This window comes from Pseudomonas sp. AF03-9 (assembly GCF_020515815.1).
Classification (GTDB): Bacteria; Pseudomonadota; Gammaproteobacteria; order Pseudomonadales; family Pseudomonadaceae; genus Aquipseudomonas.
This window is the reverse complement of record NZ_JAHPJF010000033.1, coordinates 1-45127: the sequence shown is the minus strand read 5'-3', so window position 1 is coordinate 45127 and position 45127 is coordinate 1. Positions and strand designations below refer to the sequence as shown.

At 58.3% G+C, this 45127-nt stretch carries 40 protein-coding genes and 1 tRNA gene; 10 read left to right on the top strand and 31 right to left on the bottom strand.

Going from position 1 to position 45127, the window contains the following annotated elements; all coding sequences use genetic code 11:
- Window positions 1-111: 111 nt before the first annotated feature.
- The 4 genes from guaA to LIY36_RS26700 form a co-directional block, all read right to left on the bottom strand.
- The gene (gene guaA / locus LIY36_RS26715) at window positions 112-1689 is read right to left on the bottom strand and encodes a glutamine-hydrolyzing GMP synthase (RefSeq protein WP_016977685.1); all 1578 of its coding nucleotides are present in this window, start codon (window positions 1687-1689) and stop codon (window positions 112-114) included.
- 95 nt (window positions 1690-1784) lie between these two features.
- On the bottom strand, window positions 1785-3254 hold the full coding sequence (gene guaB / locus LIY36_RS26710; RefSeq protein ID WP_226457746.1) for an IMP dehydrogenase: 1470 nt from the start codon (window positions 3252-3254) through the stop codon (window positions 1785-1787).
- Between the two features lie 104 nt (window positions 3255-3358).
- The gene (locus LIY36_RS26705; RefSeq protein WP_192299552.1) at window positions 3359-3907 is read right to left on the bottom strand and encodes a sugar ABC transporter ATPase; all 549 of its coding nucleotides are present in this window, start codon (window positions 3905-3907) and stop codon (window positions 3359-3361) included.
- A 161-nt stretch (window positions 3908-4068) separates the two neighbouring features.
- Entirely contained in the window at window positions 4069-4836 is a 768-nt protein-coding gene (locus LIY36_RS26700) for a sulfite exporter TauE/SafE family protein (RefSeq protein ID WP_192299553.1), read from the bottom strand.
- A 99-nt stretch (window positions 4837-4935) separates the two neighbouring features.
- Here LIY36_RS26700 and LIY36_RS26695 point away from each other — a divergent pair, with 99 nt between their 5' ends.
- The 4 genes from LIY36_RS26695 (at window position 4936) to leuA (ending at window position 10062) form a co-directional block, all read left to right on the top strand.
- On the top strand, window positions 4936-5826 hold the full coding sequence (locus LIY36_RS26695; RefSeq protein ID WP_192299554.1) for a LysR family transcriptional regulator: 891 nt from the start codon (window positions 4936-4938) through the stop codon (window positions 5824-5826).
- A 30-nt stretch (window positions 5827-5856) separates the two neighbouring features.
- Window positions 5857-7236: an exodeoxyribonuclease VII large subunit gene (gene xseA, locus LIY36_RS26690; RefSeq protein ID WP_192299555.1), complete on the top strand. Its 1380-nt coding sequence runs from the start codon at window positions 5857-5859 to the stop codon at window positions 7234-7236.
- A gap of 3 nt (window positions 7237-7239) precedes the next feature.
- On the top strand, window positions 7240-8061 hold the full coding sequence (locus LIY36_RS26685) for a peptidoglycan DD-metalloendopeptidase family protein (RefSeq protein WP_226457745.1): 822 nt from the start codon (window positions 7240-7242) through the stop codon (window positions 8059-8061).
- Window positions 8062-8382: 321 nt separating this feature from the next.
- Window positions 8383-10062 carry a 2-isopropylmalate synthase gene (gene leuA / locus LIY36_RS26680; protein WP_226457744.1) on the top strand — a complete coding sequence of 560 codons (1680 nt, stop codon included), beginning with the start codon at window positions 8383-8385 and terminating at the stop codon, window positions 10060-10062.
- A gap of 176 nt (window positions 10063-10238) precedes the next feature.
- Here the strand turns inward: leuA and LIY36_RS26675 are convergent, their stop codons facing one another.
- The 21 genes from LIY36_RS26675 to trmJ all read right to left on the bottom strand — a co-directional run bounded on the left by LIY36_RS26675 (window position 10239) and on the right by trmJ (window position 29039).
- Complete coding sequence (locus LIY36_RS26675) at window positions 10239-11030, bottom strand: amidohydrolase (RefSeq protein ID WP_192299558.1); 792 nt, start codon at window positions 11028-11030, stop codon at window positions 10239-10241.
- On the bottom strand, window positions 11018-12166 hold the full coding sequence (locus LIY36_RS26670; protein WP_226457743.1) for a pyridoxal phosphate-dependent aminotransferase: 1149 nt from the start codon (window positions 12164-12166) through the stop codon (window positions 11018-11020). Before LIY36_RS26670 ends, LIY36_RS26675 begins: the two co-directional genes overlap by 13 nt.
- Before the next feature lie 135 nt (window positions 12167-12301).
- Window positions 12302-13771 (bottom strand): ribosome biogenesis GTPase Der, encoded by a 1470-nt coding sequence (gene der / locus LIY36_RS26665; RefSeq protein ID WP_016977675.1) that lies wholly within the window; start codon window positions 13769-13771, stop codon window positions 12302-12304.
- Window positions 13772-13905: 134 nt separating this feature from the next.
- Window positions 13906-15057 (bottom strand): outer membrane protein assembly factor BamB, encoded by a 1152-nt coding sequence (gene bamB, locus LIY36_RS26660; RefSeq protein WP_192299560.1) that lies wholly within the window; start codon window positions 15055-15057, stop codon window positions 13906-13908.
- The gene (locus LIY36_RS26655; RefSeq protein WP_192299561.1) at window positions 15050-15691 is read right to left on the bottom strand and encodes a YfgM family protein; all 642 of its coding nucleotides are present in this window, start codon (window positions 15689-15691) and stop codon (window positions 15050-15052) included. Before LIY36_RS26655 ends, bamB begins: the two co-directional genes overlap by 8 nt.
- A gap of 41 nt (window positions 15692-15732) precedes the next feature.
- Entirely contained in the window at window positions 15733-17022 is a 1290-nt protein-coding gene (gene hisS / locus LIY36_RS26650; RefSeq protein ID WP_192299562.1) for a histidine--tRNA ligase, read from the bottom strand.
- 23 nt (window positions 17023-17045) lie between these two features.
- Entirely contained in the window at window positions 17046-18155 is a 1110-nt protein-coding gene (gene ispG / locus LIY36_RS26645; RefSeq protein ID WP_003175952.1) for a flavodoxin-dependent (E)-4-hydroxy-3-methylbut-2-enyl-diphosphate synthase, read from the bottom strand.
- 2 nt (window positions 18156-18157) lie between these two features.
- Entirely contained in the window at window positions 18158-19165 is a 1008-nt protein-coding gene (locus LIY36_RS26640; protein ID WP_226457742.1) for a RodZ domain-containing protein, read from the bottom strand.
- Window positions 19165-19923 carry a type IV pilus biogenesis/stability protein PilW gene (gene pilW, locus LIY36_RS26635; RefSeq protein ID WP_226457741.1) on the bottom strand — a complete coding sequence of 253 codons (759 nt, stop codon included), beginning with the start codon at window positions 19921-19923 and terminating at the stop codon, window positions 19165-19167. Before pilW ends, LIY36_RS26640 begins: the two co-directional genes overlap by 1 nt.
- A 12-nt stretch (window positions 19924-19935) precedes the next feature.
- Window positions 19936-21084 carry a 23S rRNA (adenine(2503)-C(2))-methyltransferase RlmN gene (gene rlmN, locus LIY36_RS26630; RefSeq protein WP_192299566.1) on the bottom strand — a complete coding sequence of 383 codons (1149 nt, stop codon included), beginning with the start codon at window positions 21082-21084 and terminating at the stop codon, window positions 19936-19938.
- A 28-nt stretch (window positions 21085-21112) separates the two neighbouring features.
- Window positions 21113-21538 (bottom strand): nucleoside-diphosphate kinase, encoded by a 426-nt coding sequence (gene ndk, locus LIY36_RS26625; protein ID WP_017846179.1) that lies wholly within the window; start codon window positions 21536-21538, stop codon window positions 21113-21115.
- A gap of 88 nt (window positions 21539-21626) precedes the next feature.
- On the bottom strand, window positions 21627-21827 hold the full coding sequence (gene iscX, locus LIY36_RS26620) for a Fe-S cluster assembly protein IscX (protein ID WP_192299567.1): 201 nt from the start codon (window positions 21825-21827) through the stop codon (window positions 21627-21629).
- A gap of 14 nt (window positions 21828-21841) precedes the next feature.
- Complete coding sequence (gene fdx / locus LIY36_RS26615) at window positions 21842-22183, bottom strand: ISC system 2Fe-2S type ferredoxin (RefSeq protein ID WP_015372914.1); 342 nt, start codon at window positions 22181-22183, stop codon at window positions 21842-21844.
- A gap of 3 nt (window positions 22184-22186) precedes the next feature.
- Window positions 22187-24049, bottom strand: coding sequence for a Fe-S protein assembly chaperone HscA (hscA, locus tag LIY36_RS26610; protein ID WP_226457740.1), 1863 nt, complete (start codon window positions 24047-24049; stop codon window positions 22187-22189).
- 53 nt (window positions 24050-24102) lie between these two features.
- The gene (gene hscB, locus LIY36_RS26605; protein WP_226457739.1) at window positions 24103-24624 is read right to left on the bottom strand and encodes a co-chaperone HscB; all 522 of its coding nucleotides are present in this window, start codon (window positions 24622-24624) and stop codon (window positions 24103-24105) included.
- Window positions 24625-24632: 8 nt separating this feature from the next.
- Window positions 24633-24956, bottom strand: a complete 324-nt coding sequence (iscA, locus tag LIY36_RS26600; RefSeq protein ID WP_010565230.1) for an iron-sulfur cluster assembly protein IscA — start codon at window positions 24954-24956, stop codon at window positions 24633-24635.
- Window positions 24957-24984: 28 nt separating this feature from the next.
- Window positions 24985-25371 carry a Fe-S cluster assembly scaffold IscU gene (iscU, locus tag LIY36_RS26595; protein ID WP_028617851.1) on the bottom strand — a complete coding sequence of 129 codons (387 nt, stop codon included), beginning with the start codon at window positions 25369-25371 and terminating at the stop codon, window positions 24985-24987.
- A 99-nt stretch (window positions 25372-25470) separates the two neighbouring features.
- Window positions 25471-26685: an IscS subfamily cysteine desulfurase gene (locus LIY36_RS26590; RefSeq protein ID WP_226457738.1), complete on the bottom strand. Its 1215-nt coding sequence runs from the start codon at window positions 26683-26685 to the stop codon at window positions 25471-25473.
- 50 nt (window positions 26686-26735) lie between these two features.
- The gene (iscR, locus tag LIY36_RS26585; protein WP_003194020.1) at window positions 26736-27227 is read right to left on the bottom strand and encodes a Fe-S cluster assembly transcriptional regulator IscR; all 492 of its coding nucleotides are present in this window, start codon (window positions 27225-27227) and stop codon (window positions 26736-26738) included.
- 255 nt (window positions 27228-27482) lie between these two features.
- Window positions 27483-28265, bottom strand: a complete 783-nt coding sequence (gene cysE / locus LIY36_RS26580) for a serine O-acetyltransferase (protein WP_226457737.1) — start codon at window positions 28263-28265, stop codon at window positions 27483-27485.
- Window positions 28266-28268: 3 nt separating this feature from the next.
- A complete protein-coding gene (gene trmJ / locus LIY36_RS26575; protein ID WP_192299572.1) occupies window positions 28269-29039 on the bottom strand; it encodes a tRNA (cytosine(32)/uridine(32)-2'-O)-methyltransferase TrmJ in 771 nt (256 codons plus the stop codon).
- Between the two features lie 145 nt (window positions 29040-29184).
- Between trmJ and suhB the strand changes: the two genes are divergently transcribed.
- Window positions 29185-30000, top strand: a complete 816-nt coding sequence (gene suhB / locus LIY36_RS26570) for a type III secretion system regulator SuhB (RefSeq protein ID WP_003175971.1) — start codon at window positions 29185-29187, stop codon at window positions 29998-30000.
- A 143-nt stretch (window positions 30001-30143) separates the two neighbouring features.
- Here suhB and LIY36_RS26565 read toward each other — a convergent pair whose 3' ends face one another.
- The 6 genes from LIY36_RS26565 to queA all read right to left on the bottom strand — a co-directional run bounded on the left by LIY36_RS26565 (window position 30144) and on the right by queA (window position 36217).
- Window positions 30144-30686 (bottom strand): glycine zipper 2TM domain-containing protein, encoded by a 543-nt coding sequence (locus tag LIY36_RS26565; RefSeq protein WP_192299573.1) that lies wholly within the window; start codon window positions 30684-30686, stop codon window positions 30144-30146.
- Window positions 30687-30809: 123 nt separating this feature from the next.
- Window positions 30810-31724 carry a protein translocase subunit SecF gene (gene secF, locus LIY36_RS26560; RefSeq protein WP_016977660.1) on the bottom strand — a complete coding sequence of 305 codons (915 nt, stop codon included), beginning with the start codon at window positions 31722-31724 and terminating at the stop codon, window positions 30810-30812.
- Window positions 31725-31733: 9 nt separating this feature from the next.
- Complete coding sequence (gene secD, locus LIY36_RS26555) at window positions 31734-33602, bottom strand: protein translocase subunit SecD (protein ID WP_226457736.1); 1869 nt, start codon at window positions 33600-33602, stop codon at window positions 31734-31736.
- 62 nt (window positions 33603-33664) lie between these two features.
- Entirely contained in the window at window positions 33665-34003 is a 339-nt protein-coding gene (yajC, locus tag LIY36_RS26550) for a preprotein translocase subunit YajC (RefSeq protein WP_003175975.1), read from the bottom strand.
- Between the two features lie 43 nt (window positions 34004-34046).
- Window positions 34047-35162: a tRNA guanosine(34) transglycosylase Tgt gene (tgt, locus tag LIY36_RS26545; RefSeq protein WP_003175976.1), complete on the bottom strand. Its 1116-nt coding sequence runs from the start codon at window positions 35160-35162 to the stop codon at window positions 34047-34049.
- Between the two features lie 5 nt (window positions 35163-35167).
- Window positions 35168-36217 carry a tRNA preQ1(34) S-adenosylmethionine ribosyltransferase-isomerase QueA gene (queA, locus tag LIY36_RS26540; RefSeq protein WP_226457735.1) on the bottom strand — a complete coding sequence of 350 codons (1050 nt, stop codon included), beginning with the start codon at window positions 36215-36217 and terminating at the stop codon, window positions 35168-35170.
- A 108-nt stretch (window positions 36218-36325) separates the two neighbouring features.
- On the opposite strand from queA, the gene LIY36_RS26535 reads away from it, so the two are divergent.
- The 5 genes from LIY36_RS26535 (at window position 36326) to LIY36_RS26510 (ending at window position 44388) form a co-directional block, all read left to right on the top strand.
- Window positions 36326-36410: transfer RNA gene (locus tag LIY36_RS26535), tRNA-Leu, on the top strand.
- A gap of 163 nt (window positions 36411-36573) precedes the next feature.
- Window positions 36574-37893, top strand: a complete 1320-nt coding sequence (locus LIY36_RS26530) for a tyrosine-type recombinase/integrase (RefSeq protein ID WP_226457734.1) — start codon at window positions 36574-36576, stop codon at window positions 37891-37893.
- Window positions 37894-38797: 904 nt separating this feature from the next.
- Window positions 38798-39775, top strand: coding sequence for an integrase domain-containing protein (locus tag LIY36_RS26525; protein ID WP_226457733.1), 978 nt, complete (start codon window positions 38798-38800; stop codon window positions 39773-39775).
- Between the two features lie 694 nt (window positions 39776-40469).
- Window positions 40470-42608, top strand: coding sequence for an ATP-dependent nuclease (locus tag LIY36_RS26515; RefSeq protein WP_226457731.1), 2139 nt, complete (start codon window positions 40470-40472; stop codon window positions 42606-42608).
- 1 nt (window position 42609) lies between these two features.
- Window positions 42610-44388, top strand: a complete 1779-nt coding sequence (locus LIY36_RS26510; protein WP_226457730.1) for a UvrD-helicase domain-containing protein — start codon at window positions 42610-42612, stop codon at window positions 44386-44388.
- Window positions 44389-45127 lie beyond the last annotated feature (739 nt).

Here is a 45127-nt window from a genome sequence, read left to right as displayed (position 1 = left end):
AGCCAGCTCCCACAATTAGATCAGTTGTATTTGATTTACCTTATTCCAAAATACAAAACCCCGGCACTAGGCCGGGGTTTTGTCATTCAGCATTCACCTGCTAGCGCAGGATCATTCCCACTCAATCGTCGCCGGCGGCTTGCTCGACACGTCATAAGTAACGCGCGAAATGCCTTCGATCTCATTGATGATACGGCCGCTGACAGTTTCCAGCAGTTCGTATGGCAGGTGTGCCCAACGGGCGGTCATGAAGTCGATGGTTTCTACGGCACGCAGGGCCACGACCCACGCGTAACGACGGCCATCGCCTACAACGCCAACGGATTTCACCGGCTGGAACACCACGAACGCCTGGCTGACCTTGTGGTACCAGTCGGCCTTGCGCAGTTCTTCGATGAAGATGTGGTCGGCGCGACGCAGCAGGTCGGCGTATTCCTTCTTCACTTCACCGAGGATACGCACGCCCAGGCCCGGGCCCGGGAATGGGTGGCGGTAGACCATGTCGTACGGCAGGCCCAGTTCCAGGCCCAGACGGCGCACTTCGTCCTTGAACAGTTCGCGCAGCGGTTCTACCAGCTTGAGGTTCATCTCCTCAGGCAGGCCACCCACGTTGTGGTGGGACTTGATCACGTGGGCCTTGCCGCTCTTGGCGCCGGCCGACTCGATCACGTCAGGGTAGATGGTGCCCTGGGCGAGGTACTTGATGTTGTCCAGTTTGTTGGACTGGGCATCGAACACGTCGATGAAGGTACGACCGATGATCTTGCGCTTCTTCTCCGGGTCGGACTCGCCGGCCAGGTTGTTGAGGAACTGATCTTCAGCGTTGGCGCGGATCACCTTGACGCCCATGTTCTCGGCGAACATGGCCATCACTTGCTCACCCTCGTGCAGGCGCAGCAGGCCGTTGTCGACGAAGACGCAGGTCAGTTGGTCGCCAATGGCTTTGTGCAGCAGGGCTGCTACCACGGAGGAGTCAACGCCGCCGGACAGGCCCAGCAGTACGTTGTCGGTGCCGACCTGGGCGCGAACCTGGGCGATGGCATCTTCAGCGATTTTCGACGGGGTCCACAGGGCTTCACACTCGCAGATGTCGAGGATGAAGCGCGACAGGATGCGGCCGCCTTGCTTGGTGTGGGTCACTTCCGGGTGGAACTGCACGCCGTAGTAACGACGCTCGTCGCTGAACATGCCGGCGATCGGGCAGCTCGGGGTGCTGGCCAGGATGTGGAAGTCTTCCGGCATCTTGGTGACCTTGTCACCGTGGCTCATCCACACGTCGAGGCCGAACAGGCCGTCGGCGTCAACGTGGTCTTCGATGCCGTCCAGCAGGCGGCTCTTGCCGACCACGTCGACACGGGCGTAGCCGAATTCACGCAGTTCGGAACCCTCAACCTTGCCGCCCAGTTGCTCGGCCATGGTCTGCATGCCGTAGCAGATACCGAAGACAGGCACGCCCAGGTCGAATACGGCTTGCGGGCAGCGCGGGCTGTTGGCTTCGTGCACGGACTCGGGGCCACCGGCGAGGATGACGCCTTTCGGTGCGAATTCGCGGATCGCTTCGTCGTCCATGTCGAACGGATGCAGTTCGCAGTACACGCCGATCTCACGCACGCGGCGGGCAATCAGTTGGGTGTACTGGGAACCGAAGTCGAGGATCAGGATGCGGTGGGCGTGAATGTCGAGGGCCATGGGGATCAGTCTCGTCTATGCAATTCAGGTGAAGAGAATCAGAAACAACTCGGGGCTGAAAACAGCCCCGGTTACTTAACGTTTTGCAGAAAGCATCAACCTACGCGGTAGTTTGGCGCTTCCTTGGTGATCTGCACGTCGTGGACATGGGATTCAGCCATGCCGGCGCCGGTAATCCGTACGAACTCTGGCTTGGTGCGCATTTCTTCGATGTTGGCGCTACCGGTGTAGCCCATCGAGGAGCGCAGGCCGCCCATCAGTTGGTGGATGATCGCGCTCAGGGTGCCTTTGTAAGGTACACGGCCTTCGATGCCTTCCGGAACGAGCTTCTCGGCGCCTGCCGAGGAGTCCTGGAAGTAACGGTCGGAAGAGCCTTGTGCCTGGGACATGGCGCCCAGCGAACCCATGCCGCGGTAAGCCTTGTACGAACGACCCTGGAACAGTTCGATCTCGCCTGGCGCTTCTTCGGTACCGGCGAACATCGAGCCCATCATCACGCAGGAAGCACCGGCAACGATGGCCTTGGACAGGTCACCGGAGAAACGGATGCCGCCGTCGGCGATCAACGGAACGCCAGTGCCTTCAAGGGCAGCAGCAACGTTGGCGATGGCGCTGATTTGCGGCACACCCACACCGGCAACGATACGGGTGGTGCAGATCGAGCCAGGGCCGATACCGACCTTGACCGCATCCGCGCCCGCTTCGGCCAGGGCCTTGGCGGCAGCGCCGGTGGCAATGTTGCCGCCGATCACTTGCACTTCAGGGAAGTTCTGCTTGACCCAACGCACGCGGTCGATCACGCCTTTGGAGTGACCGTGGGCAGTGTCGACCACTACCACGTCAACGCCAGCAGCCACCAGCGCGGCGACGCGGTCGCCGGTGTCTTTACCGGTGCCGACGGCAGCGCCAACGCGCAGACGACCTTGGTCATCCTTGCTGGCCAGCGGGTAAGCCTTGGCTTTTTCGATGTCGTTGACGGTCATCATGCCTTTGAGGGCAAATTTTTCGTCGACGATCAGCACGCGCTCGATGCGGTGCTTGTGCAGCAGTTCGCGCACATCGTTCTTGTCGGCGCCTTCCATGACCGTGACCAGGCGCTCTTTAGGCGTCATCACTTCACGGACGGTGACTTCAAGACGGTTTTCGAAACGCACGTCACGGGAAGTGACGATGCCGACCAGGTCGCCATCATGCAGCACCGGAACACCGGAGATGTTGTGCAGGCGGGTCAGGTCGAACAGGTCGCGCACGGTGGCGTCGGCTTCGATGGTGATCGGATCTTTCACCACGCCGGCTTCGTAACGCTTGACCTTGCGCACTTCGGCAGCTTGCTGCTCGATGGTCATGTTCTTGTGGATGATGCCGATGCCGCCTTCCTGAGCCATGGCGATTGCCAAACGGGCTTCAGTGACGGTGTCCATGGCAGCGGAAACCAGTGGAATATTCAGCTCGATGCCACGGGTTAGGCGGGTCTTGAGACTGACTTCGTTAGGAAGCACCTCGGAATAACCGGGCACTAAAAGAATGTCGTCGAATGTCAGAGCTTCTTGGCTGATACGCAGCATCGCGGGGGCTCCCGAGCGGGAAAATGGAAGCGCGCCATTATACTCATGCACCCCACTGGGCTCAATGTAAAACTCTGACAAACTTGGTAATACTGATAGATGGATTAAAGTTCGACTTTGACCCAACTCATCTTCTGGTCCAGCCAATCGGCAAATTCGTCGATAAAGCTCTGCTTGAACCCCGCCTCCGCCCAGTTGTTGAAGATGAATCCCAGGTTGGAAAATCCGCACTCCTGTAGGAAGAGGAAGCCATTGATGTCGTCTTCATGCCCACACAGCGGACAGGTGAAGTTGTCGGTGTGGCCCGGCATCCAGTCTTCCAGGCTTTCGAACAGCGCCTCGCCGACTTCCTTGCGGCATTCCGGGCAGCCCGCTTCTTCGAGGAAGCCCTTGGCCGGCGTATAGATACAGCGCTTGTAGATGATCTCCAGGCCGTTGATCGGCTCGTTGAACGGCAGCGCCTCGGGGTACAGCACCACGGCGCGCGCACCATCGGCCATGGCGTAGGCCATGCGGTTGCCAGTACGCCCGCAGGTGGTGAGTTCTTCCTTGATGATGTTCTTGCGCACCAGCCAACGCACAATCGCCCGGGCGCGGGGTTCGTGGACGGGCAAGGTGGAGATTTTCGGGACAAGGATGCTTTGGGAGTTCATGGGGCCTGAGAGTCCTGCGGTGTGCCGTCTGGCGCCTTCGCGGGCAAGCCCGCTCCCACAGGTGGCCGCATTCCAACAGAAGAAATGCGCTCGAATGTGGGAGCGGGCTTGCCCGCGAAGAGGCCCTGAAGGCTGGCAGCTTAATCCCTGAAGAAATCAGGTCAAGCGCTCAAGTACCGCCCGATCAATGCAATACCGCTGGCCAGCACCAGCCAGGTCACCAATCGCACAAAGGTTTCACGGGACAGGCGCATCGTCAGCCTGCGCCCAAACCAAAGTCCCAGCACCATCGCCGGCAACAGGCACAGCGCCAACATCAACAGCGGCAAATCCGCATACACCCCGGCAATCAGGAACAGGCTCAAGCGCACCACCGTGCTGCAACTGATCAACGCACTCTGGGTGGCGCGCGCCGCGTCCTTGGGCAAGCGGCTGTTCAGATAGATCGCGTATAAAAAACCGCCGCTGCCAAACAACGCCCCAAACAAGCCGCCCACGGTGCCCATCGGGATCGACCAACCCGCCGCCAATTGCGCCGGCCGGGCTTTTACGGCCAGGCTGTAGATCGCATATGCACTGATAAACAGGCCCATCAACAGCAGCAACACATCCGAGTGCAGGTTGAGCAAAAAAACCACGCCAAGGGTGCAACCGATTGCCATGCACGGCAGCAAGCGCAGCAACTCCGGCTTGTTCACGTCGCGCCGTGATTGCAGCAGATTGCCGAACGCCGCGACAAAATCCAGCAGCACCAGCAGCGGGATGATCTTGGACAGCGGCATAAACAGGATCAGGATCGGCCCCGCCACCAGCGCCGTACCAAAACCGGCGATACCAAACACGATGTAGGCCACCGCCACGCCCAGGCCGATCACCAACCAATCCACAGCGCCAAACGACCACTGGCTCATCAGCTCAACCGGGCTCATGGGTTATTCCTTGAAAGAGATAGCCTTCACTTTAGCCATCGACGAGGGTTGCGACTAATATCTTCAAAGCCCTCCACCCATCTCGAAAAGGCATGACGCGTGATCTCCACCCGCCAACTGCGCTACTTCGTCGAAATCGCCGACAGTGGCAGCTTCAGCGCCGCCGCCGAGCGCTTGTTTGTCGCCCAATCCGCATTGAGCCGGCAGATCAAGGAGCTGGAAACCAGACTGCAAACCCCCTTGTTCGAACGCACTGCGCGCCAGCCCCGACTGACGGCGGCGGGTGAAGCCTTCTACCCACGGGCGCGCAACCTGCTGAGTGAGCTGCTCAAGGCCTGCGAGATGACCACGCAAATCGGCAACGGCCAACGCGGCACGCTGCGCTTGAGCCATTCCAGTACCGTGCCGATGAGTGGCGCGTTGCTGCATGGCATCAGTACGTGGCTGGAACGCTGCCCGGGCGTGTCGATGGACATCGTCAAACTGTCCTCGGAGGCGCAATTGGAGGAAATCGCCGACGGCCGCCTGGAGGTGGGCGTGTTGCGTTTGCCGGTATTGCGCCAGCGCGAAGGCGTGCGCGTGACACCTTTATATAGTGAACAACTGTTGCTCGCGGTGCCGCCGAACCATGGGTTGGCACGCAGCAATGCGCCGATTGAACTGGAACAACTCAAGGACGAAGCGTTTATCTCGATCCCCCATCCCCAGCGTGGGGGGCTGAGTTATCTATCCGCCGAGCTGTGCATGCGTGCAGGATTTTTCCCCAAGGCGGCACGGGTCATGTCGCGCAAGACCACCCAGTTGCAGTTGATCCAGGCCGGCTTCGGTATTGCCTTGTTACCAAAATCCATGCAGGACATCGCCCCCGCCAATGTGCGGTTTCTACCGCTGGCCGACCCGGACTGCCTGAGCACCGTGGCCCTGGCCTGCGCGCAGACGCCGAGCGCGCTGGTGGAGCAATTCTGTCAAACCCTGCGTGAATGCCTATAAACTGCCGCCCATGATTAAAGACCTCTGCTCATGATTAAAGACCCGTTTGCCCGCCTGGGCCTGGACCGCGAAGTCCTGACTGTCAGCCAGCTCAACGGCCGTGCGCGGGTGTTGCTGGAAGACGTGTTCACCAATATCTGGGTCGAAGGCGAGATCTCCAACCTCGCGCGCCCGGCTTCCGGCCACGTGTATTTCACCCTCAAGGACAGCGGCGCCCAGGTGCGTTGCGCGTTGTTCCGCAACAATGCGGCGCGGGTGCGCCAGGCGTTGAAGGACGGCCTGGCGGTGAAGGTACGCGGCAAGGTGTCGTTGTTTGAAGGCCGCGGCGATTACCAACTGATCCTCGACACCGTAGAGCCTGCCGGTGATGGCGCGCTGCGCCTGGCCTTCGACGCGCTGAAGGAAAAGCTCAGCGCCGAAGGCCTGTTCAGTGCCGAGCGCAAGGTGCCGCTGCCGGCCCACCCGCAGAAGATCGGCATTATCAGCTCGCCCACCGGCGCGGTGATCCGCGACATCATCAGCGTGTTCCGCCGCCGTGCGCCGCAGGTGCAACTGACATTGATCCCCACCGCCGTGCAAGGCCGCGAAGCGATCCCGCAGATTGTGCGCGCACTGAAAATGGCCGACGCCCGTGGCTTTGACGCGTTGATCCTGGCCCGTGGCGGCGGCTCGCTGGAAGACCTGTGGTGCTTCAACGAAGAAGCGGTCGCCCGTGCAGTAGATGCCTGCGTAACACCTATCGTCAGCGCCATCGGCCATGAAACCGATGTTTCCATCAGCGATTTCGTCGCGGACGTGCGCGCCCCTACCCCATCCGCCGCCGCCGAGTTACTGGCCCCCGATTCCAGCAACCTGGTGCGCCAGGTTGACAGCCTGCATCGCCGCCTGGTGATGCTGATGCGCAACCGCCTGACTCACGACCGCCTGCGCCTGGAGGGCATGGCCCGACGCCTGCGTCACCCCGGGGAGCGCCTGCGCCAGCAAGCCCAGCGCCTGGATGACCTGGACATGCGCCTGCGCCGCGCCTTCGAACGCAACCTCAACACCCGTCGCGAACGCCTGATCCGCCTGGAAACCCGCCTCGCCGGCCAACACCCCGGCCGTCAACTGGCCCTGCTGCGCCAGCGCCTCGACAGCCTCGCCGAGCGCCTGCCCCGCGCCATGCGCGAAGGCCTCAAGGCGCGCCGCCTGCAACTGCAAAGCCAGGTGCAGACGTTGCAGGTGGTCAGCCCGCTGGCGACCCTCGGGCGTGGCTACAGCATCCTGCTGGATGAGCGCGGCCAGGCGATTCGCAACGCCGCACAAACCCACACCGGCCAGCGCCTGACCGCACGCCTCGGTGAAGGCCAACTGCAAGTGCGGGTGGAAGACAATCACCTGACACCCGTCACCCTTTCGTTATTGGATTGATCGATGCCACGTTTATTCAGCCTGTTGATGTTGTTGTGCCTCGCCGTCAACGCCCACGCCGACAGCTACATCACCCGCACGTTGAACAAGCCGGTGCCGGGCGGTGTGGCCGTGGTCGAGTTGGGCCCATCGGCGGCGGCGCCGAAAGCCACTTACCTGGGCAAGCCGGTGTTGGTGGTCAGGGAGCAGGACAACTGGCTGGCAATCGTCGGCATCCCGCTGACGGTCAAGCCGGGCAATGAACGCATCAGTAGCGGTGGACGCAACCTGCCATTTATCGTCGGCTACAAGAAGTACCCGGAACAGCGCATCACCTTGAAGAACAAGAGCCAGGTGAACCCGGACCCGGCGCAGCTCAAGCGCATCGAGGCCGAGCTGGCGGTGCAGATCAAAGCCTACCGCAGCTTCAGCCCGAACCTGCCCAGCAACCTGATACTGGACAAACCAGTGAACGGACCGCTGTCGAGCAAGTTCGGCGTGCGTCGCTTCTTCAACGGCGAGGAGCGCAACCCGCATTCGGGCCTGGATTTCGCAGTACCGGCCGGTACGCCGATCAAGACTCCAGCGAACGGCAAGGTGATCCTGGTGGGCAACTACTTCTTCAACGGCAACACCGTGTTCGTCGACCATGGCCAGGGCTTTATCAGCATGTTCTGCCACATGTCGAAGATCGACGTGAAAGTCGGCGATCAACTCACCCGCGGCGCGGTGGTAGGCAAGGTCGGTTCGACCGGCCGCGCGACCGGACCGCATATGCATTGGAATGTCAGCCTGAACGATGCGCGGGTCGACCCGGCGATCTTTATCGGCGCGTTCCAGCCCTGACCGACTCGATTGCGCGCCAGCCAAATGGCGCGCAATTAAAGTAAGAGCCCTCACAGCTTTCAGGCATAAAATCCTGTTTTTCGAGCCAATAGCAGAACTTCTCTCAATTTTTCTCGACTGCTTGCCATCTTTCACCCCGGCGGTTAGGGTTGAGCTTATGAAAACCTCTCACACCCTCATTCAGCTCCGCCAGCACCGCAGCCTGTGCCTCGTCAGCGCACGACTGCCAGGCTGAATCGATCTGCCTCGTCCCCGCTTTATCCCCAATAACAGTTACACGGCAGGCCGCCTTTTCTCGGCCCCTAAACAAAGGATTTCCCGATGAGCATGCTCAAAGACCCGTCTTCGAAGTACCGCGCGTTTCCGACCATCGACATCCCGGACCGCACCTGGCCTTCGAAAACCATCACCACCGCGCCGATCTGGTGCAGCTCCGACCTGCGTGATGGCAACCAGTCGCTGATCGAGCCGATGGACGCCGCGAAGAAGCTGCGTTTCTGGAAGACCCTGGTATCGGTGGGCGTGAAGGAAATCGAAGCGTCGTTCCCGGCCGCCTCGCAAACCGACTTCGACTTCGTGCGCACCCTGATCGAAGACGGCCACATCCCCGAGGACACCACCATTCAGGTGCTGACCCAGGGTCGTGAAGACTTGATCGCGCGCACCTTCGAATCCCTGCGCGGCGCCAAGAAAGCCATCGTGCACTTGTACAATGCGACCTCGCCATCGTTCCGCCGCATCGTGTTCAATCAGGACAAGGACGGCATCAAGGCCATCGCGGTCAACGCGGCCAAGCTGTTCGTCAAATACGCCGCCCAGCAGCCGGAAACCCAGTGGACTTTCGAGTACTCCCCGGAGACCTTCAGCGCGACCGAACTGGAGTTCGCCAAGGAAGTCTGTGACGCGGTGATCGAGGTGTGGAACCCGACGCCCGAGCACAAGATGATCCTCAACCTGCCGGCTACCGTGGAATGCGCCACGCCGAACATCTATGCCGACCAGATCGAGTGGTTCGGTCGTCATATCAACCGTCGTGACAGCGTGATCATCAGCCTGCACACCCACAACGACCGTGGCACTGGTGTGGCCGCCACCGAACTGGGCCTGATGGCCGGTGCCGACCGCGTCGAAGGCTGCCTGTTCGGCAACGGCGAGCGTACCGGTAACGTCGACCTCGTCACCGTGGCCCTGAACATGTACACCCAGGGCCTCGACCCGCAGCTGGACTTCTCCGACATCGACGGCGTGCGCAAAGTCGTCGAAGAGTGCAACCAGATCCAGGTGCACCCACGCCACCCGTACGTCGGCGACCTGGTCCACACCGCCTTCTCCGGCTCCCACCAGGATGCCATCCGCAAGGGCTTCGCCCAGCAGAAAGACGACGCCCTGTGGGAAGTGCCCTACTTGCCGATCGACCCGGCCGACATTGGTCGCAGCTACGAGGCCGTGATCCGCGTGAACAGCCAGTCGGGCAAGGGCGGCATCGCCTACCTGCTGGAGCAGGAATATGGCATCAGCTTGCCGCGCCGCATGCAGATCGAGTTCAGCCAAGTAGTACAGGGTGAAACCGATCGCCTGGGTCTGGAGATGACCGCGCAGCAGATCCACAGTTTGCTGCAGCGTGAATACCTGCAAGCCAACACCCCGTATGCGCTGGTCAGCCATCGCTTGCAGGAAGAGAACGGCAACAGCTCGGTGGAAGTGGAAGTCTCGGGCAAAGGCCAGGGCGAAACCAACCTGCGCTGGCACGGCAAGGGCTACGGCACGCTGGAAGCGCTGGTTGCCGCCCTGCCGATCAAGGTGGAGATCATGGACTACAACGAACACGCAATCGGCGCCGGCACCAATGCCAAGGCTGCGGCCTACATTGAACTGCGTGTGAACGGTGAGCGGCCGGTACATGGCGTGGGCATTGATGAAAACATCACCACTGCCAGCTTCAAGGCGGTGTTCAGCGCGCTGAACCGCTCGTTGAGCCAGTTGGAAGCGAAAGCGGCGTAAGCGGCTGCTGAAATGCGAAAGGCCCCTGGGTGTGAATCCAGGGGCCTTTTTTTGCTTTGGGTCTTGGGTGGCGCTGATGGCCTCTTCGCGAGCAAGCCCGCTCCCACATTCGACCGCATTCCTACAGGATAAACGCGGTCGAATGTGGGAGCGGGCTTGCTCGCGAAGGCGGCCTATCAGACAAACTGAAAGGTATCGGCATCCAGATTCGCCGGGAATCGGGTGCGATACGCCGCCAACTCCGCCGCATTCAGGCACACCTGGAACACCCCATCCGCCTCCCCCGCACTGAGCAGGGTCTCACCCTGGAAATCCAGCACCTGGCTGTCACCGGTGTAGACAAAACCCTTGCCGTCCGTACCCACCCGATTCACCGCCGCCACGTAGCACAGGTTCTCGATGGCCCGCGCCGGCAGCAGGCGGTTCCAATGCAAACGCCGCGCACCGGGCCAGTTGGCGGTGTAGAGCAACAGGTCGGTGTCCTGGGCATCACGGCTCCACACCGGGAAGCGCAGGTCGTAGCAAATCAGCGGGCGAATGCGCCAGCCCTTCAACTCGAACTGCACCTGACGCTCGCCGGGGGTGTAGTGATTGTGCTCACCGGCCATGCGGAACAGGTGGCGCTTGTCGTAGTGCAGCACCTCGCCATCGGGTCGCGCCCACAGCAGGCGGTTGCGGTGGCTGCCATCGGCGGCCTGGATGATCACGCTGCCGGTGATCACCGCGTCGTACTTCGCGGCCTGGGCCTGGAGCCAGCGATGGGTCGGACCGTTCTCCGGTTCGGCGAGGGTGTCGGACGCCATGGAAAACCCGGTGGTGAACATTTCCGGCAACACGATCAGGTCGGCGCCCCTGGCCTGCTCCAGCAGTGCCTCGAAGTGTTCAAGGTTGGCCTGGCGGTCGTGCCAGGCCAGGGTGGTCTGGACCAGGGCGATGTTCAGGTCCGGCAGTGCACTCAGATCACGCATAGCTTCTCGGCTGCTTGGCGCAGCGTCTCCTCGCGTTTGGCAAAGCACAGGCGCACCAGGCGCTGGCCTTGGGGTGGGTTCTGGTAGAACACCGAGACGGGAATCGTCGCCACGCCGTGTTCTCGAGTCATCCACAGCGACATGGTGACGTCATCCAGCTCCGGACGGATCTGTGAGTAATCCACCAGTTGGAAGTAGGTGCCGGCCACTCGACTGAAGCTGAAGCGCGACGGCGCCAGTAAGTCGCAAAACAGGTCGCGTTTGGCCTGGTAGAACGCTGGCAGTTCCTCGACGTGTTCCAGGTGCTCGGCCATGAAGTCGGCCAGGGCGAACTGCAGTGGTGTCACGCCACAGAAGTTGACGTACTGGTGCACCTTGCGCAGCTCAGCGGTGAGGGCCGCTGGCGCGACCACGTAGCCGGTTTTCCAGCCGGTGACGTGATAGGTCTTGCCGAAGGAACTGACCACGAAGGCGCGCTGATACAGCTCTTCGTGGGCCAGTACGCTCACGTGGGGCACACCGTCGTACACCAGGTGTTCATAGACCTCGTCGCTGACCAGGTAAATATCCCGGTCACGGATCAGATCGGCCAACTGATCCAGCTCGGCACGGCTGATCAAGGCACCGGTGGGGTTGTGCGGAGAGTTGAGGATGATCATGCGCGTACGGGGCGACAGCGCGGCGCGGATCTTGTCGAAGTCCAGCGCAAAGCCATCCAGGCTCAACTGCACATGTACGCAGCGCCCACCGGCCAGCTCGACTGACGGCTCGTAGCTGTCGTAGCTGGGATCGAACACGATGACTTCATCACCATTTCGGATCACTGCCTGGATCGCGCAGAAGATTGCGGCGGTGGCGCCCGGGGTCACGGTCACTTCACTGTCGGCATCGACCTTGGCGCCGTAGCTGCGGGCGATCTTCGCCGCCACTTGCTGACGCAGGGCCGGCAAGCCGGTCATCGGCGAGTACTGGTTATGCCCGCTGGCGACGTGCTTGCCCACGGCATCAAGCAAACCTTGGGGGCCATTGAAGTCGGGGAACCCTTGGGACAGGTTGAGCGCGCCGGTCTCGGCTGCGAGTTGCGACATGGTGGTGAAAATGGTCGTGCCGACATTCGGCAGCTTGCTGGTGATCATCAAAAAGCCCCTGCAGGTGAGCCCCAAGTTTTAAGCTGCCAATCGCACGGGGTCAAGGCACAAACCCTCGCGCACAAAAAAGGGCTCCAAAGGAGCCCTTTCTTGAGGCTTGACGCTTACAACTTGAAGCTGCCGTTACTTCTTGTCACGGCGCTTCTTGTCGGCCTTCTTGTGGTGAGTCATCAAACGACGCTTCTTGTTCACCTGACGGTCAGTCAGTGTGTTCTTGTTGCCTTCGTACGGGTTCTCGCCACCCTTGAACTCGATACGGATCGGTGTACCGACCAGTTTCAAGACACGGCGGTAGGTGTTTTCCAGGTAACGCACATAGGACTTCGGCACCTTCTCGATCTGGTTACCGTGGATCACGATAATCGGCGGGTTGGCACCACCCAAGTGGGCGTAACGCAGTTTGATCCGGCGGTTGTTGACCATCGGCGGCGCATGCTCGCCAACCGCATCTTCCAGGATCTGGGTCAGGCGGTTGGTCGGCCAACGGGTCACGGCAGACTTGAACGAGTTCTGCACGGACGCGTAGAGGTTGCCCACGCCAGTGCCGTGCAATGCCGAGATGAAGTGAATGTCGGCGAACTCGACGAAGAACAGCCGACGTTGCAGCTCGATCTTGACGAAATCGCGCTCGCTCGGCGTCATGCCGTCCCACTTGTTGATCGCGATCACCAGTGCCCGACCGGCCTCGAGGGCAAAGCCCAGCAGGTTGAGGTCGTGGTCCACCACGCCTTCACGGGCGTCCATCACAAAGATCACCACGTTGGCGTCTTTGATCGCTTGCAGGGTTTTGACCACCGAGAACTTTTCAACTTCCTCGTGGATCTTGCCGCGTTTGCGCACACCGGCGGTGTCGATCAGCGTGTACTTTTCCTCGTTGCGTTCGAACGGGATGTAGATGCTGTCGCGGGTGGTGCCGGGCTGGTCGTAGACGATGACGCGGTCTTCACCGAGCATGCGGTTGACCAGGGTCGACTTGCCGACGTTGGGACGACCGATGATAGCGATCTTGATACCGTCTTTTTCGCTCGGGCCAGGAATGCGCTTGGCTTCCTCACCTTCGGCGACGATTTCCTCTTCGCCCTCTTCTTCCTCGACGTCATCCTTGGGGAAATCGCGCAGGGCAATTTCCAGCATCTGGGTGATGCCGCGACCGTGGGCACCGGCGACCGGGATCGCATCGCCCAGGCCCATCGGGCTGAATTCGGCACGGGCAGCTTCAGGATCGATGTTGTCGATCTTGTTCGCGACCAGATAGGAACGCTTGTTGCGCTTGCGCAGGTGCTCGCCAATCATTTGGTCGGCAGCGGTGTAGCCCGCACGGGCGTCCACCAGGAACAGCACGACGTCGGCTTCTTCAATGGCGAGCAGCGACTGCTCGGCCATTTTTTCGTCCATGCCGTGCTCGTCACCGGAGATACCACCGGTGTCGACAATAATGTAGGAGCGCCCTTGCCACTTTGCCTCACCGTATTGGCGATCACGGGTCAGACCGGACAAGTCGCCGACGATGGCGTCGCGAGTCCTGGTCAGGCGGTTGAACAAGGTGGACTTGCCGACGTTAGGTCGGCCCACCAGGGCGATTACGGGAACCATGCGGCTCTCCACTTCGTTATTTCAGAAAATACAAAAGCCGCTGCATGGCAGCGGCTGGTGCTCGGGGCAGCATAATCAAATGCCGCATGCCCCGCCGAAGCGGGGCCGCCTGGGTGTTACCCCAAGCATAGTTCTTACTTGATGGTCAGGGCTTCCAGCTTGCCGCTGTTGCCAAACACATAAAGCATGTTACCCACGACCAGCGGACGCGCACGCAGGCCGTCGCTGTCGATACGCTCGCGACCTACGAAGCGACCATCCACCTGGCTCAGCAGGTGCAGGTAGCCTTCGAAGTCGCCAACCGCTACGTAGCTGGAGAACACTTCCGGTGCCGACAGTTGACGGCGGGCCAGGGAGTCGTTGCTCCACAGTGCAGTGGTGGAACGCTCGTCGACACTTTCAACGGTGCCGGACGCCAGGCTTACGTAGACGCTGCCAAACCCTTGGGCGACACCGGCGTAGCTGGAAGCATCACGCTGCCAGTTCACACGACCGCTCTGCAGGTCCAGTGCCGCGACACGGCCCTGGTAAGTGGCGACGTAGAGGGTTTCGCCCGACAGCAGCAAGCCACCGTCGATGTCCACAACGCGATCCAGCTCGGAACGACCTTGTGGGATAGCCACACGGGTTTCCCAGGCCGGTACGCCGTTCTGGGTGTCCAGGGCGACTACTTTACCGGTCGACAGGCCTGCAACGGCCAGATTATTGGTCACAACCGGACCACTGGTGCCGCGCAAGGTCAGTACCGCCGGGGTGCTGTCGTACAACCAGCGTTGCTGGCCGGTGCTGGCGTCGAGGCCAATCACACGATCGTCCTGGGTTTGCACCACGACGATGTCACCGTTGGTGGCAGGCGGTGCGAGAACTTCACTGGTCACGCGAGCGCGCCATTTCTCTTCACCGGTGCTGGAATCCAGGGCTACGACTTCGCCTTTCAGCGTGCCGAGCATCACCATGCCGTAACCTACGCCGACGGCGCCGGAGACAGGCAGTTCGAGGTCTTTCTTCCATTTCACGTCGCCGTTGAGGCGATCCATGGAGATCACCACGCCGGTTACGTCGGCGGCCACAATGTTGTCACCGTCGATCGCCGGCACCAACATGTTGTAGGTCTCGCCCTGACCATCACCGATGGAGCGGCTCCACTGCTTCTGCAGGACCACTTCTTCCTTGAAGCTGGTCAGCTCCGCAGGAGGCAGTTCTTTCTTGCTGTTGCTGCTGCAACCCGCGGCCAGAACGGCCAGAGCCAGCAATGCTGCATGTTTCCAACGGATCACGTCACGCATCCCCTTTGGCCAAGTCGTCGAGCTTGATTTGTAAGCCACCGACCGCCGCTTCATCAGACAGCGCCGCCTTGGCTTTTTTGTACGCAGCATTGGCTTCGTCGGTACGACCCAATTGGACCAGAAGGTCGCCCTTGAGCTCTTCGCGAGTGGCTACAAATGCCTTGTCAGCATCGCCGTCGAGCAGTTTGAGTGCTTCGTCGGCCTTGTTCTGTGCTGCCAGTACCTGAGCCAGGCGCTGACGTGCGATTTCACCCAAGGTCGGGTTCTTCGGCTTGTCGGCGATGGCCTTCAGCTCGGAGGCGGCGTCATCCAGCTTGCCGGTGTCGACCGCGACTTTCGCGACGAACAGGCTGCCGTACTGGGCGTAGGTGCTACCGCCAAATTCGTTTTTCAGCTTGCCGGCCAGGTCTGCAACCTGTGCCGGGTCAGGCTTGCCATCCGGAGTCAGCGTGGTTTCCAGCAACTGCTGGTAGAGGACCGAGGCGCCTTGGGACTGGTTGGCCTGATACTTGTGCCAGGCTTGCCAGCCGAACACCACCACTAAAGCCAGCAGGCCGCCAGTAACCAGGGGCTTGCCGTTACGCTGCCACCAGTCCTTGAACTCGGCCAGTTGCTCATCATCAGTACTCGACACCCCAATACTCCTTAATCGCTAAATTCGGCTGTTCGACAGCTTCAACCCTGCACGACGCAGGTGGCCAAGTGCGCAGCGAGCGCATCAAAGGCAATGTTCTGTTGCTCGCCCTGGCCACGCAGGGGTTTGAAACCTATCACTTGCTGGGCCAGTTCGTCATCGCCAAGGATCAGCGCATACAGCGCGCCGCTCTTGTCGGCCTTCTTGAACTGGCTCTTGAAGCTGCCGGCGCCGGCATTGACCTGCAGGCGAAGGTTCGGCAGTTGGTCACGCACCTTCTCGCTCAAGGCCAGGGCGGCCAGTTCGGCGGCCTCGCCAAAGGCGCAGAGGTACACATCCACCTGACGGGAGATTTCTTCCGGGACCTTTTCCAGGGTTTCCAGCAGCAGGATCAAGCGCTCAATGCCCATGGCGAAGCCCACGCCAGTGGTCGGCTTGCCGCCCATCTGCTCGACCAGGCCATCGTAGCGCCCACCGGCACACACGGTGCCCTGGGCGCCGAGTTTGTCGGTGACCCACTCGAACACGGTCTTGCTGTAGTAATCGAGGCCGCGCACCAGCTTGGTGTTGATCACGAACGGGATACCGGCAGCATCCAGGCGAGCCTTGAGGCCCTCGAAGTGAATGCGCGACTCGTCGTCCAGGTAATCGGCCATTTTCGGCGCGTTGACCAGTACGGCTTGGGTGTCGGCGTTCTTGGTATCGAGCACGCGCAGCGGGTTGGTTTTCAGACGGCGCTGGCTGTCTTCGTCCAACTTGTCCAGGTGAGCGGACAAGTACTCGACCAGGGCCACTTTATAGCGGCCGCGGGATTCGCTGGTGCCCAGGCTGTTGAGTTCAAGCTTGACCGCGTCGCGGATGCCCAGCAGGCCCCACAGGCGCCAGGTCAGCACGATCAGCTCGGCGTCGATGTCCGGGCCGTCGATGTTGAATACTTCCAGGCCGATCTGGTGGAACTGGCGATAACGGCCTTTCTGTGGCCGTTCGTGGCGGAACATCGGGCCGATGTACCACAACTTCTGCGGCTGGCCGGCACCGGTGAGGCCATGCTCCAGCACGGCGCGCACGCACGCGGCGGTACCTTCCGGACGCAGGGTCAGGGAGTCGCCGTTGCGGTCTTCAAAGGTGTACATTTCTTTTTCGACGATGTCGGTCACTTCACCGATGGAGCGCTTGAACAGCTCGGTGAATTCGACGATCGGCATGCGGATCTGCTTGTAACCGTAGTTATCCAGCAGGCGCGCGACGGTGCTTTCGAAGTAGCGCCACAACGGCGTCTGCTCCGGCAGGATGTCGTTCATGCCGCGAATGGCTTGCAGAGACTTGCTCACATCAAATCCTTAAATTCGTTCAATCAGCCGCGCGCGATCAGCGCTGCGTCAGCTGCGACCTTTTCGGCCGCTTTCTCGCGGATCAGCTTTTCAAGCTCGTCCACCAGATTGTCATTCGTCAATTTCTGCGACGGCTTGCCGTCGATGTAAATCAGGTTCGGTGTACCGCCGGTCAAGCCCACATGGGCTTCCTTGGCTTCGCCCGGACCGTTGACCACACAACCGATCACCGCTACATCCAGTGGCACCAACAGGTCTTCAAGGCGCAATTCCAGATCGTTCATGGTTTTCACCACGTCGAAGTTCTGCCGCGAGCAGCTCGGGCAGGCAATGAAATTGATGCCACGGGAGCGCAAACGCAGGGATTTGAGAATGTCGTAACCGACTTTCACTTCCTCAACAGGGTCTGCCGCCAGGGAGATGCGGATGGTATCGCCAATCCCTTCGGCGAGCAGCATACCGAGACCCACCGCAGATTTCACTGTGCCTGAGCGCAAACCGCCCGCTTCAGTGATACCCAGGTGCAACGGCTGCACGATTTCCTTGGCCAGCAGGCGGTAGGCTTCGACCGCCATGAATACGTCGGAGGCCTTTACGCTGACCTTGAAGTCCTGGAAATTCAGGCGTTCGAGGTGCTCAACGTGACGCAGCGCCGACTCAACCAGTGCTGCCGGCGTAGGCTCGCCGTATTTCTTTTGCAGGTCTTTTTCCAGGGAACCGGCGTTGACGCCGATGCGGATTGGAATACCGCGATCACGGGCAGCATCCACCACGGCACGCACACGGTCTTCGCGACCGATGTTGCCCGGGTTGATCCGCAGGCAGTCCACACCCAGTTCGGCTACGCGCAAGGCGATCTTGTAGTCGAAGTGAATGTCGGCAACCAGTGGCACCTTGACCAACTGTTTGATGCGACCGAAGGCTTCGGCGGCGTCCATGTCCGGTACGGAGACGCGCACGATGTCGACACCAGCCGCTTCCAGACGATTGATCTGGGCAACGGTGGCGGCCACGTCATTGGTGTCGCTATTGGTCATGCTCTGGACCGCGATGGGGGCATCGCCACCCACAGGCACCGAGCCAACCCAGATCTTGCGCGATACGCGACGTTTGATTGGAGATTCGCCGTGCATGACTATTGTCCCAACTTGAGGCGAGCGGTCTCGCCACTGGTGAACGGCGCCACGTCCACAGGCTGGCCGTTGTAGGCCACTTGCGCGCCACGGGCAAAGCCCAGACGCAGCGTCAAAGGAGGCTTGCCGGCCTGGTCGAGCGTCTCTCCCTTACGCTTCAGACCGCTAAACAGCACCTTGCCATTGCCATCGGTGACTTGCGTCCAGCAGTCGGCGATGAAAGTGACCTGTACGCGGCCATCACCGGCGATCAACGCTGGGGTGGTCGGCGCGGAAATCGCAGGGGCGGCAGGCGTGGCTGGAGCAGGCGCTTGTGCCGGTGCGGCTGGCGTATGCGCCTGCGCAACCGGAGCGGCTGGGGTGGCCTGGGCGTGAGCCGGTGCAGTCGGCGTCGCGGGAGTCGGTGCAGCGGCGGTCGCGGCTGGCGCGGTTTCCGGCGCGGGTTGCTCGGTGGCAACCGGCGCTTCGGGGGCAGCCTGGCCTTCGGCAACAGCCTGGTCTTCCGGCTCATCCAGTGGATGAATCTGGGTGGTGCCGTCGGCGCTTTCGACCTCGACGTGCTCCATGGCGTTGCTGGTCATGTCTTTGGTGCGCTGGGAGGTCTGGTCTTGCCACCAGACAAAACCACCGCCGATCACGGCGATCAGCAGCAACAGGCTGACAATGCGCAGAATCGTGTGGGAAACCCGCACCGGCTCCTCGATACGGCCCAAGCCGTGGACATTGCTGCCCTGGGAATCCGTACCGGTGAATTGGTCGAACTCCTGGACCAGTATGGCCTGGTCGATGCCGAGCAATTTGGCGTAGGCGCGGATGTAGCCACGGGCGAAGGTATGCCCCGGCAACTTGTCGAACGCGCCGGCTTCCAGGTTGGCCAGGGATGTGGTGGTCAAATTGAGCTTGAGGGCCACTTCCGCCAGCGACCAACCATTGCTTTCGCGGGCCTGACGCAAGGTGTCGCCTGGGTTTACGCGATTAGCTGCTACAACTTCCGGGTGCGCCGCTTTCATCATTGCTCCGACAGGTATTGCTGATATTCCGGCGTACCGGGATAGAGTCGTTCGAGTTGCTGGCCAAAACGTGCGGCCGTGTCGTGTTCTTCATGAACCGTCGCCAGCCGCACACCGAGCAATAGACTACGTGCATTTTGCCCGCTGAGCAGGCTAAAACGCTCGTAATAGTCACGTGCCGGCACATAATGCCTGTCTTCGTAGGACAACTCAGCCATTTCGAGCAAGGCCCGCGGCTGACGCCCATTCAAGTGCAGGGCTTTTTCCAGTTGCTGGCGAGCGCTGTCGCGCTGGCCTAGGCGCAGCGAGGTCACTGCGAGGTTCTCGAAGACACGGGAACGCTCAGGATAGAGGGTATCGGCGCTGGCTTGCTGGAAATAAAGGGCGGCCTGGTCATAACGTTTCTGCTCGAACAGGAAACTGCCGTAGTTGTTCAGCAGCCGTGGGTCGGCAGGACGGGCGGCCAGGGCCTTGTTGAAATACTGGCCGGCCAGTTCCGGCTCGGCCTGGGCCTGGAACACCAGGGCCAGCGCGGCATTGGCGTCCGCATCGTCGCTGTCCAGTTCAAGCGCCTTCTTCAGCGGCACCTTGGCCTGTTCGCTCAAACCCTGTTGCAGATAACCCAACCCCAGTTGCACATAGGCAACCCGCGCCTCATCACGGCCTTTGCCGGTTTGCAAAGGGCTCTCATAGCCCGATGAAACACAACCGGCCACAAGGCCGGTAACAAGCAAAAGCAGCGCAAGGCGCAAGGGCATAGAGATCCTCTCTCAGATTCGATTCACGGCAATGAGCGGCAAATCGTCGGCGGCATTCACTTCGCGCCCGGCGATATAACGTTCACTGCGGCGGGTGCGGTCCATCACCTGCCCGACCAGTTGGCCACAGGCGGCGTCGATGTCTTCACCGCGGGTGGTGCGGACGGTGACGTTGTAGCCAGCCTGGTGCAGTTGATCCTGGAAACGGCGGATCGCGTTGTTGCTCGGCCGCTCGTAGCCAGAATGGGGAAACGGGTTGAACGGGATCAGGTTGATCTTGCACGGGGTGTTCTTGAGCAACTCGATCATCTCGACGGCGTGTTCGACCTTGTCGTTGATGTCCTTGAGCAGGGTGTACTCAACGGTCAACACGCGTTTCTCACCCAAGGTCGCCATGTAACGCTGGCAGGATTCGAGCAGCATCTTAAGCGGATACTTCTTGTTGATCGGCACCAATTGGTTACGCAATGCGTCATTGGGTGCGTGCAGCGACAACGCCAGGGAGACGTCGATGTGCTTGGCCAGCTCGTCGATCATCGGAACCACGCCGGAGGTCGACAGGGTCACGCGGCGCTTGGAGATGCCGTAGCCCAGGTCGTCCATCATCAGGTGCATGGCGGAGATGACGTTGTCGAAGTTCAGCAGCGGCTCACCCATGCCCATCATCACCACGTTGGTGATGGCACGGTCGACGGTCGCCGGGACGCTGCCAAAGGATTTGTTGGCAATCCACACCTGGCCGATGACTTCGGCGGCGGTGAGGTTGCTATTGAAGCCTTGCTTGCCGGTGGAGCAGAAACTGCAATCCAGGGCACAGCCTGCCTGGGACGAAACGCACAAGGTGCCACGTTTGCCCTGGGGAATGTATACGGTCTCGACGCAACTGCCGGACGCCACGCGCACCACCCACTTACGGGTGCCGTCGCTGGAGATGTCCTCGCTGACCACTTCGGGACCACGCACCTCGGCAATAGCCTTGAGCTTGTCGCGCAGGGCCTTGCTGACGTTCGTCATGGCGTCGAAATCATCGACGCCAAAGTGGTGAATCCATTTCATTACCTGACCGGCACGGAAACGCTTCTCCCCGATTGAGTCGAAGAATTTCTCCATTTCCGGCTGGGTCAGACCCAGCAGGTTGGTTTTAACAGTCGATGTAGTCATGGATTCACCTTCACTCTTAAGCCAATGCTTAGCGAGTGGTTACTTCAGTAGCTGCGAAGAAGTACGAGATTTCACGAGCAGCTGCGGCTTCGGAGTCCGAACCGTGAACAGCGTTGGCGTCGATGGAATCAGCGAAGTCAGCACGGATGGTGCCGGCAGCAGCTTCTTTAGGGTTGGTAGCGCCCATCAGCTCACGGTTCAGAGCGATAGCGTTTTCGCCTTCCAGAACCTGAACAACAACAGGACCGGAGATCATGAAGGCAACCAGGTCGCCGAAGAAACCACGAGCGCTGTGCTCAGCGTAGAAGCCTTCAGCTTCGGCTTTGGACAGTTGCTTGAGTTTCGAAGCTACAACCTTCAGGCCGGCTTTTTCGAAACGAGTGGTGATCTCGCCGATGACGTTTTTTGCAACAGCGTCAGGCTTGATGATGGAGAAAGTACGTTGAACAGCCATGGTGTAACTCCAGAAACGGTAATTTACGAAAAATTAAACCCGCGAATTATACGCGGGTTATCGGGTATTGCCTAACCTGCGGGGACGATCAGTCGATTTCTTCGATCCAGAGCGCCTGGACCGCTTCCAATACCTTCTCGCCACAGCGGCCAGAGGTGTTGTCGAAATCGGGAAGCTCCATGATCCAGCGCTGCAGATCAACGAAGTTGACCTTCAACGGGTCCACATCCGGCTTCGCTTCAGCGAGCTCTTCAGCAATGCGCTGTACATCATTCCAACCATATTTCATGACAGTACTACCAATCAGTGCGGCGCTTCGGCCGCATGGTTGAGCGAATATTTCGGAATTTCGACGGTGATGTCTTCAGTCCCGACCTTGGCCTGACAGCTTAGGCGCGAATGCGCCTCCAAGCCCCATGCGCGATCGAGAAAATCCTCTTCCAGCTCGTCGGCCTCTTCCAGGGAGTTGAACCCCTCGCGAATGATGCAGTGACAAGTGGTGCAGGCGCAGACGCCGCCGCAGGCACTTTCGATCTCGATGTGGTTGTCATGGGCAACTTCGAGGATGGACTTGCCGGTCTCAGCCTCCACAACCATACCGTCCGGGCAATGCTCGGCGTGTGGCAGAAAAATGACCTGCGGCATTAATTATTCCTCGATTTCATTCAGGTTGCGTCCCGCCAGGGCGGCTTTTACCGTCTGGTCCATGCGGCGGGCGGCAAAGGCGTCGGTCACTTGCGACAGGCGCTTGGTCTGCTGCTCGATGGCATAACCATCGGTGCCCTTCATCAGTTCGGCCAGCTCCTGCATCTGCAGGTCGATGACCATGCGCTCTTCGGCGTCCAGCAGACGCTCGCCGTCGACATCCAGGGCGCCCTGCACCGCTTCGAGCAGGCGCTGGGCATCCACTTGTTGCTCACGCAGTACGCGGGCTACCTTGTCGTCACTGGCGTGCTGGAACGAATCCTTGAGCATCTTGGCGATTTCACCATCAGTAAGGCCATAGGACGGCTTGACCTGGATGCTCGCCTCAACGCCCGAACCCATCTCGCGCGCGGCCACGTTCAGCAGGCCGTCGGCGTCGACCTGGAAGGTCACGCGGATCTTCGCCGCACCCGCCACCATCGCCGGGATGCCACGCAATTCAAAGCGCGCCAGGGAGCGGCAGTCACTGATCAGCTCGCGCTCGCCTTGCAGCACATGGATCATCATGGCCGTCTGGCCATCTTTGTACGTAGTGAAATCCTGGGCGCGGGCGACGGGGATGGTGGTGTTGCGTGGAATCACCTTCTCCATCAGGCCGCCCATGGTTTCCAGCCCCAGGGACAATGGAATCACGTCAAGCAGCAGCAGTTCGCCGCCGTCACGCTTGTTGCCGGCCAGGGTATCGGCCTGGATGGCGGCGCCAATGGCGACGACTTGATCCGGGTCGATTTCGGTCAACGGCTGGCGACCAAAGGCTTCAGCGACCGCCTCACGAACGCGCGGCACGCGAGTTGAACCACCGACCATGACCACGGCGCCGACATCTTCCAACTCGATACCGGAATCACGCACGGCGCGGCGGCAGGCCTTGAGGCTGCGGGCGACCATTGGCTCGATGAGCGAATCGAAGGCTTCACGGGTCAGTTGGGCCGACCAATTGCCGTAGGAGACGTCAACAGATGCAGCGTCAGTCAGTGCTTCCTTGGCGGCACAGGCGGTTTGCAACAGATTGCGTTGCGCGCCCGGGTCCAGGTCGGCAGACAAGCCCGCGCTGCTGATGATCCAGCCCGCAATGGCGTGGTCGAAGTCGTCACCGCCCAAGGCACTGTCGCCTCCGGTGGCCAGCACTTCAAATACGCCGCCGGTCAGGCGCAGGATCGATATATCAAAGGTGCCGCCGCCCAGGTCGTAGATCGCAACCAGGCCTTCGGCATGCTGGTCGAGGCCATAAGCCACCGCTGCCGCCGTCGGCTCGTTGAGCAGGCGCAGCACGTTCAGACCGGCGAGTTTTGCCGCGTCCTTGGTGGCTTGGCGCTGGGCGTCATCGAAGTACGCCGGAACGGTGATCACCGCCCCCACCAGTTCACCGCCCAAGGTGGTTTCCGCACGCTGGCGCAGCACCTTGAGAATATCGGCCGACACCTCCACCGGACTTTTCGGGCCCTGGACGGTGTCGATGAACGGCATGTGGGATTCGCCACCGACAAAGCGGTACGGCAGTTGGTCCCCCAACTGCTTGACGTCGGACAAACCACGCCCCATCAGGCGCTTGACCGACAGCACGGTGTTCAACGGATCGGTAGACGCCGCCAGCCTGGCTGACTCACCCACTTCGGTACGGTCAGCGTGGTAACGCACGGCGGACGGCAGGATCACCTGGCCATCGGCGTCGGGCAGCGGCTCGGACAGGCCGCTGCGCAAGGCAGCGACCAGGGAATTGGTGGTGCCCAGGTCAATCCCGACCGCCAGGCGACGCTGGTGCGGTTGAGGGCTTTGGCCGGGTTCGGCGATTTGCAGTAGGGCCATGGTAATCAGGTCTTATCTGTCTATCAGGCGTGCATCACGGGCAGCACACGGGGTTAATCGTCGAGGCGCTCTTCTAGCTGGCGCACTTCGTAGGTGAGCTTGTCGAGGAACTGCATGCGCCGCATCAGGCGTTCGGCCTGTTCGCGTTGCGCAGCGTCATCCCAACAGGCTGCGAAGCTTTCGTTGAGCTCATCCTGGGCCGCTTTCAGACGACGCTTGAAGACTGCGACACCGGCCAGATCGGCCTCGTCCTGCAAGTCTTCGAGTTCTTCGCGCCACTGCATCTGCTGCATCAGGAAGTCCGGGTCATGCACGGTCACTTCCAGCGGCAACTCGCCACCGTTCATCGCGAGCAGGTAGCGCGCGCGTTTCGGGGGGCTTTTGAGCGTCTGATAGGCTTCGTTGAGGCTGGCCGACTGCTCCAGCGCCAAGCGCTGCTCACGTTCGGTAGCGTCAGCAAAGCGGTCCGGATGCACACCACGCGCCAATTCTCGGTAGCGCGTGGCAAGCTGCTCAAGGTCCAGCCGAAAACTCGGCTGCAGCTCGAATAAAGCGAAATGACAAGGAGTACCCACGAATAGCCTCAGATGTTGAAGCTTTCGCCGCAGCCACATTCACCGCGTACGTTGGGGTTGTTGAACTTGAAGCCTTCGTTCAACCCTTCCTTGACGAAATCGAGTTCGGTGCCGTCCAGGTAGGTCAGGCTTTTAGGGTCGATGATCACTTTCTCGCCGTGACTTTCGAACACCTGGTCTTCCGCAACCACCTCGTCGACGAACTCCAGCACATAGGCAAGGCCGGAACAGCCCGTGGTGCGCACACCCAGACGAATCCCCTCACCTTTACCGCGCCCATCCAGGGAGCGTCGCACGTGCCGCGCAGCCGCTTCTGTCATGCTGATAGCCATCGTTGACTCCTTACTCGTCGCCAAATGCTTAGATCAAGCCTTTCTTCTGCTTGTAGTCGCGAACGGCCGCCTTGATGGCGTCTTCTGCGAGTACGGAGCAGTGGATTTTCACTGGCGGCAGGGCCAGTTCTTCGGCCAGCTGGGTGTTGCTGATGGTGACAGCTTCATCCAGGGTCTTGCCTTTCATCCATTCGGTCGCCAGGGAGCTGGAGGCGATGGCCGAACCGCAGCCGTAGGTCTTGAACTTGGCGTCTTCGATAACGCCCGCGTCGTTGACCTTGATCTGCAGGCGCATGACATCGCCGCACGCCGGGGCGCCGACCATGCCGGTGCCGACGTCTGGGTCTTCCGCGTCCATCTTGCCGACGTTACGCGGGTTTTCGTAGTGGTCGATGACCTTTTCGCTGTAAGCCATGGTACTGAATCCTCACTCATCAGGGCCGCTCTGGAACCCTGTAGACACGCCTGCGTTTTCCGCCACGTGCCTACAGAGCCGGGGTGGCGGCTTCTATATTTAGTGTGCCGCCCACTCGATCTTGGAAATGTCGACACCGTCTTTGTACATGTCCCACAGCGGCGACAGAACGCGCAGCTTGTTGACGGCTTCGCAGACTTTCTGCGCGGCGTAGTCGACTTCTTCTTCGGTGGTGAAGCGGCCGAACGTAAAGCGGATCGAGCTGTGTGCCAGTTCGTCATTGCGGCCCAGGGCGCGCAGTACGTACGACGGCTCAAGGGACGCCGAGGTGCAGGCCGAACCGGACGAAACCGCCAGGTCCTTGAGCGCCATGATCAGCGACTCGCCTTCGACGTAGTTGAAGCTCAAGTTCAGGTTGTGCGGTACACGGGCGGTCATGCTGCCGTTGATGTACAGCTCTTCAAGGTTCTCGACCTGCTTGTAGAAGCGGTCGCTCAGAGCCTTGATACGGATGTTTTCGGCAGCCATGTCTTCCTTGGCTACACGGAAGGCTTCGCCCATGCCGACGATCTGGTGGGTTGCCAGGGTGCCCGAACGCATGCCGCGCTCGTGACCGCCGCCGTGCATCGTGGCTTCGATGCGTACGCGAGGCTTGCGGCTCACGTACAGCGCGCCGATGCCTTTAGGGCCATAGGTCTTGTGGGCGGAGAACGACATCAGGTCGACTTTCAGCTTCGACAGGTCGATGTCGACCTTGCCGGTGGACTGGGCCGCATCGACATGCAGCAACACGCCTTTGGAGCGGGTCAGCTCACCGATGGCCGCGATGTCGTTGATGGTGCCGATTTCGTTGTTCACGTGGATCACGGAAACCAGGATGGTGTCTTCACGCAGCGCGGCTTCGATCATGGCCGGGGTGACGATACCGTCGGTGGTTGGCTCAAGGTAAGTAACCTCGAAACCTTCACGCTCCAGTTGGCGCATGGTGTCGAGGACAGCCTTGTGCTCGATCTTGGTGGTGATCAGGTGCTTGCCTTTGGTCGCGTAGAAATGCGCGGCGCCCTTGATTGCCAGGTTGTCGGATTCGGTAGCACCGGAGGTCCAGACGATTTCGCGCGGGTCGGCATTGACCAGGTCAGCGACTTGGCGACGAGCGTTCTCGACCGCTTCCTCGGCCTTCCAGCCAAATACGTGGGAACGGGAGGCAGGGTTGCCGAAGTTTCCGTCAACCAGCAGGCACTCGCTCATCTTTTGCGCGACACGCGGATCAACCGGGGTGGTCGCAGAGTAATCAAGGTAAATCGGCAATTTCATGGACTTTCTCCTAAATCAGGCTGGCTGGCGTGCCGTTAGCTCTTCGGCTGTCACTCGACGGCGGACGCTTCGATCTTGTCCAGACGCGGCGCCTTGGTATTGCAACGGCGCTGGTCCTGACGCTGGGCTACTTCTTGCACCTCACGGCGAGTCACAAGATCAGCCAAGCTGATACCACTCAAAAACTCATGGATCTGCAGGCTCAAGTCACACCACAGGTGGTGCGTCAGGCAGGTGTCGCCGGCATGGCAATCACCCAGACCCTGGCATTTGGTGGCGTCGACGGATTCGTTGACCGCATCGATCACCTGGGCGACCTGGATGCCCTGCATATCGCGGGACAGCTGATAGCCACCACCCGGCCCACGCACACTGGAAACCAGATTGCTGCGGCGCAATTTGGCGAACAGTTGCTCAAGGTAGGACAGGGAAATGCCTTGGCGCTCGGAGATATCGGCCAGGGACACCGGCCCAGTTTGCGCGTGCAAAGCCAAGTCAAGCATGGCAGTCACCGCGTATCGGCCTTTTGTAGTCAGTCTCATGGACAAGTACCAAGGTGTTTCAGAATGGGAGCGAGTATGCGATTCCCGAGTATTTAAGTCAACTATAAGACCTAGTACTTTAGTCAGGATTACCCGTAAAAAGGGCGCGCGAATCATAGCAGGATGGGGTGGTGACGAACAGCGGGAAGGCTGCAGGATTGGGATGGAGAGACCAATGGAGGTCAAATGTGGGAGCTGGCTTGCCTGCGATAGCGGTATGCCAGCTCCCATAGGGTTATGTATTGGCCTTTGGAACTAGCCAGCCTTGGTAGCCGCTTCGTCCTTGATTTCGGCGAAGTCTTCTTCGCGCAACTCAGGCAGCTCCTTCGCACAGTAAGGACTCCCCAGATCCTTCAACGCACCGCACATACCCTCCAGCTTGCCGTCCACCGCTTGCAGATGATCGAGCAACTGGCCGATGGCACGCGCCACCGGGTCAGGCATATCTTCGCTGACGCCATAGGCATCGAAGCCGATCTTCTCGGCCATGGCCTTGCGCTTGGCTTCCTGCTCGTCGCCGACTTCGGGCTTGACGATAATGCGCCCGGGAATGCCGACAACGGTGGCGCCAGGCGGCACGGCCTTGGTCACGACGGCGTTGGACCCGACCTTCGCGCCGGCACCAACGGTAAACGGGCCGAGCACCTTGGCGCCCGCTCCAACCACCACACCATTCTCCAGGGTCGGATGGCGCTTGCCCTTGTTCCAGCTGGTGCCGCCAAGGGTCACACCCTGGTAGAGCGTCACGTCGTCGCCGATTTCTGCGGTCTCGCCGATAACGATGCCCATGCCATGGTCGATAAAGAAGCGACGCCCCACCTTGGCCCCCGGATGAATCTCGATCCCGGTCATCCAGCGCCCGAAGTTCGACACCAGCCGCGCCAGCCATTTCCAGCCCATGCCCCACAACGCGCTGGACAAGCGGTGAATCCAGATAGCGTGCATGCCCGGGTAGCAGGTCAGCACTTCAAAGGCGTTGCGCGCCGCCGGGTCCCGGTGGAAAACACTTTGGATATCTTCTCGCAAACGCTCGAACATTTTTTAATCCTTCCGCTTTAGAAGCTCACCACGGGCCGCTTTCTGGGTTTCCGTGAGGATGCCACGCAATATATTCATTTCCGCCCGGCTGACCGAGCTGCGTCCGTACAAGCGACGCAGGCGCGCCATCAAGTGCCGTGGTTTTTCAGGATCGAGGAACTCGATGGCCACCAGGGTTTGCTCCAGGTGCTCATAGAACCGCTCCAGCTCGTCCATGGTGGCCAGCTCGCCACTTTTGGTCGAGGCGACTTCTTCCTTTTCCACTTTGCTCGGCTGGCCAGCAGCGGCCAGCCAGGCCATGCGCACTTCGTAAGTCAACACCTGCACCGCCGCCCCAAGGTTCAAGGAACTGAACTCGGGATCTGATGGAATGTGTACGTGGTAATGACATCGCTGCAGCTCGTCATTGGTCAGGCCGGAATCTTCACGACCGAATACCAGGGCGATTTCGGCGCCACCAGCGGCCTCCTCCACCACTTTGGTTCCGCATTCGCGCGGATCCAGCAGCGGCCAGGGGATGCGGCGGTCGCGGGCGCTGGTGCCGAGCACCAGGTTGCAGCCGACCAAGGCGTCTTCCAGCGTGGCGACCACCTGTGCATTTGCAAGGATGTCATTGGCGCCCGAAGCGCGGGCATCGGCCTCGTGATGCGGGAACACGCGCGGCTCGACCAGCACCAGGCGCGTCAGCCCCATGTTTTTCATGGCTCGCGCCACCCCGCCGATATTGCCGGGATGACTGGTATTGACCAAGACGACACGAATGTTTTGCAGCAAGGGAGGCGCTCTCGGACACAGGAAAGGGGAGCAAATCTTACAGAACCGCCTAAGGTTATGCCATGAAAGCGAACGTCGTCCTTCACCTGAAGAAAGTTTCTGCTAGAATGCCCGGCTTTCTTTAACAACCTTAGGTGACACATCCATGCAGCCCATGCTGAATATCGCGCTGCGCGCCGCCCGCAGCGCCAGTGAATTGATCTTCCGCTCCATCGAGCGCCTGGATACCATCAAGGTCGACGAAAAAGACGCCAAGGATTACGTATCCGAGGTGGATCGCGCCGCCGAACAGAAAATCATCGACGCGCTGCGCAAGGCTTACCCTACCCACGGCATCCTCGGTGAAGAAACCGGTTTGCACAAAGGTAGCGGCGAAGGCGAAGACTACCTGTGGATCATCGACCCACTGGATGGCACCACCAACTTCCTGCGCGGCATTCCACACTTTGCCGTGAGCATCGCGTGCAAATACCGTGGCCGCCTGGAACACGCAGTCGTACTGGACCCGGTCCGTCAGGAAGAATTCACCGCCAGCCGTGGCCGTGGCGCCCAGCTCAATGGCCGTCGCCTGCGGGTCAGCGGCCGCACCAGCCTGGACGGCGCCCTGCTGGGTACCGGCTTCCCGTTCCGTGACGATCAGATGGACAACCTGGAAAACTACCTGGGCATGTTCCGCGCCCTGGTTGGCCAGACCGCCGGCATCCGCCGCGCTGGCGCAGCGAGCCTGGACCTGGCCTACGTGGCCGCCGGCCGGTTTGATGCGTTCTGGGAGTCGGGCCTGTCCGAGTGGGACATGGCTGCAGGCGCCCTGCTGATCCAGGAAGCAGGCGGCTTGGTGAGCGACTTCACTGGCGGTCACGACTTCCTTGAGAAAGGTCACGTGGTTGCGGGTAACACCAAATGCTTCAAGGCAGTATTGACGGCAATCCAGCCGCACCTGCCGGCTTCGCTGAAGCGCTAAGCGAGCGAGCACAAAAAAGCACCCTTCGGGGTGCTTTTTTTTGCCTGGGATTGCGGTAATGCTGTATTTCCTGCCACAACACATACTCAATATAGGAGCGGGCAAGCCCGCTCCCACATTTTGAACAGCACCAGGCTTATGGGTTACTGCTGATTCTGGCCGAGGATCAGACGCCCTTCTTTATCCACAGGAATCTGGCCACCCGGATCGCGATCCATACGCACGGTGCCTTCCTTGCCATCCAGGTTGTAACGCACGTCGTAACCGACCACTTTGTCGCTAATGTCATTGACGGTGTTACAGCGGGTTTGCGTAGTGGTGTAGGTATCGCGGTTCTGCATGCCTTCCTGAACCTTGTTACCGGCATAACCGCCACCGACCGCGCCGGCCACGGTGGCCAGCTTTTTACCGTTACCGCCACCGACCTGGTTGCCCAACAGGCCACCGGCCAGCGCACCGACCACGGTGCCGACTATTTGATGTTGATCCTGTACCGGCTTCTGCCGGGTCACAGCGACGTCCTTGCAGACCTCGCGTGGTGTCTTGATCTGGGTTTTCACCGGCTGCACCGCCAGCACTTGCGCATACTCAGGGCCGCTTTTTACCAGGCTATAGGTGGCAAAAGCACCCCCGGCAGTCACACCGACAGCACCCAATACCGCACCAACCAGCAACGACTTGTTCACATGAACCTCCTGACCATCACAAACGGACGGAAACGCCCGCGCTATACCCAGCCTTGGAGCAAAAAAAAAGGCACGAGTTCAATACTCGTGCCTTTCTTGTCACAGCGGATCAACAACGGCCTATCAAGGGCGGTCGTCGACCTCCTTGCCAGTGCTGGCCGGAGGGATCAGGTCTTCGCTGTTGAGGTTCAGCCAGATCAGCACCACGTTGGCGATGTAGATCGACGAGTAGGTACCCGCCAGAACGCCGATGAACAGCGCCAGGGAGAAGCCCCACAGGTTATCGCCACCGAAGATCATCAGCGCGGCAATCGCCAGCAAGGTGGAGATCGACGTCGCCATAGTCCGCAGCAGGGTCTGGGTGGTGGAGATGTTGATGTTCTCGATCAACGACGCCTTGCGCAGTACGCGGAAGTTCTCACGAACCCGGTCGAATACCACGATGGTGTCGTTGAGGGAGTAACCAATGATCGCCAGCACGGCTGCCAGTACGGTCAGATCGAAGGTGACCTGGAAGTACGCCAGGATACCCACGGTCACGATCACGTCGTGGATCAGCGACACGATCGCGCCGACGCCGAACTTCCACTGAAAGCGGAACGCCAGGTAGATCATGATGCCAACCAGCGCCATCAGCATGCCGAGACCGCCCTGGTCGCGCAGCTCTTCACCCACCTGCGGGCCGACGAACTCGACGCGCTTGACCGACGCCGGGTTGTCGCCGCCGACCTTCTGCAAGGCCTCGGCTACCTGGTGACCCAGTTGCGGGTCTTCGCCCGGCATACGCACCAGCAGGTCGGTGGTTGCACCGAAGCTCTGCACGATGGCTTCGTGATAGCCGGCCTTGACCAGCTCGTTGCGCACCAGGGTGACGTCGGCGGGCTTCTCGTAGGTCAGCTCGATGAGCGTACCGCCGGTGAAGTCCAGACCGTAGTTCAAGCCCTTATGGAACCAGCTGAACAACGCCAGAACGGTAAGGAGCACAGTGACGCCGAACGCAACGTTGCGAACGCCCATGAAGTTGATTGTACGTAACATGGCAGCCCCTTAAATCCACAACTTCTTGAAGTCACGCCCGCCAAAGATCAGGTTGACCATTGCGCGGGTCACCATGATGGCCGTGAACATCGAGGTAAAGATACCGAGGGACATGGTCACCGCAAAACCTTTGACCGGGCCAGTGCCCATGGCAAAGAGAATCCCGCCGACCAGCAAAGTGGTCAGGTTGGAGTCGAGAATCGCGGTAAATGCCCGGCCGAAGCCTTCGTTGATTGCACGCTGTACGGTCATGCCGGCGGCGATCTCTTCACGGATCCGCGAGAAGATCAGCACGTTGGCGTCTACCGCCATACCCATGGTGAGTACGATACCGGCGATACCTGGCAGGGTCAGTGTAGCGCCCAGCAGCGACATCAGAGCCAGCAGCATCACCATGTTGCCCGCCAGGGCCACGGTGGCGATGATGCCGAAGAAGCGATAGATGGCGATGATGAACAGCGACACGAACAGCATGCCCCACAAGGCCGCATCGATACCCTTGGTGATGTTGTCGGCACCCAGGCTCGGGCCAATGGTGCGCTCTTCAGCGAAGTACATCGGCGCCGCCAGGCCACCGGCACGCAGCAACAGCGCCAGTTCGGACGACTCGCCCTGACCGTTCAGGCCAGTGATGCGGAATTGAGCACCCAGCGGCGACTGGATGGTCGCCAGGCTGATGATCTTCTTCTCTTCCTTGAAGGACTGTACCGGCACATCTTTCTCTACACCGTCGACCACTTGCTTGGTGTAGGTGGTGACCGGACGCTGCTCGATGAAGATGACCGCCATGCTGCGACCGACGTTGCTGCGCGTGGCGCGACTCATCAGTTCACCACCGTGGCCATCCAGGCGGATGTTCACTTCAGGCGTGCCGTGCTCGCCGAAACCGGCCTTGGCGTCGGTCACCTGGTCACCGGTGATGATCAGGCTACGCTCGATCAGTGCAGGCGGGCGGTTGCCTTCGCGGAACTCGAATTCCTCGGAGGTGGCCTTGGAAGCTCCCGGCTCAGCGGCCAGGCGGAATTCCAGGTTGGCGGTTTTACCCAGGATACGCTTGGCTTCAGCAGTGTCCTGTACGCCCGGCAATTCAACCACGATGCGGTTGGCACCCTGGCGCTGAACGATCGGCTCGGCCACACCCAGTTCGTTGACGCGGTTACGTACCGTGGTCAAGTTCTGCTTGATGGAGTATTCGCGGATTTCCGCCAGCTTGGCCGGGGTCATCGCCAGACGCAGTACAGGTTGACCGTTCAGGTCGGCCGGTACGATGTCGAAATCGGTGAAGTTCTTGCGTACCAGTGCACGGGCCTGTTCGCGGGAAGCCTCGTCAGAGAAGCCCAGCTGGATGGCACCGTTGAGCTGTGGCAGGCTGCGATAACGCAATTTCTCTTTGCGCAGCAGGCTCTTCACATCGCCCTCATAGACTTTCAGGCGTGCGTCGAGGGCCTTGTCCATGTCGACTTCCAGCAGGAAGTGCACACCACCGGACAAGTCCAGACCCAGCTTCATCGGGTGCGCGCCAATGCTGCGCAGCCATTTTGGCGTGGTCTGTGCCAGGTTGAGCGCGACAACGTAGTCGTCACCCATGACCTTGCGCACGACATCTTTGGCCGGCAATTGGTCTTCTTGCTTGGTCAGGCGCAACAAGCCGCCCTTCGCATCAGCTGCCAACGTTGCCGCCTTGACCTGGATACCTACGTCAGTGAGCGCTTTGCTCGCGCGTTCCAGATCAGCCTGATTAACCTGCAGCGAAGTGCTGGCGCCAGTGATCTGGATCGCAGGGTCATCAGGATAGAGATTGGGAGCGGAATAAATAAAACCGATCGCCAGCACCGCCAGGATCAGTACGTATTTCCACAGAGGGTATTTGTTCAGCATCACGCCGCCCGCTTATGACGCGGGGCGCCTTGCGCGCCCCGTCGATTGGTAAAGGTTGTTACTTAGATCGCTTTGAGCGTGCCTTTTGGCAGCGTGGCGGCGATGGCGCCCTTCTGGAACTTCATTTCCACAGTGTCGGAAACTTCCAGTACCACGAAAGCATCGGAAACCTTGGTGATCTTGCCGGCGATGCCGCCAGTGGTCACGACTTCGTCACCTTTCTGCAGGCTGCCCAGCAGGTTTTTCTGCTCTTTGGCGCGCTTGGCCTGTGGGCGCCAGATCATCAGGTAGAAGATGACCAGGAAGCCGACCAGGAAAATCCACTCGAAACCACCGCCCATAGGACCGGCAGCGGCAGGCGCAGCGGCATCAGCCATGGCGTTAGAGATAAAAAAGCTCATTTAGCACTCCAGTTGCAAATAGTGAATCTTAGGGTCGGAAAACTCAGTCCAAGGGCGGCACAGGAAGCCCGCGCTTGGCATAGAAGGCATCGACGAAGGCGGCCAATGTACCCTGTTGAATAGCCTCGCGCAAACCAGCCATCAGGACTTGGTAGTGACGCAAATTGTGGATGGTATTCAACATGCTACCCAGCATTTCCCCACACTTGTCCAGATGGTGCAGATAAGCACGGGAGAAGTTCTGGCAGGTGTAGCAATCACAGGTGGGATCCAGCGGCGAATCATCATGGCGATGGAACGCGTTACGGATCTTCAGCACGCCTGTATCGATGAACAGATGCCCATTGCGGGCATTACGGGTTGGCATCACGCAATCGAACATGTCCACACCGCGGCGCACACCCTCTACGAGATCTTCCGGTTTGCCAACGCCCATAAGGTAACGAGGTTTGTCAGCAGGCATCAGGCCCGGCAGATAATCCAGCACCTTGATCATCTCGTGCTTGGGCTCGCCAACCGACAAGCCGCCGATGGCCAGGCCGTCAAAGCCGATCTTGTCGAGGCCTTCCAGCGAGCGTTTGCGCAGGCTTTCGTGCATGCCGCCCTGGACGATGCCGAACAGCGCCGCGGTGTTGTCACCATGTGCGTTCTTCGAGCGCTGGGCCCAACGCAGGGACAGCTCCATGGAGATCCGCGCGACGTCCTCATCGGCCGGGTACGGTGTGCACTCGTCGAAAATCATCACGATGTCGGAGCCCAGGTCGCGCTGCACCTGCATCGACTCCTCCGGGCCCATGAACACTTTGGAACCGTCTACCGGCGAGGCGAAGGTCACACCCTCTTCCTTGATCTTGCGCATGGCCCCCAGGCTGAACACCTGGAAACCACCGGAGTCGGTGAGGATCGGGCCTTGCCACTTCATGAAGTCATGCAGGTCGCCATGCTTCTTGATCACTTCCGTGCCCGGACGCAACCACAGGTGGAAAGTGTTGCCGAGGATGATCTCGGCGCCGGTGGCGACGATGTCGCGCGGCAACATGCCCTTGACGGTGCCGTAGGTGCCGACCGGCATAAACGCCGGGGTCTCCACGGTGCCGCGCGGGAAAGTCAGGCGACCGCGACGGGCTTTGCCGTCGGTAGCGAGCAATTCAAACGACATACGACTCATAGTTGTTCCTCTGGGCCGCGTGGCGCCGGGTTGCGGGTGATAAACATCGCATCACCGTAGCTGAAAAAACGGTACTCGTTGGCGATGGCGGCCTGGTAAGCGGCCATGGTTTCCGGGTAGCCGGCAAATGCCGAGACCAGCATCAACAGCGTGGATTCGGGCAGATGGAAATTGGTGACCAGGCAATCGACCACATGGAACGGTCGGCCCGGGAAGATAAAGATGTCGGTGTCGCCGCTGAACGGCTTGAGCACGCCATCACGCGCCGCGCTTTCCAGGGAGCGCACGCTGGTGGTGCCTACCGCGACCACTCGCCCGCCACGCGCCTTGCAGGCGGCCACAGAGTCGACAACTTCCTGGCTGACTTCCAGCCACTCGCTGTGCATGTGGTGGTCTTCGATGTTATCCACACGCACCGGCTGAAACGTGCCGGCCCCCACGTGCAGGGTCACATAGGCGGTCTCGACGCCCTTGGCGGCAATCGCAGCCAGCAGTGGCTGGTCGAAATGCAGCCCGGCGGTCGGCGCGGCAACGGCACCCAGGCGCTGCGAGTAGACGGTCTGGTAGCGCTCGCGGTCCGAGTCTTCGTCGGGGCGATCGATATAGGGTGGCAGCGGCATATGGCCGACACGCTCCAGCAGAGGCAACACCTCTTCTGCGAACTTGAGTTCGAACAGTGCGTCATGGCGCGCCACCATCTCGGCTTCGCCACCACCATCGATCAAGATGGAGGAGCCCGGTTTCGGCGACTTGCTGGAGCGCACATGGGCCAGCACACGATGGCTGTCCAGTACGCGCTCTACCAGGATTTCCAGCTTGCCGCCGGAAGCTTTCTGGCCAAACAGCCGCGCCGGAATCACCCGGGTATTGTTGAACACCATCAGATCGCCTGGGCGCAAATGCTCCAGCAAATCAGTGAATTGACGGTGTGCGAGGGCACCGCTGGGCCCGTCCAGGGTCAGCAGTCGACTAGCGCGACGCTCGGCCAAAGGATGGCGAGCGATCAGCGAATCAGGAAGCTCAAAAGTAAAGTCAGCAACGCGCATGATGGAGTTCGTCTAGCAGGGCCGGGAAGTCTAGCGGAAATAGTGAAAATTGACCATGAAAGGTGATTGACCAACGGTAATCTCATCTCTATACTTCGCCGCCATTGAGCCCTGATGGCGGAATTGGTAGACGCGGCGGATTCAAAATCCGTTTTCGAAAGGAGTGGGAGTTCGAGTCTCCCTCGGGGCACCATTTGATGTACATAGACGTCCAACGACGGCTACGCAACACCCATAGAGCCCGCTAAATGCGGGCTTTTTGGTCTCTGGGGTTCCATCCCCGTCCCTTGCAAGCCAGCCTCTTTTTGGTACATTTTCCGTACAGATTCCAGTTCGAGGATTGGAGGTGTACAGATATGCCCCTTACCGCCTTGCAGATCAAAGCTTCCAAGCCGACCGACAAGCAATACATGCTGGGTGATAGTTCGGGTCTTGGACTGCTGGTTCATCCCAACGGAAGCAAATACTGGCATTTCCGGTACACCTACCACGGCCGGCCGATGAAAATGTCCCTCGGTGTCTGGCCGTTGGTGTCGTTGCAGGAGGCGCGCGACAAGGCTGCGGAGTGCCGCCGATTGGTGAAGAACGACATCAACCCTGGCGCCAGGGCCCGGGAAGACAAGCACCAGAAACGTGAGGCCGGGCTCAATACCTTCAAGCGGGCTGCTGAATACTGGTATCAGTTCAAGTCTGACTCTGGTCGCGCTCGGGCGACGCTAAAGAAGATCCGCGACTACCTCGACAAGGATCTGCTGCCAGCGCTGGGATCGAAACAACTTGAAGAAATCACGCGGGCTGACTGCGCAAGATTGCAGGCCAGCATCGAGAAGCGTGGGGCGTTCAACGTGGCAGACAAGGCCCGGACTTGGCTCAAGCAGATTTTCAGTCAGGCTGTTGCACGTGGGTTGTGTGAGAACAATCCGGCTTCCGAGCTCCATGCGATCGCGCTCGCCCCTCCCCCACCGCAGCACTATCCACATCTACGCGAGGACGAGCTGCCAGAATTCCTTCAAGCGCTGAGTACTACCACTAGCCGCCTGCCTGCGCGGATTGCCGCATGGATGGCGATCCTTACAGCCGCCCGCCCCGGCATGGTCCGCTACGCAACCTGGGAAGATATCGATCTTGAAGAAGGCACGTGGACCGTACCAGCAGAGCGCATGAAGATGCGCCGCGACTACATCAGTCCCCTACCCCACCAACTCATCGCGATGCTGATCAAGCTGCATCAACTAACCGGCCGCAGTCACTATTTGTTTCCGGGCAACGGCAACAGGCTGCCTGTGATCTGTGAGAACACCATCAACCTGATCTTCACCAAGATTGGCTACAAAGGGCGGATGGTGAGCCATGGCGTTCGCCACACCGCGAGCACGCTGCTGCGCGAACATGGGTGGCTGAAGGACCATGTTGAAAGCCAATTGGCGCATGTCGAAGGTGGCATCGCGGGTGAGTACAACCAGGCGCTGTATATGACCCAGCGGCGGATCATGATGCAGTGGTATGCCGACTATCTCGATGCACTTCGTGATGGGATGACAGCGAGCCTGCGGGATCAGTTTGATACGCGTGTGAATCAGTTCCTGTCGCACAAGGCGTCGGTGCTACTCGGACCCAAAGCTATCGGTATCGACCGCAGTGAGCTGGAAAAAGAGCGTGGCGCATTCCAGCGGTAACAAGGCCGTGAATTCTCCGTCGTTTTGCTTTACTCGCGGGTCCATCCAAACAGGGCTGCAAAGCCGCCCTGTTTGGATGGACCTCACTTAAAAAATCAAAAGCACTGCAATACGCTACCGGCAGCCACGGTATTCCATAGACGGCTCATGCCGTTTATAACCGCAGGATCATCCAAAAATGCCCCTTGACCCTGAAGGACCCCGGGCGTAGAAAAGATGGTGCAAGCGCTGTCGATGACAGCACCCCAGGTGGTCCGAACCTTGAAGGCCACCCCACTGATCGTGGTGGTTCATCCCAAGTGCGTTCAGCATCCGGCAGCACGTACGGTCACTACCCATGTGATGGATGCCTCTTCACCCTATTGCCCTTGCGGCAACACATATCCCTAACCCCGCTGCCCTGCAGCAACCTATCCGCTTGGCCGATTCTTGCGCCAACCTTCGCCCGTCTCTTTCTGCCGGAAAGAGACGGGCGCTCCTAATACTGCTGCAGCCCTCATCGCACGTGGCTTTGCGGCAATTCCCCTCGTGACAATCGGCGTGACAAACACCGATGTCATCAGCAACAGCGATGCAGATGATGGTGCCGCAGTCCAGGGAATGGATTGCACCTGACTGACAGTCAGGCATGCCCCGGTCATCGCATCGCTGCCTTCACCCGGCTCAGGATCTCGCGGCGCTGGTTTCGTCAGCCAGTGCAGCCTCCACCCGCCCACCTCTTAGGAGGTGTTCAGGAGGCCAGATCATGAGATGCCCATGCTCCCGGTCGTAAGGAGCCGCCAGTCCTGCGTTAGAGGACAACCCTCACAGGTCGCAGGGGCCTTGATCCCTGATAACACTCAACATTCTTGGCGGGATGACTGGGGGAAGGTTTAAACGGGCTGGGTTCAAGAGGTGTTCGATCATGGCTTTGGTAGGTAGAAGGGATGGGCGCAATTTTGGCTACGGTCGGCAATTGAGTTATGCCGGGCCGCAAGCGTTGAAAGACATGTTCGGCGGTGGACATTACGGCACGGTCAAGGCTCACAGCGATCGGTGGCAGGTGTTCGTGCGTTGGTGCAGGTCGGAGGATGGGCCGGGTTTCAACGATGCACGGGAGATTGATCGGCAGACGTTGGCGAACTATGCGACGCATCTTCGCGGCTTAGTCGAGCGAGGTGACTTGGCCATCGCCACTGCGCAGAACAGGCTGTCCAGCGTGAACCGGACCATGGCTGCGCTTCGCGGTGATAAGTATGTGAAAGTGCCGAGTCCGAGCAAGGCGTTGGGGATGCAGCGGACTGTCGTTCGCATGTCGGCACCACAAGGCCAGGATAATGGGCACGTTGTGCGCATCATTGAGGCGCTTCGAGAGTTGCACCCTCGTGTAGCCGCCATTGTTCATTTGGCACGAGCTACTGGCATGCGGCTGCGCGAGGCCACTCTCGCCGACCTTCCGCGACTCGCACTCGAAGCCGAACTTCTCGGCAGGATCAATATCCAGGACGGCACCAAAGGCGGTCGCAGCGGGGCAACCGCGCCTCGCTGGGTCAACGTAGATGAGTATGTTCGTGAGGCGCTCCGGTACGCCGTAGAGGTGTCGCCCTCAAGTAGCCGGAATTTGCTTGGGCAGAATGAGAGCTACGCTAGTTTTCACCAGAGCGTGGTACGGCCGGCGCGGGAGATTCTCCACAGCCACGATCTTAAGGGCTTTCACGAATTGCGGGCGGCATACGCATGTGAACGTTACGAGCAGATCACCGGTCACCTTGCGCCAGTTAACGGCGGGAGGTGCAGCCGGCTTGATCCACAGCTTGACCGAGAGACTCGCATGCAAATCAGCTATGAGCTGGGACACGGTCGAGTCGACGTGGTGGCCGCCTATATTGGAGGCCAAGGATGACAAAGCCATTTGATATGGAAGTGTTCCTGACTGGAGTGCTGAAGGGGGCTAACGCCACTCGCGAGCGTCACATACGTCAAGCCAGAGCTATTCAGGCAGCCATCGCCGACCGCTGGGCTCGAGACAATCCGTGGAGGTGGCAACTAAAGCATCTTGCGTGGTTTTTGAATTGTTATCTGGCAAAACACACGGACTCGACACGCTACTATTACTTACTGACAATCCGGCTGATCGATACTCGCATGAGCAGGGGTTGGCGGCTCTAAAGCGAGTCCAAGCTAGTTGCCTCTACTGTGCCTGAACACACATCTATTCGGCTGCAATTAGGTGCCATTCACGGCTACCAGGTGCTGTGGAATGAGGCCAAGGAATTAGAACCGGCGTCTCAGTTCCCTATCTATCGACAGATCCTATCTGCGGCAGCCGCCTTGCTCATCGAGCGCAAAGTCGTCAGCTCCCCCGCCCCCTCCCGCCAAGCTCATAAAGATCCCTACCTTCGCGAAAGCTGGAAGACGAACGGCCGTCCTTGGACACATCGGCTCAGTGTGGAGCTACCTGCGAGGCAGCCAAAGCCGACGCTCCTCGCCCTCAGTGCTAAAGGAAGGTGTTAAGAGCAACGCATACGGGCAGACAGCTCGGATGGCCATTTGATATGGTGGTCCAAATCGCACACATCGCGCCAAGGACTGCCCAGATGCACTTATCGAAAGCCTCCCTCGTTAACTATAGGAATTTTGAGTTTGCCAAATTTCTTTTCCGACCTGGGGTTAATACAGTGATCGGGGAAAACGGATCTGGCAAGAGCAATCTCTTTAGAGCAATAAGGCTACTTCTTGACGCCAATATCTATAGAGCAGCTCATGATCTATCTGAAGGTGACTTCTTTCGAAGAAGATCGTCCTGGAAAGGCCATTGGATCATAATCAGCCTCGAGTTCGACAATATTAGCAGCGACGAATCAATACAGTCGCTATTCGTGCATCATGGCGCGATCATGACCGGAGACATCGTTAACAAGGCAACTTATAATCTTATATTTCGTCCAAACCCTCACATAAGAACTAAACTTGCCGCTTTAACCAAAGGCGACAAAAAAGGCTTAGCTGAGCTTCAGAATGAGATTACCATTGAAGATTACGAAACTGTATTCACCGGTCGAAGCGATGTCGACTTCTCCAACAAGATGCGCTATCAAGAAATCGTGGGCGATTTTTCATCGGTAATTTTCCCAAGTCGAGAGTCAAAGCTAATCGGCACGAAAATACCTCACCAGCTTTCCGTGGCCAAGGAAGTTTCCTTTACATTTGTCAAGGCACTCAGGGATGTAGTAGCCGACTTCAACGGAAATCGACAAAACCCTCTTCTGACCCTTCTAACACGTAAAAGCCAAGAAATAGACAAGACGAAATATACTCGCATTACGGACACTGTGAAGGACTTGAACACCGACATTGAGAAACTGGAGGATGTGCAACATGTTCGATCAGATATACGTAGCACGATTAGCGAAACAGCAGGAGATGCTTACTCTCCTGCTAGCCTTCACATAAAGTCTGACCTACCCAGCGAACCCGAAAAACTTCTTCAATCTTTGAAGCTCTTTGTGGGTGAGACCGACGAGAATTATTCCGGTGACATATCTGAGCTTAGCCTAGGCGGAGCAAACCTGATTTACCTAACACTAAAGTTACTAGAATTCAAATATCAAAAACAAAGAGAAACAGCTGCAAACTTCCTACTGATCGAGGAGCCGGAAGCGCATATCCACACCCATATCCAAAAAACACTTTTTGACAAAATAAATTATCCAAACACTCAAATCATCTATTCCACCCACTCAACTCAAGTCTCTGAGGTCAGCAATGTTGAAAGTGTAAACATATTAGCCCGAAAAGGCTTGAAGTGCGAGTCCTATCAGCCATCTCGGGGCCTGGACCCCAGTGAGATACGACACCTCCAGAGATATCTTGATGCCACGCGTAGCAGCCTATTGTTTGCTCGCGGCGTCATACTTGTTGAAGGAGATGCTGAAGAGTTTCTCATTCCCTCCTTAATCAAGAAAGTATTAGGTGTTAGTCTGGATGAATTAGGGATTAGCCTCATAAACATACGGAGCACCGGCTTTGAGAACATAGCCTGCGTATTCCACAAATCCCGAATCCGTCGTAAATGTAGCATTATAACTGACTTAGATAAGGCTATTTCTGACACAAAACCGCTCCCATCCGACACTAAAATTATAAAAGCTTATAAGAAAAAAATGCGAGGCTCTGACGCCAAGGGGAAATCAAGAAAAATTTATCTTGAGAACTATTGCAAAGACAATCAATATCTGGACACATATTACGCAGAGCACACTTTCGAAGTTGATTTACTGATGAAGCACAACAGCCATGAGGTAATCAACACCCTAAATAAAGTGTACTCAAATGAAAAAATCCGCGCGACTGCTGAACAAGAACTTAAAAGCAAATTAGTTGGCATCGCCGGAAAGCGCATTTTAAGAATGGCAAACCATGTAGGCAAAGGTTGGTTTGCTATTTTACTTGCCGATGAAGTTACCAAGACAACCAATATACCGGACTACATTTTGAGTGCGGTACTCGACGCATGCGATGGCCTTGCACTAAAAACGGCATTGAAGATTTTGAAATATCGTATCGAGGTTTTAGCCACCGAAAAATATTTTGATACTTTAAGCGCAAATGCCAAAGACGCCCAAGGCCTAATTTCCACATATGAAGAAGGTGATTTTGACAGCACTGTTCTAATGAGCGCACTAGAAACAACTCTGGAAAAAGATTCGGTCTCGATCGCGGTCATTGGAGCTTGACATGGACTTGACCGAAGCGGGGCTTAATGACAAGCAGATCAAGGCAATCGAACATACTCGGAGTGTTTTCCTTACTGCCTGCCCAGGCAGCGGAAAGACAAAAACACTTACGTATAAAATTGCAACTGAGTTGACCAAGTTAAACGATCACAGAAATTTTGTCGTAGCAATAACCTACACACATCGCGCGGCTGATGAAATCCTTGAGCGGGTTGAACGATTAGGTTTATCAACGGACCAATTATGGATAGGCACAATTCATTCATTTTGCCTAGAGTGGATATTACGACCCTACGCCATATACGAGCCTCGACTCGAAAGTGGCTTTACGATCATTAACCAGCCAGACTCAGAAAAACTACTTGAAGATATTTGCCCAAGATATTTAGCACCTAAAATTAAGCCAATCGATTGCAACTACCACTTCATCAACGGGAAAGCTACCCCCCTGTGCTCAGACCTTGCCAAACACGAAAACATACGATCTGTTCTCAGAGAATACTTTACACTACTTAAACAAGAACGAAAAATCGACTTCGAACTTATACTTTTTTTTGCCCACAAACTTACAAGCAGGTTTCCAAGCATAGCGAAGAGCCTAGCCAACCTTTTCAGCATCATACTGCTAGACGAATATCAAGACACTAAAGACATACAGTACTCAATATTATTCTCAATTTTTACCGCAACCCCGGGAAAAACTCGAGCCTTTATCGTAGGAGATCCTAACCAGGCGATTTTCAACAGTCTAGGTGGGCATGCAATTGAATTCTATGATTTCAAAGCCAAGTCTCGGCTCGAAATAGACCAATTATCATTATCTCGCAATTACCGATCATCATCAAAAATCATAGATTATTTTTCAAAGTACCAAGTATATAAAGGGCAAATATCTGCCGATGCAGAATACAAGGATTATAAAAGCACAATTACACATGACACTACCACCTCCTTGCATAGCCTGGAGGATGAAATTGTAAAACTTATAAGATACAGCATCGACGTACAAGGTATTCGCCAAGAAGAAATTTGCGTTGTTGGCCCGCAATGGCCAGCCTTAGCAAACATGACTAGACGCTTAATGAGCAAACTCCCTGACTGTAGTTTTGACGGCCCTGGAATGATACCATTTGGACGCGAACTGGATAATTTTTGGTATAAGCTAAGCCGCATTTGCTTATCCACCCCTGCACCTGATATGTATCTGAGGCGGCTGAGATGGGCGAATGAGGTAATTCGCGGATTACAGGACTCGGGTATAGCTTGCACATACACAAATAAAACTCTTCTCAAAGAACTAAATCAAATAAATCTGAATGAACGTAACGGAATGCGATACCTCGAATATTATTTTGAGAGATTTCTTGCGCTATTTAAAATCAACACCTTGTCCAGCCACCCGGAACTTGAGAACCACTACAATTCTTTTTTCGAAACCGCACGCAAGAGAATTGAAAATGCAAAACGGGATGGATTACATCTTATTGAGGACATAGAAAACTTTCAACGCGCGTTCAAACCTCGAACAGGAATTACAGTATCGACAATTCATGGCGTCAAAGGCGCCGAATTCGACAACGTAATATCTTTTGCCTTATTGGAAGGCATGGTTCCACATTGGGCAGACTCGCAAAAAGCAACGAGTTCCAAAAAGCTGATTTATGTAATTGCTTCTAGAGCAAGAAAAAACTTGTACCTGATTTCTGAAAATGGTAGAAAAAAACCCCCAACGAGCATTTTAATCACCACAAGATATCAGTACGACGCTCCTCCGACATAATAACAACACGCAGATTATTTATCACAAACTAGCAGAGATTACGCCGCCCTCCTGAATGACAAGGTAAGTTAAAATTTTTTTATCCTATCGGTGGAGAAGCGATGGCTACGCTCGACATGCCATTCACTTCGAATAAGGAAAACGACATTGAGTTGGCATCCAAGGCGCCCTAGTAAAAAATCCAGGATCAATGGCTCCAACCAGAGGAACTAGGTGTACCTTTCGTCAGAAAATCGTCCAATAAAAGCCAGCGAACTCCGCGCACCTACGGCACAAATCAAAATACATGCCAAACCGCAAATTTCCGTACAAAAAAATATGTACAGCGGAATAAATCCTCTATAATCAAATAATTAACTCCAATGGTGAGTCTCCCTCGGGGCACCATCTTAAAAAAAGACCTTGAAATTCAAGGTCTTTTTTTTCGCCTGCAGAAAAGCGCGGAACGCATCAAGCCTTCCTTTAGCAGGCGATCTATCCTGCCGAGCCCTCCCCAGGGGCGCCCAGACACCTCAAGGCAACGCGACCCTTTCCCCTACCGCTCATCGCCACTTACACGAGCCCCCAAGGACCCGCTGGAGAGCGCTTCGGAGTGCCGGGTAGATTGACTCCAGCAGCGACCGAAACGCACTCAAAAATCATAAACTTGCCCGGGACTGAAAACGTCGATGAAAGGACCAACCGGCCCTTACTGGGCTTTTTTCGCGCCAAAAACAAAACCCCATCTGCTTTCGCAAAT

What these genes read in the sequence shown, in the direction of transcription:
- rlmN (WP_192299566.1), bottom strand. Translation starts at nt 21,084, where the DNA reads ATGACTACATCGACTGTTAAAACCAACCTGCTGGGTCTGACCCAGCCG.
- iscU (WP_028617851.1), bottom strand. Translation starts at nt 25,371, where the DNA reads ATGGCTTACAGCGAAAAGGTCATCGACCACTACGAAAACCCGCGTAAC.
- pilW (WP_226457741.1), bottom strand. Translation starts at nt 19,923, where the DNA reads ATGCCCTTGCGCCTTGCGCTGCTTTTGCTTGTTACCGGCCTTGTGGCC.
- cysE (WP_226457737.1), bottom strand. Translation starts at nt 28,265, where the DNA reads ATGTTCGAGCGTTTGCGAGAAGATATCCAAAGTGTTTTCCACCGGGAC.
- der (WP_016977675.1), bottom strand. Translation starts at nt 13,771, where the DNA reads ATGGTTCCCGTAATCGCCCTGGTGGGCCGACCTAACGTCGGCAAGTCC.
- bamB (WP_192299560.1), bottom strand. Translation starts at nt 15,057, where the DNA reads ATGCGTGACGTGATCCGTTGGAAACATGCAGCATTGCTGGCTCTGGCC.
- LIY36_RS26530 (WP_226457734.1), top strand. Translation starts at nt 36,574, where the DNA reads ATGCCCCTTACCGCCTTGCAGATCAAAGCTTCCAAGCCGACCGACAAG.
- yajC (WP_003175975.1), bottom strand. Translation starts at nt 34,003, where the DNA reads ATGAGCTTTTTTATCTCTAACGCCATGGCTGATGCCGCTGCGCCTGCC.
- tgt (WP_003175976.1), bottom strand. Translation starts at nt 35,162, where the DNA reads ATGTCGTTTGAATTGCTCGCTACCGACGGCAAAGCCCGTCGCGGTCGC.
- LIY36_RS26590 (WP_226457738.1), bottom strand. Translation starts at nt 26,685, where the DNA reads ATGAAATTGCCGATTTACCTTGATTACTCTGCGACCACCCCGGTTGAT.
- xseA (WP_192299555.1), top strand. Translation starts at nt 5,857, where the DNA reads ATGATTAAAGACCCGTTTGCCCGCCTGGGCCTGGACCGCGAAGTCCTG.
- secF (WP_016977660.1), bottom strand. Translation starts at nt 31,724, where the DNA reads ATGTTACGTACAATCAACTTCATGGGCGTTCGCAACGTTGCGTTCGGC.
- LIY36_RS26510 (WP_226457730.1), top strand. Translation starts at nt 42,610, where the DNA reads ATGGACTTGACCGAAGCGGGGCTTAATGACAAGCAGATCAAGGCAATC.
- fdx (WP_015372914.1), bottom strand. Translation starts at nt 22,183, where the DNA reads ATGCCGCAGGTCATTTTTCTGCCACACGCCGAGCATTGCCCGGACGGT.
- LIY36_RS26515 (WP_226457731.1), top strand. Translation starts at nt 40,470, where the DNA reads ATGCACTTATCGAAAGCCTCCCTCGTTAACTATAGGAATTTTGAGTTT.
- LIY36_RS26685 (WP_226457745.1), top strand. Translation starts at nt 7,240, where the DNA reads ATGCCACGTTTATTCAGCCTGTTGATGTTGTTGTGCCTCGCCGTCAAC.
- guaB (WP_226457746.1), bottom strand. Translation starts at nt 3,254, where the DNA reads ATGCTGCGTATCAGCCAAGAAGCTCTGACATTCGACGACATTCTTTTA.
- LIY36_RS26525 (WP_226457733.1), top strand. Translation starts at nt 38,798, where the DNA reads ATGGCTTTGGTAGGTAGAAGGGATGGGCGCAATTTTGGCTACGGTCGG.
- leuA (WP_226457744.1), top strand. Translation starts at nt 8,383, where the DNA reads ATGAGCATGCTCAAAGACCCGTCTTCGAAGTACCGCGCGTTTCCGACC.
- LIY36_RS26640 (WP_226457742.1), bottom strand. Translation starts at nt 19,165, where the DNA reads ATGAAAGCGGCGCACCCGGAAGTTGTAGCAGCTAATCGCGTAAACCCA.
- LIY36_RS26705 (WP_192299552.1), bottom strand. Translation starts at nt 3,907, where the DNA reads ATGAACTCCCAAAGCATCCTTGTCCCGAAAATCTCCACCTTGCCCGTC.
- iscX (WP_192299567.1), bottom strand. Translation starts at nt 21,827, where the DNA reads ATGAAATATGGTTGGAATGATGTACAGCGCATTGCTGAAGAGCTCGCT.
- suhB (WP_003175971.1), top strand. Translation starts at nt 29,185, where the DNA reads ATGCAGCCCATGCTGAATATCGCGCTGCGCGCCGCCCGCAGCGCCAGT.
- ispG (WP_003175952.1), bottom strand. Translation starts at nt 18,155, where the DNA reads ATGCACGGCGAATCTCCAATCAAACGTCGCGTATCGCGCAAGATCTGG.
- secD (WP_226457736.1), bottom strand. Translation starts at nt 33,602, where the DNA reads ATGCTGAACAAATACCCTCTGTGGAAATACGTACTGATCCTGGCGGTG.
- LIY36_RS26675 (WP_192299558.1), bottom strand. Translation starts at nt 11,030, where the DNA reads ATGCGTGATCTGAGTGCACTGCCGGACCTGAACATCGCCCTGGTCCAG.
- ndk (WP_017846179.1), bottom strand. Translation starts at nt 21,538, where the DNA reads ATGGCTGTTCAACGTACTTTCTCCATCATCAAGCCTGACGCTGTTGCA.
- LIY36_RS26670 (WP_226457743.1), bottom strand. Translation starts at nt 12,166, where the DNA reads ATGATCACCAGCAAGCTGCCGAATGTCGGCACGACCATTTTCACCACC.
- hscA (WP_226457740.1), bottom strand. Translation starts at nt 24,049, where the DNA reads ATGGCCCTACTGCAAATCGCCGAACCCGGCCAAAGCCCTCAACCGCAC.
- iscA (WP_010565230.1), bottom strand. Translation starts at nt 24,956, where the DNA reads ATGGCTATCAGCATGACAGAAGCGGCTGCGCGGCACGTGCGACGCTCC.
- guaA (WP_016977685.1), bottom strand. Translation starts at nt 1,689, where the DNA reads ATGGCCCTCGACATTCACGCCCACCGCATCCTGATCCTCGACTTCGGT.
- LIY36_RS26700 (WP_192299553.1), bottom strand. Translation starts at nt 4,836, where the DNA reads ATGAGCCCGGTTGAGCTGATGAGCCAGTGGTCGTTTGGCGCTGTGGAT.
- iscR (WP_003194020.1), bottom strand. Translation starts at nt 27,227, where the DNA reads ATGAGACTGACTACAAAAGGCCGATACGCGGTGACTGCCATGCTTGAC.
- queA (WP_226457735.1), bottom strand. Translation starts at nt 36,217, where the DNA reads ATGCGCGTTGCTGACTTTACTTTTGAGCTTCCTGATTCGCTGATCGCT.